This window comes from Spirillospora sp. NPDC048819, assembly GCF_040650055.1.
In the GTDB taxonomy this organism is placed as follows: domain Bacteria; phylum Actinomycetota; class Actinomycetes; order Streptosporangiales; family Streptosporangiaceae; genus Spirillospora.
The window spans coordinates 57,672-113,971 of the sequence record NZ_JBEZGN010000003.1 but is presented as its reverse complement, the minus strand read 5'-3'; the positions used below and the strand labels follow the sequence as shown (position 1 = coordinate 113,971).

The 56,300-nt window shown below is 71.8% G+C and carries 54 protein-coding genes (2 of these 54 cut by a window edge); 27 read left to right on the top strand and 27 right to left on the bottom strand.

Going from position 1 to position 56,300, the window contains the following annotated elements:
• The 5 genes in view from AB0C35_RS06445 to AB0C35_RS06425 are tightly spaced (at most 9 nt apart) and all read left to right on the top strand, a layout consistent with a single transcriptional unit that may run on beyond the window.
• Positions 1-156, top strand: partial view of a glycosyltransferase family 4 protein gene (locus AB0C35_RS06445; RefSeq protein WP_358451312.1) — the 3' portion only. The gene continues 1,002 nt to the left of window position 1, outside the view; the window shows 156 of its 1,158 coding nt (coding positions 1,003-1,158); the start codon falls outside the window, past its left edge; its stop codon occupies positions 154-156.
• A gap of 9 nt (positions 157-165) precedes the next feature.
• Positions 166-894 carry a hypothetical protein gene (locus AB0C35_RS06440; protein WP_358451310.1) on the top strand — a complete coding sequence of 243 codons (729 nt, stop codon included), beginning with the start codon at positions 166-168 and terminating at the stop codon, positions 892-894.
• Positions 891-1,244, top strand: a complete 354-nt coding sequence (locus AB0C35_RS06435; RefSeq protein WP_358451308.1) for a hypothetical protein — start codon at positions 891-893, stop codon at positions 1,242-1,244. Before AB0C35_RS06440 ends, AB0C35_RS06435 begins: the two co-directional genes overlap by 4 nt.
• Positions 1,244-2,359: a glycosyltransferase family 4 protein gene (locus AB0C35_RS06430; protein ID WP_358451307.1), complete on the top strand. Its 1,116-nt coding sequence runs from the start codon at positions 1,244-1,246 to the stop codon at positions 2,357-2,359. Before AB0C35_RS06435 ends, AB0C35_RS06430 begins: the two co-directional genes overlap by 1 nt.
• Positions 2,356-3,123: a hypothetical protein gene (locus AB0C35_RS06425; protein WP_358451305.1), complete on the top strand. Its 768-nt coding sequence runs from the start codon at positions 2,356-2,358 to the stop codon at positions 3,121-3,123. Before AB0C35_RS06430 ends, AB0C35_RS06425 begins: the two co-directional genes overlap by 4 nt.
• Here the strand turns inward: AB0C35_RS06425 and AB0C35_RS06420 are convergent.
• The 4 genes from AB0C35_RS06420 to AB0C35_RS06405 form a co-directional block, all read right to left on the bottom strand.
• Positions 3,107-3,640, bottom strand: a complete 534-nt coding sequence (locus tag AB0C35_RS06420; RefSeq protein WP_358451303.1) for a YceI family protein — start codon at positions 3,638-3,640, stop codon at positions 3,107-3,109. The two genes, AB0C35_RS06425 and AB0C35_RS06420, sit on opposite strands and share 17 nt — an antisense overlap.
• 43 nt (positions 3,641-3,683) lie before the next feature.
• Positions 3,684-4,490, bottom strand: a complete 807-nt coding sequence (locus AB0C35_RS06415; RefSeq protein ID WP_358451301.1) for a VanW family protein — start codon at positions 4,488-4,490, stop codon at positions 3,684-3,686.
• Positions 4,491-4,838: 348 nt separating this feature from the next.
• Positions 4,839-5,075 carry a DUF6158 family protein gene (locus AB0C35_RS06410; RefSeq protein WP_358451299.1) on the bottom strand — a complete coding sequence of 79 codons (237 nt, stop codon included), beginning with the start codon at positions 5,073-5,075 and terminating at the stop codon, positions 4,839-4,841.
• 119 nt (positions 5,076-5,194) lie between these two features.
• Positions 5,195-6,841: a phosphatase PAP2 family protein gene (locus tag AB0C35_RS06405; RefSeq protein WP_358451297.1), complete on the bottom strand. Its 1,647-nt coding sequence runs from the start codon at positions 6,839-6,841 to the stop codon at positions 5,195-5,197.
• 110 nt (positions 6,842-6,951) lie between these two features.
• Between AB0C35_RS06405 and AB0C35_RS06400 the strand changes: the two genes are divergently transcribed.
• From AB0C35_RS06400 to AB0C35_RS06370, 7 genes are all read left to right on the top strand, one after another.
• Positions 6,952-7,923, top strand: coding sequence for an ABC transporter permease (locus AB0C35_RS06400; protein WP_358451295.1), 972 nt, complete (start codon positions 6,952-6,954; stop codon positions 7,921-7,923).
• A complete protein-coding gene (locus tag AB0C35_RS06395; RefSeq protein WP_358451293.1) occupies positions 7,916-8,707 on the top strand; it encodes an ABC transporter ATP-binding protein in 792 nt (263 codons plus the stop codon). The genes AB0C35_RS06400 and AB0C35_RS06395 overlap by 8 nt, the downstream gene beginning before the upstream one ends.
• A 221-nt stretch (positions 8,708-8,928) precedes the next feature.
• Entirely contained in the window at positions 8,929-10,386 is a 1,458-nt protein-coding gene (locus AB0C35_RS06390) for an extracellular solute-binding protein (RefSeq protein WP_358451291.1), read from the top strand.
• A gap of 33 nt (positions 10,387-10,419) precedes the next feature.
• On the top strand, positions 10,420-11,493 hold the full coding sequence (locus tag AB0C35_RS06385) for an ABC transporter ATP-binding protein (protein WP_358451289.1): 1,074 nt from the start codon (positions 10,420-10,422) through the stop codon (positions 11,491-11,493).
• Complete coding sequence (locus AB0C35_RS06380) at positions 11,490-12,434, top strand: sugar ABC transporter permease (protein ID WP_358451287.1); 945 nt, start codon at positions 11,490-11,492, stop codon at positions 12,432-12,434. Before AB0C35_RS06385 ends, AB0C35_RS06380 begins: the two co-directional genes overlap by 4 nt.
• Positions 12,435-12,507: 73 nt before the next feature.
• Positions 12,508-13,416, top strand: coding sequence for a carbohydrate ABC transporter permease (locus AB0C35_RS06375; protein WP_358451285.1), 909 nt, complete (start codon positions 12,508-12,510; stop codon positions 13,414-13,416).
• Positions 13,417-13,482: 66 nt separating this feature from the next.
• Positions 13,483-14,004, top strand: a complete 522-nt coding sequence (locus tag AB0C35_RS06370; RefSeq protein WP_358451283.1) for a YbhB/YbcL family Raf kinase inhibitor-like protein — start codon at positions 13,483-13,485, stop codon at positions 14,002-14,004.
• 111 nt (positions 14,005-14,115) lie between these two features.
• Here the strand turns inward: AB0C35_RS06370 and AB0C35_RS06365 are convergent, their stop codons facing one another.
• Positions 14,116-15,090: an ArsR family transcriptional regulator gene (locus tag AB0C35_RS06365; protein WP_358451281.1), complete on the bottom strand. Its 975-nt coding sequence runs from the start codon at positions 15,088-15,090 to the stop codon at positions 14,116-14,118.
• Positions 15,091-15,149: 59 nt separating this feature from the next.
• Here AB0C35_RS06365 and AB0C35_RS06360 point away from each other — a divergent pair, with 59 nt between their 5' ends.
• The gene (locus AB0C35_RS06360; protein ID WP_358451279.1) at positions 15,150-16,361 is read left to right on the top strand and encodes an MFS transporter; all 1,212 of its coding nucleotides are present in this window, start codon (positions 15,150-15,152) and stop codon (positions 16,359-16,361) included.
• 104 nt (positions 16,362-16,465) lie between these two features.
• On the opposite strand, the gene AB0C35_RS06355 is transcribed toward AB0C35_RS06360, so the two are convergent.
• Positions 16,466-17,782: a lysine 2,3-aminomutase gene (locus tag AB0C35_RS06355; RefSeq protein ID WP_358451277.1), complete on the bottom strand. Its 1,317-nt coding sequence runs from the start codon at positions 17,780-17,782 to the stop codon at positions 16,466-16,468.
• Between the two features lie 390 nt (positions 17,783-18,172).
• On the opposite strand from AB0C35_RS06355, the gene AB0C35_RS06350 reads away from it, so the two are divergent.
• The 6 genes from AB0C35_RS06350 to argS all read left to right on the top strand — a co-directional run bounded on the left by AB0C35_RS06350 (position 18,173) and on the right by argS (position 23,823).
• Positions 18,173-18,919 carry a DUF998 domain-containing protein gene (locus AB0C35_RS06350; RefSeq protein WP_358451275.1) on the top strand — a complete coding sequence of 249 codons (747 nt, stop codon included), beginning with the start codon at positions 18,173-18,175 and terminating at the stop codon, positions 18,917-18,919.
• Complete coding sequence (locus AB0C35_RS06345; protein WP_358451273.1) at positions 18,916-19,791, top strand: alpha/beta hydrolase; 876 nt, start codon at positions 18,916-18,918, stop codon at positions 19,789-19,791. Before AB0C35_RS06350 ends, AB0C35_RS06345 begins: the two co-directional genes overlap by 4 nt.
• Positions 19,788-20,147, top strand: coding sequence for a hypothetical protein (locus tag AB0C35_RS06340; protein WP_358451271.1), 360 nt, complete (start codon positions 19,788-19,790; stop codon positions 20,145-20,147). Before AB0C35_RS06345 ends, AB0C35_RS06340 begins: the two co-directional genes overlap by 4 nt.
• 110 nt (positions 20,148-20,257) lie before the next feature.
• On the top strand, positions 20,258-20,677 hold the full coding sequence (locus tag AB0C35_RS06335) for a hypothetical protein (RefSeq protein ID WP_358451269.1): 420 nt from the start codon (positions 20,258-20,260) through the stop codon (positions 20,675-20,677).
• A gap of 215 nt (positions 20,678-20,892) precedes the next feature.
• A complete protein-coding gene (gene plsX / locus AB0C35_RS06330; protein ID WP_358451827.1) occupies positions 20,893-22,026 on the top strand; it encodes a phosphate acyltransferase PlsX in 1,134 nt (377 codons plus the stop codon).
• A gap of 51 nt (positions 22,027-22,077) precedes the next feature.
• Positions 22,078-23,823, top strand: coding sequence for an arginine--tRNA ligase (gene argS, locus AB0C35_RS06325; protein ID WP_358451267.1), 1,746 nt, complete (start codon positions 22,078-22,080; stop codon positions 23,821-23,823).
• 3 nt (positions 23,824-23,826) lie between these two features.
• Here argS and AB0C35_RS06320 read toward each other — a convergent pair whose 3' ends face one another.
• From AB0C35_RS06320 to AB0C35_RS06285, 8 genes are all read right to left on the bottom strand, one after another.
• Positions 23,827-24,738: an LLM class flavin-dependent oxidoreductase gene (locus AB0C35_RS06320; RefSeq protein WP_358451265.1), complete on the bottom strand. Its 912-nt coding sequence runs from the start codon at positions 24,736-24,738 to the stop codon at positions 23,827-23,829.
• Positions 24,735-24,998, bottom strand: coding sequence for a DUF2630 family protein (locus AB0C35_RS06315; RefSeq protein WP_358451263.1), 264 nt, complete (start codon positions 24,996-24,998; stop codon positions 24,735-24,737). The genes AB0C35_RS06320 and AB0C35_RS06315 overlap by 4 nt, the downstream gene beginning before the upstream one ends.
• A complete protein-coding gene (locus tag AB0C35_RS06310) occupies positions 24,988-25,905 on the bottom strand; it encodes a hypothetical protein (protein ID WP_358451261.1) in 918 nt (305 codons plus the stop codon). The genes AB0C35_RS06315 and AB0C35_RS06310 overlap by 11 nt, the downstream gene beginning before the upstream one ends.
• Positions 25,906-25,987: 82 nt before the next feature.
• Positions 25,988-26,857, bottom strand: a complete 870-nt coding sequence (locus tag AB0C35_RS06305; RefSeq protein WP_358451260.1) for an aldehyde dehydrogenase family protein — start codon at positions 26,855-26,857, stop codon at positions 25,988-25,990.
• Entirely contained in the window at positions 26,850-28,295 is a 1,446-nt protein-coding gene (locus AB0C35_RS06300; RefSeq protein WP_358451258.1) for an aldehyde dehydrogenase family protein, read from the bottom strand. The genes AB0C35_RS06305 and AB0C35_RS06300 overlap by 8 nt, the downstream gene beginning before the upstream one ends.
• A 3-nt stretch (positions 28,296-28,298) precedes the next feature.
• On the bottom strand, positions 28,299-29,228 hold the full coding sequence (gene deoC / locus AB0C35_RS06295) for a deoxyribose-phosphate aldolase (RefSeq protein ID WP_358451256.1): 930 nt from the start codon (positions 29,226-29,228) through the stop codon (positions 28,299-28,301).
• A gap of 44 nt (positions 29,229-29,272) precedes the next feature.
• The gene (locus AB0C35_RS06290; protein WP_358451254.1) at positions 29,273-30,334 is read right to left on the bottom strand and encodes a hypothetical protein; all 1,062 of its coding nucleotides are present in this window, start codon (positions 30,332-30,334) and stop codon (positions 29,273-29,275) included.
• Entirely contained in the window at positions 30,331-30,834 is a 504-nt protein-coding gene (locus tag AB0C35_RS06285) for a SigE family RNA polymerase sigma factor (RefSeq protein ID WP_358451252.1), read from the bottom strand. The genes AB0C35_RS06290 and AB0C35_RS06285 overlap by 4 nt, the downstream gene beginning before the upstream one ends.
• Positions 30,835-31,030: 196 nt before the next feature.
• On the opposite strand from AB0C35_RS06285, the gene AB0C35_RS06280 reads away from it, so the two are divergent.
• The 3 genes from AB0C35_RS06280 to AB0C35_RS06270 are packed head-to-tail and all read left to right on the top strand — an operon-like array spanning position 31,031 to position 33,359.
• On the top strand, positions 31,031-31,435 hold the full coding sequence (locus AB0C35_RS06280; protein ID WP_358451250.1) for a GntR family transcriptional regulator: 405 nt from the start codon (positions 31,031-31,033) through the stop codon (positions 31,433-31,435).
• Positions 31,432-32,310, top strand: coding sequence for an ABC transporter ATP-binding protein (locus tag AB0C35_RS06275; RefSeq protein ID WP_358451248.1), 879 nt, complete (start codon positions 31,432-31,434; stop codon positions 32,308-32,310). Before AB0C35_RS06280 ends, AB0C35_RS06275 begins: the two co-directional genes overlap by 4 nt.
• Entirely contained in the window at positions 32,307-33,359 is a 1,053-nt protein-coding gene (locus AB0C35_RS06270; RefSeq protein WP_358451246.1) for an ABC transporter permease, read from the top strand. Before AB0C35_RS06275 ends, AB0C35_RS06270 begins: the two co-directional genes overlap by 4 nt.
• Here AB0C35_RS06270 and AB0C35_RS06265 read toward each other — a convergent pair.
• The gene (locus AB0C35_RS06265; protein WP_358451244.1) at positions 33,356-34,405 is read right to left on the bottom strand and encodes a hypothetical protein; all 1,050 of its coding nucleotides are present in this window, start codon (positions 34,403-34,405) and stop codon (positions 33,356-33,358) included. The genes AB0C35_RS06270 and AB0C35_RS06265 overlap by 4 nt on opposite strands.
• A gap of 53 nt (positions 34,406-34,458) precedes the next feature.
• The gene (locus AB0C35_RS06260) at positions 34,459-35,217 is read right to left on the bottom strand and encodes an IclR family transcriptional regulator (RefSeq protein ID WP_358451242.1); all 759 of its coding nucleotides are present in this window, start codon (positions 35,215-35,217) and stop codon (positions 34,459-34,461) included.
• 253 nt (positions 35,218-35,470) lie between these two features.
• Here AB0C35_RS06260 and AB0C35_RS06255 point away from each other — a divergent pair, with 253 nt between their 5' ends.
• Both AB0C35_RS06255 and AB0C35_RS06250 read left to right on the top strand, forming a co-directional pair.
• Complete coding sequence (locus AB0C35_RS06255; protein WP_358451240.1) at positions 35,471-37,432, top strand: acyl-CoA dehydrogenase family protein; 1,962 nt, start codon at positions 35,471-35,473, stop codon at positions 37,430-37,432.
• A 248-nt stretch (positions 37,433-37,680) separates the two neighbouring features.
• Entirely contained in the window at positions 37,681-38,517 is an 837-nt protein-coding gene (locus AB0C35_RS06250) for a methyltransferase domain-containing protein (RefSeq protein WP_358451238.1), read from the top strand.
• Between the two features lie 284 nt (positions 38,518-38,801).
• Here the strand turns inward: AB0C35_RS06250 and AB0C35_RS06245 are convergent, their stop codons facing one another.
• Entirely contained in the window at positions 38,802-41,795 is a 2,994-nt protein-coding gene (locus AB0C35_RS06245; RefSeq protein ID WP_358451236.1) for an AAA family ATPase, read from the bottom strand.
• 42 nt (positions 41,796-41,837) lie between these two features.
• Positions 41,838-42,872, bottom strand: coding sequence for a CoA transferase (locus AB0C35_RS06240; protein WP_358451234.1), 1,035 nt, complete (start codon positions 42,870-42,872; stop codon positions 41,838-41,840).
• A 243-nt stretch (positions 42,873-43,115) separates the two neighbouring features.
• Between AB0C35_RS06240 and AB0C35_RS06235 the strand changes: the two genes are divergently transcribed.
• Positions 43,116-44,822, top strand: coding sequence for an LLM class flavin-dependent oxidoreductase (locus AB0C35_RS06235; RefSeq protein WP_358451233.1), 1,707 nt, complete (start codon positions 43,116-43,118; stop codon positions 44,820-44,822).
• Between the two features lie 27 nt (positions 44,823-44,849).
• Here AB0C35_RS06235 and AB0C35_RS06230 read toward each other — a convergent pair whose 3' ends face one another.
• Positions 44,850-45,587 (bottom strand): hypothetical protein, encoded by a 738-nt coding sequence (locus AB0C35_RS06230; RefSeq protein WP_358451231.1) that lies wholly within the window; start codon positions 45,585-45,587, stop codon positions 44,850-44,852.
• 87 nt (positions 45,588-45,674) lie between these two features.
• On the bottom strand, positions 45,675-46,871 hold the full coding sequence (locus AB0C35_RS06225; protein WP_358451229.1) for an MFS transporter: 1,197 nt from the start codon (positions 46,869-46,871) through the stop codon (positions 45,675-45,677).
• 157 nt (positions 46,872-47,028) lie between these two features.
• Here AB0C35_RS06225 and AB0C35_RS06220 point away from each other — a divergent pair, with 157 nt between their 5' ends.
• Positions 47,029-47,997 carry a LysR family transcriptional regulator gene (locus AB0C35_RS06220; protein WP_358451227.1) on the top strand — a complete coding sequence of 323 codons (969 nt, stop codon included), beginning with the start codon at positions 47,029-47,031 and terminating at the stop codon, positions 47,995-47,997.
• Positions 47,998-48,028: 31 nt separating this feature from the next.
• Here the strand turns inward: AB0C35_RS06220 and AB0C35_RS06215 are convergent, their stop codons facing one another.
• The 4 genes from AB0C35_RS06215 to ahcY (AB0C35_RS06200) all read right to left on the bottom strand — a co-directional run bounded on the left by AB0C35_RS06215 (position 48,029) and on the right by ahcY (AB0C35_RS06200) (position 52,418).
• Complete coding sequence (locus AB0C35_RS06215) at positions 48,029-48,958, bottom strand: hypothetical protein (protein ID WP_358451225.1); 930 nt, start codon at positions 48,956-48,958, stop codon at positions 48,029-48,031.
• A gap of 118 nt (positions 48,959-49,076) precedes the next feature.
• Positions 49,077-49,655 carry a hypothetical protein gene (locus AB0C35_RS06210; protein WP_358451223.1) on the bottom strand — a complete coding sequence of 193 codons (579 nt, stop codon included), beginning with the start codon at positions 49,653-49,655 and terminating at the stop codon, positions 49,077-49,079.
• Positions 49,656-49,658: 3 nt separating this feature from the next.
• Positions 49,659-50,915 (bottom strand): adenosylhomocysteinase, encoded by a 1,257-nt coding sequence (gene ahcY, locus AB0C35_RS06205; RefSeq protein ID WP_358451221.1) that lies wholly within the window; start codon positions 50,913-50,915, stop codon positions 49,659-49,661.
• A gap of 69 nt (positions 50,916-50,984) precedes the next feature.
• On the bottom strand, positions 50,985-52,418 hold the full coding sequence (gene ahcY / locus AB0C35_RS06200; RefSeq protein WP_358451219.1) for an adenosylhomocysteinase: 1,434 nt from the start codon (positions 52,416-52,418) through the stop codon (positions 50,985-50,987).
• A gap of 174 nt (positions 52,419-52,592) precedes the next feature.
• Here ahcY (AB0C35_RS06200) and AB0C35_RS06195 point away from each other — a divergent pair, with 174 nt between their 5' ends.
• Complete coding sequence (locus AB0C35_RS06195) at positions 52,593-52,949, top strand: MerR family DNA-binding transcriptional regulator (RefSeq protein ID WP_358451217.1); 357 nt, start codon at positions 52,593-52,595, stop codon at positions 52,947-52,949.
• A 55-nt stretch (positions 52,950-53,004) separates the two neighbouring features.
• On the opposite strand, the gene AB0C35_RS06190 is transcribed toward AB0C35_RS06195, so the two are convergent.
• From AB0C35_RS06190 to AB0C35_RS06180, 3 genes are all read right to left on the bottom strand, one after another.
• Positions 53,005-53,676, bottom strand: coding sequence for a response regulator transcription factor (locus AB0C35_RS06190; RefSeq protein WP_358451215.1), 672 nt, complete (start codon positions 53,674-53,676; stop codon positions 53,005-53,007).
• Between the two features lie 123 nt (positions 53,677-53,799).
• The gene (locus AB0C35_RS06185) at positions 53,800-55,410 is read right to left on the bottom strand and encodes a histidine kinase (RefSeq protein WP_358451213.1); all 1,611 of its coding nucleotides are present in this window, start codon (positions 55,408-55,410) and stop codon (positions 53,800-53,802) included.
• A gap of 373 nt (positions 55,411-55,783) precedes the next feature.
• Positions 55,784-56,300: the final stretch of a cation diffusion facilitator family transporter gene (locus tag AB0C35_RS06180; RefSeq protein ID WP_358451211.1), read on the bottom strand. It continues 551 nt past the right edge of the window; 517 of the gene's 1,068 nt are visible here — the last part of the coding sequence; its start codon lies beyond the right edge, outside the window; the stop codon is at positions 55,784-55,786.

The window sequence follows — 56,300 nt, the reverse complement described above, 5'->3', positions numbered from 1 at the left end:
GAGCTGGCCAGAGCCGTCCGCATCCTGCTGGAGTACCCGCAGGAGGCCGCCGCGATGGGGCGCAGGGGCCGTGAGCACATCGAGGAGAGCCTGACCTGGGCGCGGTCGCGCGCCCGGCTGGCCGAGGTCTACAGCACTCTCACACAGGTTCGATAGGGGTACGTCATGTTCTGGCGTAAGCAGAAGGCCGCCATCGAGCGGTTCCATCCGCTTCACAAGGCCCTCACCCTGGAGAGGGCCTTCTCGGTCTCGCTGCGGCGGGACGACTGGGAACCGGTCATCCAGAGCCTCGCGCGGCACGGCGAGCAGGTGAGGCGGCGCAAGTGGCTGCTGCACCAGCGGGTCCCGGGCGTGCTCGTGCCGATGCTGCGGGTTCTCACGGCCGACATGGCGCCGGGCGGGGTGCTGTCGGTCGCGGCGGACATGCGGGGCCCGGCCGTCCCGGAGAAGAACGGCCCGAAGCAGGAACTGCCCTCCCGCCCCCCGGTCTCGGGGCTGAAGCAGTGGTTCGCGTTCGATCCGTGGCTGCGCGTGCGCGCCGAACTGCGCGACGGCAGCGTCGTCGAACTCGTCGTCACCGACCGGGTGCGCAACCGCAGCTACCGCAAGCGGAACCCGCGCGGCAAGATCAAGCTCAAGAGCAAGTCGAAGACGGTGCAGCTGGTGCGGGTCACCCGGCGGCTGCCGAAGGACGCCGCCGTCCAGCGGCCCCCGTCGCCGCCGCCCGGCTGGGTCAGGGTCCGGGTCAAGCCGGGGAGGCGGACGGTGGTCCGCGCGAGCGGGAAGTTCCCCGGCCCCCGCGAGAACCAGGCCCTGGTCGACCTGATCCTGCAAGTGTCGACGGAGCCGTTCCGGTGGACGCCGCCGGGAACAGCCGCGAGGAGGACCAGATGACCCGCTGCACCGTGACCACCGGCTTCTTCGTGCTGGGCCGCTGCGGCCAGGCGGCGGTGGCGTCCTGCCCGCAGTGCCGCCGCCCCGTCTGCGCCGCGCACGCCGCGCAGGGCGGACTGTGCCCCGAATGCGCGGCGGCGCAGGGGTACGGGACGCGGGACCCGCACCATCCGTCCTGGACGGGCGGGTACCGGCGCCACTACTACCGGCACAGCTCGCAGGTCTACAGCGACGTCCACTGGTATTCGTCGTTCGACGAGTACGACCGCGGGGCGTTCAACCCCGGTGACGACTACTCGTCCGGCGGCGACTGGGGGCCGGACGACGACACGGGGTTCGTGGACAGCTGATGCCCCGCGTCCTGTGGATCACCGAGCACTATCCGCCGAGCCGCGGCGGCATGGCGCAGTCGTGCGACCGGATCGTGCGGGGCCTGCGCGGCGCGGGCGTCGAGGTCGACGTCGCCCATCTGACGCGCCGGGCCCGCCGGTGGGGCGTCGAGCGGGAGCACGGCGGGCGGCTGCTGACGGCGCCGCTCGGCGACGACTCCGAGCACGCGCTGCGCCGGCTCTGGACGACGATCATCGCCGAGAACCTCACCGGCTACAGCCATGTGGTCGCGTTCGGCGGCGTGTACGCCATGCTCGCCGCGCCCGTGCTGTCCGCGCTGCTGGACGCGCCGCTCGTCACGCTGCTGCGCGGCAACGACATCGACGTCGGCGTGTTCTCGATGCGGCGGCGCGGCGTCCTGGCGGACGCGCTGCGCGCCTCGTCCCGCGTCTGCGTCGTCGCCCGGTCGCACGCGCCGCTGGTGTCGGCGCTGGCCCCGGACGCCGCCGTCACGTTCGTCGCGAACAGCGTCGACACCGCGCAGTGGCGGATCCTGCCGTCCGAGCGGGAGCGGGGCCGGGCCTGGCGGGACGGCAATGTCGGGCCGGGACGCCGGACGGTCGGCCTCATCGGGCAGCTCAAGGTCAAGAAGGGCGTCGGCTTCTTCCTGGAGGCGCTGGCCGCGTCGGGGCACGCCGAGGCGTTCCATCTGCTGCTGGTCGGCGAGGTCGAGGAGTCCGTGACCGAGTGGCTGGCCGGGCGCGAGATCCCGCACTCGTCCCTGCCGTTCATGGAGCGGTACGACCTCCCGGCCGTCTACGCGAGCTGCGACCTCGTCGCGCTGCCGTCGTTCTACGACGGGATGCCGAACGTGGCGCTGGAGGCGGCGGCGCTCGGCGTGCCGCTGATCGCGTCGGACGCCGGCGGGCTCGCGGACGTCGCCGACGACGAGATCGGTTTCGTGTTCCCCGCCGGCGACGCGCACGGCTGCCGCGCGGCGATCGACCGGGCGGCGCGGGCGGGCGCCGACGAACTGGCGAAGCTCGGCGCGGCGGGAGCCGAACGCATCCGCCGCGACTTCACCCCGGCCGCCGAGACCGCCGGTTACCTGGCGGTCCTCGACTCGGTCCGTTGATCGTCTGCTATGCGGCCGGTGACGGGCTGGGGCATCTGACGCGGCTCCGGTCCGTCCTGCACACCCTGTCCCTGGACGAACCGGTGACCGTGGTGACCGGGTCGCCGTTCGCAGCCGATCCCCGCGTCACGGGCGGCTGGCAAGTCGTGGAGAGCGCGGCGGACGCCGCACCGGACGAGGTGATCGTGGACGCGTTCCCGGCCGGGCTCAGGGGTGAACTCACCCGCTTCCCGTCCGGGACGAGGGTCACGCATCTGGCGCGGCTGCTGCGCTGGGACGCGTACCGGCCGCTGCTGCCCGCCGTCCCGCCGCGCTTCGACCGCACGTTCGTCCTGGAGCCGCTGAACCCCGCCCATGACGCCTACCTGCGCGACGTCTCCGACGAGGTCTCACCGCTGGTCCTCACCGATCCCCCATCGGAACCGATCGACGTGGACGGCTGGCTCATCGTCCACAGCGGACCCGACCTGGAGACACTCGAACTCGTCGCCTACGCGCGGGACATGGCGTCCGCCGAACGGGTCCGTCCGCCCATGACGCTGGTGTCACCCCACAGGCCGGACGGTCTGCCCGCAGAGATCGTCCACCTGGACGTCTACCCCGCCCACACGCCAGGCCCGAACGTCGAGCGCATCGTCACCGCAGCCGGTTTCAACGCCGTCCGCCAATTCGCACCCTGGCGGGAACGGCACCGGATGCTGCCGTTCCCGCGCAGCCTCGACGACCAGTTCACGCGCGCCGCCCGCGCTAAGCGGGGAACGTGAGGTCGAACTCGATCTCGACGTCGTCGGCGAGCCGGAGCGCGCCGAAGAACGCCGAGTACGGCTTGATGCCCCAGCGGCTCTGCGTCACGGTGACGCCGCCCCGCACCCGGTCGCCGTCCAGGGCGGCCCGGATCCGCACCGGCTTCACCCGCCCCATGATCGTCAGGTCGCCCTCGATCTCCTCGTCCCCGGCGATCCGGGTGGAGACGAACGTGATGTGCGGATACCGCCGGACGTCGAGCACCTTGCGCAGGTTCTTCTCGATCTCCGCGCGGTCATCGCCGGTCAGGGGCTTCACGCCGCCGGCGCCCTCCCGCACCTCCAGCGCGTCCACGTCGACGGTCACCTCGACCGACGACGCGTCCAGAGGCTCCCGGACCTCGGCCGCCGCCGTCCACCGGGTGGCCTCGATGGTGAGGTCGTGGCCGGCCCGCCGTCCGAGTCCGCTGCGGCCCGTCCTGATCAGCAGCCGCCCATCGTCCGGCCCCAGCTCGTACGTTCCTTCGCGTACCGCCATGCCTTCACGATGTCACGCGCCCCGCCGTGCCCCGCACGCGCCCCTACACGCACTTCACCTCGGGCTGGGGACGGTACTCGGTGTGGAACTTCTCGCGGCGGACCTTCCGGCCGTCGTCGAGCAGCGTCCGCCAGACGTCGATCTCGAAACCCTCGCGGCCGACCGTGGGAACGCACTTGCGCCCCCGCCCCACACCCGTCCCGTAGGGCTTGACCCCGTACCGGTCGGACGTCTTCGACCGCACCTGGTACTTGCGTTCGCCCCACAGGCTGACCGTCAGCGACGACGCCGTGTAGGCGACCTGGATGCGCACGGGACGCCCCGTGTCGTTCCGCCAGGTGAAATCCAGTGCCGGATAGGACACCGCGGCTTCGCGACCCTCCGGGTACTCCGGCATGTACATGGTGTGTGCGCGCGACTTCCGGATGTCCAGGCCCGCCCGGAACACCGCGTTGAACAGCGTCGAGGACACCTGGCAGATGCCGCCGCCCACATCGTTCACCAGCCGCGAGCCCATGATGGCCGGGGCGGGCACGTAACCGCGGCTCTCGGTGCGCGGCCCGACGACGCCGTTGAACGAGAACGTCCGGCCGGGGGCGACGATGTGCCCGTCCAGGATCTCGGCGGCCAGCTCGATGTTGTGCACCCGGGGCTCCCCCGGCGTGAAATGCGTCGTGTAACTGCTCATCGGCCGCGCCTGCACGGTCCTCCCCCGCACGGGCTTCTTCTGTAACGGCCGGTCGGGTGGGCCGTCCTCCGTCACGGCCAGCGCCGTCGCGGCGCCCGGTTCCCGCGGTGCCCACAGGTAGGCGCCGAGCAGGAGCCCGGACGTCGCCAGCGCCCCCGCCACGAACGGCCACCACTGCCGTACGCACTCACGAAGCCTTGGCTGGTGCCCATGACCCTGCCGTCTTCGATGACGCAGCCGTTTCCGATGGCCCAGTCTCTTCCGATGACGCAGTCGATTCCGGCCAGGCCGGGTCCGCCCCACAGATCACACCCCCCGAGGATCCCTTCCGGATCCTGTTACGGACCCTCCCGCTCCCCTACCGCCAACGCCCGGCCTTTTACCCGAACAAGACGAACCCCCGAACAAGACCAGCCCCCGCAGGCGCCGCCGGACGCCCGGGAACGGACGGCCGACCGTCCGGCCGGTGGCGCGGAACCGGCCGGGCGGCCGGGGCTCATCGCGAAGCCGTCAGCGGGCGCGTGCCCCCTCGCGCAGCCGCTCGGGATCGATCTCGCGTCCCGGACGCCTGCGCAGGTATTCGGCTTCGAGCTGGTTCATGCGGCGCGTGTGCTCCCCGTAGGCCTGGTCGGCGGCGTGCCGGAGAGCATCGAGCCTCGTCTGGTACAGGTGGCCCAGCTCACGGAACAGGTCGTCGTCGGTGAGCGCGCCGGGGTCGACTCCCAGCCCCGTGTCGTGACTCGTCATTCCGGTCCCCCTCCTCCGTGGGCGTCCCGTCCCCTACCCGTCCGCCGCCCGCCGAATCGCGAGGCGGGCACGTGCAATATCAACTTTTAGGCTGTGCCGAACTTCAGACTGTGCCGACTTCAAGCTGTACCGGCGGTGGACTCGGCACTGCAGAACACCGCGAGGGCACCGGCGTGCTTGCCGAACCGCAGCGCGGCCGGCAGCGAGGAGACCTCGCCGTCCCGGGCCAGCCGCACGCCCCCGGACGGCGACACCACCTCCAGGCCGCCGGCCTGCCACGCGCGGTAACCCGGCGTGACGTGCAGGTGCCCGGCCAGGATCGCGGCGAGCGCGCGGACGCGGGGGACGCGGCGTCCGGTGGCGACCATCCGGATGTCGAGCCGCCCGTCGTCGAGACGTTCCCGCCAGGTGGGGGCCGCGCCCCGCGAGCCGTAGGCGCAGTTCCCGACGAACGCGAGCCAGACGTGGCGCCTGCGGCCGTCCACGAACAGCTCGACCGGCTCGGAATGCCGCAGCGTGCGGGCGGCGGCGACGGCGAGCGCCGGCCATTTCCCGAGCCGGTGCTCCAGCCGCTCCCGCCGGTCGATCATCTCGGCGTAGGCACCGAAACTGGCGGTGTTGAGGAACAGATGCTCTTCGTCACGCCCGTGCCCGCCGGTCGCCGGTGTGACGTAGGAGACGTCGACGCGGCCGATCCGCCCGTCCCGGTAGGCCGCGATCGCCTCCGCCGCCGACCCCAGGCCGAGCGCGCGGGCGAAGTGGTCGAACGTCCCGCCGGGGATGACCAGCAGCGGGACGTCGTGTTCCAGCGCGGCCCGCGCGCCCGCGTTCACGGTGCCGTCCCCGCCGATGACGGCGAGCACCGCGGCCCGCCCGGCCGCCTCGCCGAACACCTTGTCGATGTCCTCCTCGGGCCCGGCCCGGACGATCTCCGCCGCCGGAAGCTCCCGTTCCACCAGCCCGATGGCCATCTCCGCGCGGCCCGGCAGGATCCCGGCGGCCACCTCACCGGCGGTGCCCGCCCCGGGATTGACGACCACGACCAGGCCCCGCCCGTCCTCGGTGACCGCCCCGTCGCCGATGCCCGCCCCGGCCCGGGTCACGCGGGCCACCGGAGGGCGGGCGGGCCACACCATCCGCGTCCCGACCGCGGCGAGCACGCCGATCCCCATCCCGGCGAGCACGTCGCCCGGATAGTGGGCGCCGGTGTAGACGCGGGAGAACGCCACCGCCGCGGCCGTCGCCGTGACCGGCACGGCCACCCGGCGCGGCGCCTCCATCGCGACGCCCGCCGCGAACGCCGCGGCGGACGCCGAATGGCCGGACGGGAAGGCGTGCGACGTCGGCAGCTTCCACCGGATCCGGATCGGCGGCACCAGATCCACGACGGGACGTTTGCGGCCGAACGCGTGCTTGCCGAGGATGTTCACCGCCGGGCTCGCCACCGCGATCGCGATCGAGCCGCGCAGCGCCGCCCGGCGCAGCCGGGCCCGTCCCGCGACACCCAGCACCCCCGCGGTCGTGAACCACAGCACACCGTGGTCGGCGAACCGCGACAGCCTCGGCAGGACGTACTCCAGCCCCCGCAGCCGCGCCGCCGCGACCCGGTCGAACGCCCACCGGTCGGCCCGCCCGAGCCTGCGCAGCAGCCGGGAGCGCCGCACGCCCGAAGGCAGCAGACCGGCCCGGGGCTCCGGTACCTGGCGGCGAGGCCACATGACGGACCGTGACGGCGCGGCAATGCGCCGCTTGTGGTTGACGCGCATGACCGGGGTATCCCCAGGGACGCCGACATGATTCCGTAAAGATCTCAAATCGGGGGTCACATGCGGGCACACGTCACTCTGGACTCATCGACTGCAATAAGCTTCGCGACATGAGTCACCCGGAACGGCTCGGTTCCCCGGGTGGCGAGTCGGTCGGAACGATCGCGGAGCCCCATCACGTGAACGAGACGCTGGCCGACTACGCCGCTCGGCATGGGCTGAGGCAGAGCGCGGCGCGCCCCCCGCTGCGCAAGTACCTCCAGAGTGTGTGGGCCCGGCGGAACTTCATCTGGGCGTTCGCGTCCGCCAAGAACATCTCGATGTACAGCGACTCGCGCCTAGGCCAGGTGTGGCAGCTGCTGACGCCACTGCTGAACGCGGCGGTCTACTACCTGATCTTCGGGTTGCTGCTGAATCTGAGCCGCGGGGTTCCCGACTTCATTCCGTTCCTGGTGACCGGCGTCTTCCTGTTCGGCTTCACGCAGCGGTCCGTGACGGCGGGCGCCAAGTCCGTCGGAGACAACCTCTCGCTGATCCGGGCTCTGCACTTCCCGCGCGCCACGCTGCCGCTCGCGATCGCGGTCGTGGAGTTCCAGCAGCTCCTGCTGGCCCTGGTCGTGCTCTTCACGATCATCGTGGCCTTCGGTGAGCCGATCACGTTCCAGATGCTGCTGTTCGTGCCCGTGGTGATGCTGCAGCTCATGTTCAACGTGGGCATCAGCATGGTGATGGCCCGGCTGGGCGCGTTCAACCGCGACATCACCCAGCTCCTGCCGTTCGTCATGCGCACCTGGCTGTACATGTCCGGTGTCATCTTCAGCCTGCCCTCGCTGATGCAGGCGGGCTCCAGGCTGGCCGGGTACCCCATCCTGGGTGAACTGCTGCAGCTCAACCCGGCGTACGTGTACGTCGAACTCAGCAGATACGTGCTGCTGGGCGAGTATCGGAACCACGTCCAGCAGGACTTGGGCATCCAGTCGTCGGCGAACCTGTGGCTGTACGCCGTCGTATGGGCCGTGGTGATGCTCGTCGGCGGGTTCATGTACTTCTACAGAGCCGAGGAGCGTTACGGCCGTGGCTGACACCAAGGTCCGTGGGGCCGTCGAACTCGATCCGCACCGGGACCCGATCGTCGTCGTCGACGACCTCCACATCATCTACCGCGTCTACGGTGCGGGCGGGAAGGGCAACGCCGCGTCGGCCTTCTCCCGTGTCCTGCGCCGGCAGAGCCGCCCCACGATGACCGAGGTCCACGCGATCAAGGGCCTGTCGTTCGTCGTCTACCGGGGCGAGGCCGTCGGCATCATCGGCACCAACGGCTCCGGCAAGTCGACGCTGCTCAAGGCCATCGCGGGGCTGCTGCCGCCGCACAAGGGCGGCGTGTACACCGACGGCCAGCCGTCCCTGCTGGGCGTGAACGCGGCCCTGATGAAGGACCTCACCGGCGAGCGCAACATCATCCTCGGCTGCCTCGCCATGGGCATGACCCCGGCGGAGACCAAGTCCCGGTACCAGGAGATTGTGGACTTCGCCGGCCTCAAGGAGGGGTTCATCCAGTACCCCATGCGGACGTACTCGTCCGGGATGGGCGCCCGGCTCCGGTTCGCGATCGCCGCGGCCAAGACCCACGACGTGCTGCTGATCGACGAGGCCCTCGCCACCGGCGACGCCAAGTTCAAGGTCAAGAGCAAGCGCCGGATCGAGGAGCTGCGCAAGGAGGCGGGGGCGGTGTTCCTCGTCGCGCACCAGCTGGACGTGGTCAAGGAGACCTGCGACCGCGTCATCTGGATCGACGAGGGCCGCATGCACATGGACGGCGACCCGGACGAGGTCATCGCCGCCTACACCGAGGCCACCGGCAAGTAGCCGCACCGGCGCGGCCGGCGCGAGCGGCCGCCGGGAGTCAGGCTCGCTGAAACAGCGGGTCAGTGGTTTGTCATGACCATTGAAGAGCAACCCGGGTGTCCATCGGGACCGGTGTTGCGGGTGAGACCACAGTGACACCGAGTTACCGGATCGTCTCTGGATGAAACGGCCTCGTCGATCTACCTTCGAGGGGAGACCTTCAGCGGCGAGGGAGACTCCCGATGGCCGACCGGCTCAGTACCCCCCAAGAGGGGACGACCCCCGACACCCCCCGCACCGACATCGCCGGAGTCAGCAGACGCGGATTCCTGTCCTCCACGGCGCTCGCCGCGGGCGCGTACGGGCTCCTGGCGGGATGCGCCAGCGAGTCCAGCGGACCGCAGGCGAAGAACTCCGGCAACGCCCCCAAGGAGGTGTTCACCTCCCCGGCGTCGAAGCTGAGCGGCTCCCTCAGCATCCTGATGTGGAGCCACTTCGTGCCCCGGCACGACAAATGGTTCGACAAGTTCGTCGCCGACTGGGGCGAGAAAGTCGGGGTCGACGTCCGCGTCGACCACGTCAACACCGTGGACGTCCCCCGCCGCGCCGCGTCGGAGATCCAGGCGCGACGCGGGCACGACCTCATCCAGCACATCGCGCCGTTCTCGCAGTACGAGCCGTCCGTCCTGGACATGTCCGACGTCGTCCAGGAGGCGAACCGGCGGTGGGGGCAGCAGCAGGAGCTGTGCCGCAAGTCGAGCTACAACCCGAACACCAAGCGGTTCTACGCCTACTGCCCCGGCTGGACGCCCGACCCCGGCGACTACCGCAAGTCGATGTGGCAGAAGGTCGGCATGCCTAACGGCCCGGCCAGCTGGGACGACCTGCTGCGCGGCGCCTCGGAGATCAAGAAGCAGACGGGGGTGCCGTGCGGGATCGGGCTGTCGCCCGAGACCGACTCGAACATGGCGGCGCGGGCGCTGCTGTGGTCGTTCGGCGGCTCCGTCCAGGACGAGAACGAGCAGGTCGTGATCAACTCCGACGCGACCATCGCGGCCGTGGAGTTCATGACCCGGCTGTTCAAGGGGGCCGAGACCAGCGAGGTCTTCTCGTGGAACCCGGCGTCCAACAACCAGGCGCTCATCGCCGGCAAGTCGTCCTTCATCCTGAACTCGATCTCGGCGTGGCGGACCGCGATGGGCACCAACCGCACGATCGGCGACGACATCTTCTTCGTCCCCGCCCTGCGCGGCCCGAAGGCGGCGTTCGCCGCGCAGCACGTGATCCAGCAGTGGATCGTCCCCAAGCACGCGCAGAACGCGGACGCGGCGAAGGAGTTCCTGCTGCACTACACGGCCAACTTCCCGGCCGTGACGTACCACTCCGAGCTGTACGACCTGCCGGCGTGGCCGTCGCTCGTGCCGCAGCTGAACGGCTGGTTCGACAACGACCCGTGGGGCGCCAAGCCCGCGAACAAGCTCAGCCTGCTGAAGGACGCGGTGTCGTGGAGCGCCAACATCGGCTACCCGGGCCCGTCCAACCCGGCGATCGGCGAGACCTTCAACACCCACATCCTGCCGACGATGTTCGGCCGCGCCGCCCGCGGCCAGGCGTCCCCGGCGGACGCCGTCGCGGAGGCGGAGAAGAGCATCAACTCGATCTTCCAGAACTGGCGCTCCCGCGGCCTCGTAGGCGGCTGAGCCCGTGCACACGCTCTGAGCGGAGGCGAGGCCATGAACACCGTCGAGGTGAAGGGGCTGGTCAAGGCGTTCGATGGGCATCTTCGGGCGCGGCGGGGGCGGTCGGAGCAGGTGCTGGCCCTGGACGGCGTGGATCTGGCGGCGGAGCCCGGGGAGTATCTGGTGCTGCTCGGGCCGTCCGGGTGCGGGAAGACGACGTTGCTGCGGACGATCGCGGGCCTGGAGCAGCCGACGGAGGGCGAGGTGCTGATCGGCGGGAACGTGGTGAACGGGCTCCCGCCGCGGGTCCGGCAGATCGCGATGGTGTTCCAGTCGTATGCGCTGTACCCGCACAAGACGGTGAAGGACAACATCGTCTTCCCGCTGCGCGCGGAGGGGATGGACAAGGAGGAACGCGAGCGCAAGGCGACGTGGGCGGCGGAGCTGCTGGAGATCGAGCCGCTGCTGGGCAGGAAGCCGCGCCAGCTGTCGGGCGGGGAGCGGCAGCGGGTGGCGTTGGCGCGCGCCCTGGTCCGTGACCCGGCGGTGTTCCTGCTGGACGAGCCGCTGTCCAACCTCGACGCGAAGATGCGTGCCACGGCGCGGGACGAGCTGAAGCGCTTCCAGGAGCGGGTCGGGACGACCACGATCTACGTGACGCACGACCAGGCGGAGGCGATGGGCCTCGGTGACCGGATCGCGGTGCTGGAGCGGGGCCGCGTCCGGCAGATCGGGACGCCGCAGGAGGTGTACGACGACCCGGCCGACACGTTCGTCGCGACGTTCATCGGGTCCCCGCCGATGAACCTCGTCAAGCGGGGCGACCGGCTGGTCGGGTTCCGTCCCGAGCATCTGCTGCCCGCCGAGAACGTCCCGGCGAAGGCGCGGGTGACGATGCCGTTGCAGGTCGACCGGATGGAGTACCTGTCGGGCGACCGGCACGTGTACGGGACGGTGACGGGGATCGGCGAGGAGACCCGCGTCATCGCCCGGCTGCCCGCGACCGTGGGGACGCCGCTGGAGGCCGGGGAGACGCACGAGTTCGCGGTGCCCTCGGACCGGCTCCGGTTCTTCGACGCCGAGGGGGGAACCCGGGCGTCCGCGGTGCCGGTCGGGGGCGCCCCATGACGGACGTGAAGACCGAGCCGGAGCCGGACACCGCGCCGGCGCGGGACAGGCGCACCAGACCCGGCCTCGCCGACCGCGACGGCTTCCTCGCGTGGGTGATGCTGCTGCCGTCGGTCGTCTACATCCTCGCGCTGGTCGGCGTCCCGTTCCTGCTGGCGGTCGCGTTCGCGTTCTCGGACGTGACGACCGGCGACCCGTCGTTCGACTTCGTGGGGTTCACCAACTTCGCCGAGGTGTTCGACGACCGGGTGTTCTGGCGTTCGCTGCGGAACACGCTGATCTTCACCGCGGTGAGCATGGTGCTGATCGTCGTGTTCGGGAAGATCCTCGCCAACATCCTGGTCGCCGACTTCCGCGGCAAGTGGTTCGTCCGGTTCCTGATCCTGCTGCCGTGGACGACGCCGGTGGCGCTGTCGACGATCTCGTGGCTGTGGTTCCTGGACTCGATCTTCTCGCCGGTCGACTGGGTGCTCCGCCATGTCGGGCTGATCGACGCGAACGTCGTGTGGCTGGGCCGTCCGGGCACCGCGATGGCGTCGGTGATCGCCGTGCACGTGTGGCGGCTGACGCCGCTGGCCGCGGTGATCGTGATGGCGGGGCTGATCGCGATCCCCCGCGACCTCGACGAGGCCGCGCGGATCGACGGCGCCGGGTTCTGGCGGCGGATGTTCGAGGTGACGATCCCGCTGACGATGCCGGTGATCGCCGTCGCCGCGCTGTTCGGCGCGATCCTGACGTTCACCGACATGACCGTCCCGTACGTGCTGACGCGGGGCGGCCCGACGCACTCGACGGACGTGCTGGCGTCATGGGCGTACTTCCGCGGCATCGAGGGCGGCGACGTGGGGCAGGGCGCCGCGATCGCGCTGTTCCTGTTCCCGCTGCTGCTCGCCGCCGCGGTCGCGATCCTTCGCGCCGTCCGACGTCTGGAGGCCCGATGACCGCAGCGAAGCGAGGATCATCGGGGCTCCGCCCCGGGGGCCTGGGGGTCGCCCCCCAGAAAGGCAGGGCCCGATGAGCACTTCTGCCGCGCCCGTCGAGAAGGCGCCCGGCGCCGAGGTTGAGCGGCTTCGGCGGCGGTACGGGCGGCGGCATGTGGCGGCCCGGTGCGGGGTGTACGGGGCGGCGGTCATGGCGGCGCTGCTGTGCGCGCTGCCGTTCCTGTGGAGCGTGATCAGCGCGTTCAAGCAGAACCAGGACCTGTACAACCCGGAGAGCAACCCGTTCTTCTTCAACATGCCGGCGACGCCCGACCATGTGACGTTCCTGTTCACCGACACGCCGTTCATGACGTTCGTGGTCAACACGCTGATCGTGGGCGCGGCGGTGGTGGCGGTGACGCTGGCGCTGTCGCTGCCCGCCGCGTACTCCCTCGCGCGCCTGGACCGCCCGTGGGGGACGCCGATGGGCATCGCGATCTTCATGGTGTACCTGGTGCCGCCGTCGCTGCTGTTCCTGTCGCTGACGCGCGTCGTGGTGGCGCTGCATCTGGAGAACACGCTCTGGTCGATGATCGTCGTGTATCCGACGATCACGGTCCCGGTGTCGGTGTGGCTGCTGATCGGGTTCCTCAAGGCCGTCCCGAAGGACGTGGAGGAGCAGGCCATGGTGGACGGCTACAGCCGTCTCGGCGCGTTCCGGCGGGTGGTGATGCCGCTGGTGTTCCCGGGGATCGTCGCGGTCGTGGTGTTCAGCTTCACGCTGACGTCCAGCGAGTTCGTGTACGCGCTGGCGTTCGTGTCGGCGAGCCCGGAGATGGTGATCAGCACCGGGGTGCCGACGCAGCTGGTCCGCGGGGACGTGTTCTTCTGGCAGTCGCTGCAGGCGGCGACGGTGATCACGGCGGTGCCGATCGCGTTCCTGTTCAACCTGTTCCTGGACCGTTTCGTCACCGGGTTCACGATGGGGGCCGTCAAGACCTGACCTCCCCTGATAGAGATGGAGGGCAAAGCAGATCCCTGACGAGCAGTCCCTGACTAGGAGGTCGCCATGGCCGGCAAGCCACCGCTTCCGCACGAGCACCTGCCCGAGGTCCCTTCGTTCACCGTCACCAGCGACGACGTCACCGACGGCGGGCGCCTCCCGGACGAGCAGGTGTTCGACGACTGGGGTTTCAGCGGCGGCAACCGGTCACCGCACCTGCGCTGGTCGGGGTTCCCCGCCGAGACGAAGAGCTTCGCGGTGACGTGCTTCGACCCGGACGCGCCGACCGGCAGCGGCTTCTGGCACTGGGTCCTGTTCGACGTCCCCGCGGACGTGCGCGAGCTGCCCACGGGCGCCGGCACCGAGGACTCCAAGGTCGGTGTCCATGCCCGCAGCGACTTCGGGGTGAAGGCGTACGGCGGCGCGGCCCCGCCGCCCGGCGACCCGCACCGCTACGTGTTCACCGTCCACGCCCTGGACGTGGAGTCGCTCGGCCTGGACTCCGACACGTCCCCGGCCGTGGTCGGCTTCAACGTCACGGCTCACACGCTGGCCCGCGCCAGCATCGTCCCCGAGTTCGGCAGCTGATCGGTCTCGTCCCGGGCGGCCGGCCGGTTCACCGCGGGCCGGCGTCCGGGACGATCATCGGGGTGCCGGCGACTACGTCACGACCACCCTGCGCGGAGCGCACCAGCGGGTCTAGGCCGCGCCCACGAGGACGTCGCCGACGGCCGTGCGGCGGTAGAGGACGGAGCGGCCGCTGCGCTCCTTCATGACCAGCCCCGACGCGCGCAGCACCGCGAGATGGTCCCCGACCCCGCCGACGCTCATCCGGAGCCGGGCGCTCAGCCAAGTGGTGGTGGCGGGGTCGGCGAGCAGGCGCAGGAGGTCCGCCCGGGTACGGCCGAGCAGCTTGGCGAGGGCGTCCTCGTCGCGCGGCGTCCGGCTCTCCCACAGGGCCGCCACTCCCCTGGCGCGGTAAATGAGGGTGTACGGCCAGTCCTGTTCGAGTGCGACGCCGAGTTCGGAGAAGACGGTGGGGACGAACATGAGCCCGCCCCCGTCGAGGCGGTGGGTTCCGTCGGCGACGATGCCCGCCTCGATCACGCCGCCCCGCCAGCGCACGTGCCGGGACAGGCCGTCCAGCGCCTCCGCCCAGCCGTAGGCGGCCAGCCGTCCCGCGCGGTGCAGGATGTCCTGTTCGAGGATCGACCGCAGCAGGGGCCAGTCGGGCTCCAGCAGGGCGCGCCAGACGGTGTGCAGGCCGGCGGCGAGACGTTCCACCATGTCCGGCGCGTCGAGGACGTCCCGGGTGGCGGCGTCCGGCTCCGGCAGCCCCGCGAGGTTGCGGGCGATCTCCCGCCGCGCCTGGTCGCGCGGCGTCGCGCGGACCGCGGCCAGGTGCTCGGCGACCGTGAGGTTCGGCCGGGCGGGCGGCGGGACGACGAAGTCGGCCATGTACCCGTGCGAGCGGCGCAGGAAGGCCAGCGCCCGGATGGCCGGGTCGGCGGCCACCTCCCGGTAGGCGGGGCGTGCCCGCTCCACCCACGGCGCCAGCGGCCCGGCCGGGGCACGGCCCGCGACGAGGCCGAGAGCGCTGTGCGCCTCCAGCAGCGGGGCGACCCCGAAGCGGCTCGCGGCAAGGTCTTCGGGGCCGACCTCGATCCGGTACATGTTTCGCTCCTCCCCGAAACATTGTCGCCGGACGTGGTCGTCGCCGCAGAGTCTCGGCCATGGCCGCTCCCCCGCCGAAGCCGGTTCCCCCGTCCGAGTCCGCGCGCTACCGCGACGTTTTCGGCATCCCGGAGTTCCGGACGCTGTTCTCCCTGCAGACGCTGCAGGTCGCCGGCGACTCGATCCGCACGATCGCCCTGTCGGTGCAGACCTTCGAGCGGACGGGCTCCCCGGCCGCGGCGGCGCTCGTCTTCGCCGCGAGCATGCTTCCGTACGTGGTGGGCGGGGCGCTGCTGCTCTCGCTCGCCGACCGCGTCCCCGCCCGGCGGCTCCTCACCGGCTACCATCTGCTGCGCTTCGCGGTCACGGCCGTGCTCGCCCTCGGCGGGCTCCCGGTGCCGGCGATCCTGGTGCTGCTGTTCGCGGTGGGCCTGTTCGCGCCGGTCGGGGGCGCGACCGTCCAGGCCAGGCTTCCGGTCCTGCTCCCCGGCGACGGCTACGTGCTCGGCCGGTCGATGTTCACGATGACGAGCGCGGGCGCCCAGATCGCGGGCCAGGCGGCGGGCGGCCTGCTGCTGGCGGCGCTCAGCCCGGCCGGAACGCTCTGGCTGGCGGCGGCCGGCGCGGCCCTGGCCACCGTGCTCGCCCGTTTCCGGCTCCCGGACACGCCGGCGGCCGCCGAGGGGACGTCCTCGGGAGCGGCGCGCGAAACGTGGCGGGTCAACCGGCTGCTGCTGGGCGGGCGCACCACGCGCGGGCTGCTGCTGTCCGCCTGGCTGCCGATCTCCCTTTCGGTCGGCGCGGAGGGGATGGCCGTCCCGTACGCGGGCGGTCTGGGGAACCCGGACGCGGCCGGGCTGCTGCTGTCGGCCGCCGCGGCCGGGATGTTCGCGGGCAACCTCATCGTGGGCCGCTGGATCCGCCCCGGCCTGCGCGAACGTCTCACGCTGCCGCTGGCCGCGCTGACCGGCGCGCCGCTGTTGGTGTTCGTGTTCGAACCGGGCCTGCCGGTGGCCTGCGCGCTGATGGCCGCGGGGACGTTCGGGCTCGGCTACGAGCTGACCGTCCAGCGGCGCCTGGTGGACGCGGTGCCCGAGCGGATCCGGGGGCAGGCCCTCGGCCTGTCGAACAGCGGCCTCATGACCGGGCAGGCCGCGGGGATCGGCGGGGCGGGCGCGCTCGGCGAGTTTCTGGCCCCGTCCCACGTCGTCGTGCTGTGCGGTGCGGCCACACTGATCGCCTGCGCGTCCCTGACCCGCCATCTCCGCTGACCCCGCAGGGCGGCGCCTCGCGGACGAGGATCGCCGCCCGAAGTTTCGTACTCAGCCGGGGCCGGTCCCGTACTCGGCCGGTCCGGGCCGGCCCCCGCTGCTTCTTACCCCTGCCAGGGGAAGCGGTCGGCGAAGGCCGGCTTCAGTTCGTCCAGCCAGACCGCGTTGGGGTCGTACTTGGCGAAGAACGGCTTGCCGACCAGGTCCGCGTCGCGGCACTGGATGAGGTGGAGCGCGAACACCTTCTCGCCTGCCACGTCGACGACGCCGTCCACGCAGATCTTGCCCGGTGTGGCGGACATGGACGGGCCGCGGACGGTGCGGGCGAGGCCGGAGACGTTCTTGTAGGCGTCCCGGTAGATCTCGTACGCCTCGGCGAGCGGGACGGCGAAGTAGTCCTGGGGACCCGTGTCGCGCTCGACGAACATGTAGTACGGGATGAGGCCCATCCGGGTCTGGGTGCGCCACATGCTCTCCCAGTCGGCGGCGCGGTCGTTGATCGTCCGGATCAGCGGGGCCTGGGTGCGGATGATCGCGCCGGTGTCGCGGATGCGGCGGCACGCCTCGGTGACCATGAGCGGTTCGAGCTCGCGCGGGTGGGTGAAGTGCGCCATGAACGCCAGGTTCTTGCCCGACTCCACGACCTGCTCGAACAGGCGGAGCATGTCGTCCGCGTCGGGGTCGGTGACGAACTTCTGCGGCCAGTAGGCGAGGGACTTGGTGCCGATGCGGATGGATTCGAGCTGGTCGAGCTCCAGAAGCGGCTCGACGTAGCGGCGCAGCACCGTCTCGCCCATGATCATCGCGTCGCCGCCGGTGAACAGGACGCTGGTCACCTCCGGGTGCGCGGCGATGTAGTCGCGCAGGGCGGTGACGTCGTCGCCGGCCATCTTCAGGTCGGCCTCGCCGACGAACTGGGCCCAGCGGAAGCAGTACGTGCAGTACGCGTGGCAGGTCTGACCCTGCTTGGGGAAGTACAGGACGGTCTCGTCGTACTTGTGCTGCATTCCCGGGATCTTGCCGTCGCCGAAGCTCGGGATGTTGAGTTCCATCTGCCCGGCGGGGTGCGGGTTCAGCTTCATCCGCACCCGGTGGGCGGCGGCCTCGATCTCGGCCTTGGGGGCCTCACGGCGCAGGAGGTCGGCCAGGTGCGCGACGTCCTCGGGAGGGAGCATGTCCTCCTGCGGGAAGACCAGGCGGTAGATCGGGTCGTCGGGCGCGGCCGCCCAGTCGATGAGCTCCTCGATGACGTACGCGTTGGTCCGGAACGGCAGGACCGTGGCCACCGCCCGGGTCGCGAGGCGCTGCGCGGGCGACAGCCCGGCGCGAGCGGTGAGCTCGTCAAGGTGCTTCGCCGTGAAGGCGCGGAACTTGCGACCGGTGGATCGCACTGCGGGCGCCGCGTCGTTCACCAGTGTCACGTGTTGGTACTCCTTGCTGTCTGCGGGGAAGCGCACCCCCGGCGCGTCGTCACGGAACGTGATCGGAACTGCTCAGGTCACCCCCATTCAACCCTTTGAGGAGGGTTCATGCCGAATTGATACCCCCTACGTGGTAGGAAAAAAGCTGGTCAAGGACGATCCCGACAAATCGCCTGGACATCATCGTTGACGTTCCATCGCTTGTACAACGACTACGGCACGTCAACTTCTCCGTCAGCAGGCGGTGAAGTCCGGTGCGCGGCACCGGCGGCGGGCGCGGGCGGTGGACGCTGCCAGCGGTTTCACACCGAACCGCGCCCCGGGTCACACCACGCCGCGAGTTCGGAAATACTGGGCGGGCGGCAGGGTCGGGCGGCGGAGGGGGGCGTGATGGGCTCCGGCAGGCGTCCGGTGGACTCCGGCGAGCACACCGGGCCGGGGATCGTTCCCGCCCCGGTGATCGTCCTGACCGTGGTCGCCGCGATCGCCTACGCGACGTTCCTGGTGGGGAGCGTGCTCAACCCCGACCTCGACTTCTTCAACGGCTACGTGAGCGAGCTGTCGGCCGCCGACCAGCCGTTCCACTACATCTACGGTGCCGGGGACCTCGTCACCGGCGTCCTGACGATCCTGGTGGCGCTCGGGGCGCTCCGCAGGCTCACCCGCAGGCCCCTCGCCACCGCCGGATGGGCCTTCCTCGGCCTGTTCGGCTTCTTCGCCATCGGCGACGCGGCCTTCCCGCTGGACTGCGCACCCAGCCTGGACACCTGGTGCGCGCTGCGGGAGCGTTCGGGGCACGTGTCGCTCTCCCATGAACTCCACGCGGTCACCAGCAGCTCCGTGGTCGTCTGCTGGCTGGCCGCGATCGTGCTGCTGTCGCTGGCCGCCCGCCGGTACCGGTGGTGGCCGGCCCTGGCCCGCTGGGGCTGGCGGCTGGCCGTGGCCCAGACGGTGCTGGCGGCGTGCACGCTGACGGCGATGTACATGGGGCAGTGGCTCGGGGTCGTCCAGCGCGTCCAGATCTGCGTTCTGTGCCTGGGGCTTCTGGTCATCGCCTGGGCCCTGTACGCCGACCGGCGGGACGCGGCGAAGGCCGCACGGGACGCCGCGGCCGCGAGTGAGGGGGCCCGGTTGTGAGCGAGATCGTGAACGTGGGCCGCGAGCAGGTGCACGTGGTCGAGTCCGGGCCGGTGGGCGGCGTTCCGCTGCTGCTGACCGCCGGGCTGGGCGGCGCCTGGTTCGACTGGGTCCCGACCGTCGAGCTGCTGCGGGACGAATACCGGGTGACCGTGTTCGACCGGCCGGGGCTCGGCCTCAGCCCGGCCGGGAACGCGCGGCCCACGCTCCGGCGCGACGTCGCGAACCTGGAGGCCCTGGCGGAGCGAGCCGGGCGGCCCGTGATCGTCCTCGCGCACTCGATGGCCGCGTTCCACGCCGAGGCGCTGGCCAGGCTGCGTCCCGGCCTGGTCCGGGGGATGGTGCTGGTCGACCCGAGCTACGAGCGCGACCCGCACGCGGCCGTCCGCCTCGGGGCCGTGCTGACCCCCCTGGCCACGGCGACCGGGGCGGTCCTCGGCGCGACGCGGCTGGCCAAGGTCGCCGGGCCGTGCGGGCGGCGGCTGATCCTCAGGAAGACGAGCCGCCGCGACGAGGCCGTCCCGGACGGCGTCGTGCGGTCGGTGTACGGGCGCGGGACGGTGATCGGCACGGTCATCGCGGAGGAACTGGCCTACCGGGAGATGGCCGCCGACCTGGCGCGGCTGCGCGAGCGCCGCCCGTTCCCGCCCGTCCCGCTGGTGGTCGTGACCGCGCTCGGCGACGTGGAGGACCCGGACAAGAAGCGCGAGTGGGCCGAGGGCCACGCGAGACTCGCCGCGATGAGCCCCCGCGGGAGCCGGGCCGAACTGCCGGACGCCCTGCACATGGTGCCGCTCGACCGGCCCGACGCGCTCGCCGACGCGGTCGCCGAACTGCGCCGGGCGGAAGCCGCCGTGGGAGACACGCCGTGAAGCGGCCGCTCGCAGCCGTGCTGGCCGCGCTGCTCGCCCTGACGGTGTCGGGCTGCGAGACGACGCAGCGGATCTCGGAGGGCGCCTACCGCAACGCCGTCACCGGCGGCACCGTGGACGAACTGAAGGCGCAGGGCATCGAGCTGCGGAAACGGCCCGACTGCAAGACGCCCGAGACCGAAACCCGGTCCGTCGTGCGCGTGAACTGCACCGCCCACACCTGGACGGGCGAGCCGGTCACCGTGGACGGCGTCGCCTACCGCGCGGACACCGGCCGTCCACACGAGTCCTATGTCGTGACCGTCGGCGGGCGCGAAGTGGTGCGCAAGGACTGCCTCGGCGCCGGCTGCCGCTGAGAACCGGCGGGAAAGCGAGCCGGCAGGGCAACGAATCCGCATACGGAACGAAAAGATCGAACACCGACCGCATACACCCTCCTACCGTCGGTGACACCGTCATCGTGGAGATGAGTAGCAAGATCCAGCAGATCGGCCGCAAGAAGGCCCTGATCCTGGGGGCCGCCGCGCTTCTCGTGCTGGCGGTGGCGGGCGGCGGCGCCTTCCTGCTGCTGTCCGGCCGCGACGAGCTGACGTACAAGACCCAGTCGGCGCTGCGCAAGGCGCTGCCGGTGACGGCGGCGGCCGAGCTGCACGAGCGCGGCGTGACGCTGGCGGCACCGCTGAAGTGCACGGACCTGCCCGGCTGGACGAAGGAGAAGCTGCGCGTGTCCTGCACCGGCACGACCTCGGACAAGAAACCGGTCGAGGTCCTCGGGAGCGGCGAACAGGAGACGGCCGAAAGCCACTACACGATCCTGGTGGACGGCCGCCCGGTCGTGGAGAACGCGTCCTGCCTGGGCGCCGACTGCCACGCCGAGGAGGGCTAGCCGCCGCCGGCCGGGCGGGGTGACGAGCACCACTCCGGGCGGGTGCCGCCAAGACGGGTGAAAGAACGTCCTACGATGCGATGAGCTGCGTTCTTGCGGCGCACCGCATTTCCTTTCACCCTCCTGGAGCGGCCATGTCCGGCAATGGCGAGCCGTCGCGCCCGGCGACGCCTCGCCGTCAGGCGGTCCGTCCGCTGCCGATCGCGGTCGACACGATGGGCGGCGACCACGCCCCCGAGGAGATCATCGCGGGGGCGGTGGACGCGATCCGCGAGCACGACATCCGGCTCGTGCTGGTGGGGCAGGCCTCGCGGATCCGCCGCGAACTGGACCGGTACGGCATCGTCGGCAAGATCCCGATCGTGCACGCCGACGAGGCCCTGGACATGGGCGAGGGCGCGCTGGCGAGCTGGCGCAAGCCCCGCTCGTCCATCGCGATCGCCTGCCATCTGATCAAGCAGGGGAGGGCGTCGGCGCTGGTGTCGGCGGGCAGCACGGCGGGCGTCGTGGCGACGTCGCGGCTGCGGCTGAAAGGCCAGCAGGGCGTGATGCGCCCCGCGATCGCGGTGACGCTGCCGACCCGGCCGCGCCCGACGATCCTGCTGGACGCGGGCGCCACCACCGACGTCAAGCCGGAGGGGCTCGTCCAGTTCGCCGCGCTCGGCACCGCGTACGCGCAGATCCTGCTGGGCCTCGACCGCCCGTCCGTCGGGCTCCTCAGCATCGGCGCCGAGCCCGGGAAGGGCAACAAGCAGACCAAGCGGGCGCACGAGCTGCTCGCCGGCGGCAGCCACGGCATCGAGTTCGCGGGGAACGTCGAGGGTCACGACCTCCTCACCGGGCGGGTGGACGTCGTCGTCGCGGACGGCTTCACCGGCAACATCGCCCTCAAGACCATGGAGGGGACGATCCGGACGGCGTTCGCGGAGGTCCGCGACGCGATGACGTCCACCCCGGCCGGGCGGATGGGCGCGCTCCTGCAGCGCCGCCGCCTCCACGACCTCCGCGACCGCCTCGATCCCGACACCTACGGCGGCGGCGTGCTGCTCGGGCTGAACGGGACGGTCGTCATCGCGCACGGCGCGTCCCACGCCCGCGCCATCACGTCGGCGTGCGAACTCGCGCACCGGCTCGCCGCCGGGCGGATCGTCGAGCGGATCCGCGAGCAGGTCGCGCTGACCCGGACGTCCCGGTTCGGCCGCTGGACGCACGGCGACCGCGACGGCGCGGAGAAGCCCGCCGACAAGCCCGCCGAGAACGCCGCGCGCGCCCTGGAGGCCCGTTCGTCCGGCAAGGGACCCGCCGGGGACACCGTCCCGGATCGCAAAGAGCCGCCCACCGCGCCGTAGCCCACGGAAAACCGGGTTCGGACGGGGGCGGCGCGCCGATAGCCTTGTGACATGCCCGATCCGCAACTCGTACTCGCCGCCAGGGTCCAGGCCGCGCTCAGTGCCGCCTTCGGACCGTCGCACGCGGACACCGACCCGGTCATCCGGCCGTCGCAGTTCGCCGACCTTCAGGCCAACGTGGCGCTGCCGCTGGCCAAGAAGCTGGGCCGCAAGCCGCGAGACGTGGCACAGGAGATCGTCGCGAACCTCGACACCGGCGACGTCGTGTCGGACGTGCAGGTCAGCGGGCCGGGCTTCATCAACCTGACGCTGAGCGACGGCTGGATCGCCGCCCAGGCGCAGCACGCCCTGGAGGATGAGCGGCTCGCCGTCCCCACCGCGGACAAGCCGCAGAAGGTCGTCGTCGAGTACTCGTCGCCGAACGTGGCGAAGGAGATGCACGTCGGGCACCTGCGGACCACGATCGTCGGGGACGCGATCGCGCGGATCCTCGCGTTCCTCGGCCACGACGTCGTCCGCGACAACCACGTCGGCGACTGGGGCACCCCGTTCGGCATGCTGATCGAGCACCTGGTCGACCTCGGCGAGGACGCCGCCGCCCGGGACGACTCGTCCGTCAGCGACCTCACGGCGTTCTACCAGGCCGCGCGGGAGAAGTTCGACGGCGACGGCGAGTTCGCCGACCGGTCCCGCAGCCGGGTCGTCGCGCTCCAGGCGGGCGACGCCGAGACGCTGCGGCTCTGGCAGGTCCTCGTGGACGTGTCCAAGCGGTACTTCAACGCCGTCTACGGGCGGCTCGGCGTCACGCTCACCGACGACGACATCAAGGGCGAGAGCTTCTACAACGACCTGCTCGCCCCGACCGCCCGGGAGCTCGAGGACAAGGGCATCGCGGTGATCAGCGAGGGCGCGCTGTGCGCGTTCCCGCCCGGGTTCACCGGCCGCGAGGGCGAGCCGCTGCCCGTGATCATCCGCAAGAGCGACGGCGGCTACAACTACTCCACCAGCGACCTCGCGACGATCCGGTACCGTGTGGACACCGAGCACGTCGACCGGATGATCTACGTGGTGGGCGCGCCGCAGTCGCTGCACTTCCAGATGGTGTTCGCCGTGTCGCGGATGGCGGGCTGGTTGAACGGCGACGTCAAGGCCGACCACGCCCAGATCGGCAACGTCCTCGGCACCGACGGCAAGATCCTGCGGACCCGGGCCGGCGGCACCGTCAAGCTCTCCGAACTCCTCGACGAGGCCGTCGAGCGGGCGGGCGCCGCGTTCGACGAGATCCAGCACGACGAGCCGTTCGACGCCGCGAGCCGCGCCGCGATCGTTCAGGACGTGGGCATCGGCGCGGTGAAGTACGCCGACCTGTCGGTCGCCCGTGACAGCGAGTACATCTTCGACTTCGACCGGATGATCTCGTTCCACGGCAAGACCGGCCCGTACCTGCAGTACGCGGCGGCACGGATCCGGTCGATCTTCCGCAAGGGCGGAGTGGCGCCGCAGGACGCGACCGGCCCGATCGTCCTCGGTCACCCCGCCGAACGTGCACTGGCGCTGGAGCTGCTCGGGTTCGGCGCCGTCCTGAAGCAGGCCGGAGACACCGCCGAGCCGCACCGGCTGGCGAGCTACGTCTACGCGGTCGCGGACGCCTACACGACGTTCTACGAGAACTGCCCGGTGCTGAAGGCCCCGGACGAGGCGACGAAGGCGTCCCGCCTGGCCCTGTGCGCCGCGACCCTGCGGACCCTGACCACCGGCCTGGCCCTCCTCGGCGTGCCCACGCCCGACCGCATGTAGGAGTCAGGTCCGGCCCGCGGCCGCCATCCCGCCCCGTTCGCGGGTGACCTGTTCGCGGACGGCCGGGACGACCTCCAGCGCGAACACGGGGAGCTGCTCAGGGTCGCCGCCGAACAGGAACGAGTCGACGCCGTGGCCGACGGCCAGTTCCGTCAGCTCGTAGATCCACTGGCGCGGCGGTCCGTGCAGGAAGCCCCGCGAGTCCCGCCCGTCGATCGAGCCCTCCAGGACGTAGACGCGGCGGATCTCGGCGGGGTCGCGGCCCGCGCGGGCGGCGGCGTCGTCGAGCCGCCGCTGGCCGTCGGCGAGCCTCTTCGGCGGGACGAGCGACGACGGCGCGATCCAGCCGTCGGCGACACGGCCGGCGAGGTCGAGGCCGCGCGGGCCGGTGACGCCGAGCCAGATGCCGATCTGGTGCGCGGGCGTGGGACCGCTCTGCACGGACGAGAACCGGTAATGCTCGCCCTGGAAGCGCAGCCCGTTCTGCTCGCTCCAGTGCAGCCGGATGATCTGTACGGCCTCCTCAAGGGCCCCGCGGGCGGCGGCGGCGCCGAGCCGTCCCGCCCCGTACGCCTCGATGCCGTCCCAGGACGCTCCCGCGCCGAGGCCGAGTTCGACGCGGCCGCCGCTGAGCAGGTCCATCGTCGCGATCGACTTCGCGAGCGCGGCGGGCGGACGCAGCGGGAGGCACGCCACCGCCGGCAGCACCCGGATCCGGGACGTGACGGCCAGCGCGGTCGCCATCAGCGCCGTCGCGTCCGCCGTGTCACGCCGGTACGGCTCGTCGCGGACGCCGAGGAGGTCGAGGCCGAACCGGTCCGCGTCCTGCGCGGTGCGGATCAGCGGGACCGACGCGTCCGGTGCGAGGGACACGCCGAACCGCAGCGGCCCGCGCCGCGTCCGGGCCGGGGTCACTGCAGATAGCCTTCGACCTCGTCCGGCGTCCGGACCCGCTCGCCGCCGGGGTCCTCGCCGGCCTCCAGCCGGGCGCGGCGGCGGCGCAGCAGGTCCCAGCACTGGTCGAGCGCGACCTCCAGCCCCTCCAGCCGCCGGTGCTCCTCCTCGCGCCCGAGGTCGCCGCGCTGGTAGCGCTCGCGGAGCCGCTGCTCCTCGCCGACGAACTCGTCGATGCGGGCCAGGATGTCCTGCTCGTCCATCGGCCCGTCAGCGGCCACGGTCGCCGGATTCGGTGAGTCCGCTGAGGAACCCGCCGTCGGTCCGGGTCGAGTGCTGGAGCGAACCCGGCTTCGGCTCGACCATGGGCGACGCGGGCGCGGCGGCCGTCTTCGACTGCTCCATCGCACGCCCCACGGGCGTCTTCCGGGCGGCCGTGGACCGGGTCGCCTTCGGCTTCGCCGCCGACGAGACCCCGGACCCGCGCGACGTGCCGGACCTGGCGGCCGCGGTCGTCCGGGACGCCGCGGGCTTGCGGGCCGCGGTCGTCTTCTTCGCGGTGCCGGACGCCGACTTCGACGCCGTGGACGACTTGCGCGCCGTGGACGACTTGGCCGAGCCCGCCCGGGCCGACGCCGTCGTCCTGGAGCGGCTGCTCGCGGCCGACGTCTTGCGGGTCGTCCCGGACTTGGCCGGCGTGCTCTTCTTCGCCGTGCTCTTCGTCCCGGTGGTCTTCTTCGCGGTGCTCTTCGTCCCGGTGGTCTTCGTCCCGGCGGTGCTCTTCGCCGCGGTGCTCTTGGCGCCCGTCGACTTGGCCGTCGTGGTGATGACCTTCGCGGCGGCGTCCATCGCCTTGGCGGCGTCGCTCATCGCCTTGGTCGCGCTGGTCATCGCCTTGGTCATCGCCGTCATGGCCTTCGCCGACGAGGACGCCTTGGTCGCCACCGACTTCATCTGCGTGGCGGCCGTCTTGGCCTGGCTCGCCGCCTTCGTGACGCGGGTCGCGGCCGCCGACGGCGACGTCCGCGCGGACGACGTCGACTTCTTCGCCGTCCCGGACTTGGTCCCGGTCGAACGGCTCGTCGTGGTCTTGGACGACGACTTCGCGGCCGGCGTGCGCTTCGCCGCCGGCTTCCTGGCCGTCGTGGACTTCTTCGCTGTCGCGTTCTTCGCGGTCTTGGTAGGCACTGATCTCCCCCCAGTGATGATCAGTTACGGGGAGATCTATTCCACAGTTTGTGACCCTCTACACACGCGGCGTCATTCCAGATCAGACGCCCACGGGATGCCAGACGGTCTTGGTCTCCAGGAACGCCGTCATCCGGGCGGTTCCGGGCTCGGCGGTCCAGTCGGCGCCGTCCGGGCGCAGGACGCGCTTGAGGTTCCCGGCGGCCTTGTCCTCAAGGTCGGGGACGTCCTCGGGCGCGGCGCCGGCGAGGTCGACGGCGTTGACGTCCATGTGGGTCGCCAGCCACGGCGCGAGTTCCGCGCGGTGCCCGGTGAGGATGTTGATCACACCGCCGGGCAGGTCGGACGTGGCGAGCACCTCGGCCAGCGTGATCGCCGGCAGCGGCGCCGGCTCGGACGCGACCACGACGGCGGTGTTGCCGGACACGATGGCCGGCGCAACGACCGAGACCAGGCCGAGCAGCGGAGAGTCGGGCGCGACGGCGGCCACGACGCCGGTGGGCTCCGGCGTGGAGAAGTTGAAGAACGGGCCGGACACCGGATTGGCGGAACCGGCGACGGCGGCGAGCTTGTCGGCCCACCCCGCGTACCACACCCACCGGTCGACGGCCGCGTCCACCTCGGCGGTGGCCTGCGGTTTCGGCAGGCCCGTCCCGCGGAGCTCGGCGATGAACTGGTCGCGGCGCCCCTCCAGCATCTCGGCGACGCGGTAGAGGATCTGGCCGCGGTTGTAGGCGGTGCGGCCCGACCAGCCGGGGAACGCCTTGCGCGCGGCGACGACCGCGTCCCGGGCGTCCTTGCGGGACGCGCGGGCGGCGTTGGCGACGAAACGTCCCTTGGCATCGGTGACCACGTAGGACCTGCCGGATTCGGATCGGGGGAACGCGCCGCCGATGAAGAGCTTGTAGGTCTTGCGGACCGCGAGGCGGCCGGGCCCGGCTTTTTCAGGCATTGAGGTAGGCCTCCAGTCCGTGGCGTCCGCCCTCGCGGCCGAACCCCGATTCCTTGTAGCCGCCGAACGGCGACGCCGGGTCGAACTTGTTGAAGGTGTTGGCCCACACGACCCCGGCGCGCAGCCGCTGCGCCGTCCACAGGATCTGCGAGCCCTTCTCCGTCCAGATCCCGGCCGACAGCCCGTAGGGGGTGTTGTTGGCCTTGGTCACGGCCTCCTCCGGCGTCCGGAACGTCAGCACCGACAGGACCGGCCCGAAGATCTCCTCCCGCGCGATCCGGTGCGACTGGGCCACGCCCGTGAAGATCGTGGGCGCGAACCAGAAGCCCTGCGCGGGCAGGTCGCACGGTGGCGACCAGCGCGTCGCGCCCTCCTCCTCGCCCGCGGCGGAGAACTCCTCGATCTTCGCCAGCTGGGCGGCGGAGTTGATCGCACCGACGTCGGTGTTCTTGTCCAGCGGGTCTCCGACCCGCAGCGTCGCCATCCGGGTCTTCAGCCGCTCCAGGACGTCCTCGGCGACCGACTCCTGGACGAGCAGCCGCGATCCCGCGCAGCACACGTGCCCCTGGTTGAAGAAGATCCCGTTCACGATGCCCTCGACGGCCTGGTCGAGGGCGGCGTCGTCGAACACGATGTTGGCGGCCTTGCCGCCGAGTTCGAGGGTCAGCTTCTTGTCCGTGCCGGCCACCGAGCGGGCGATCTGCCGTCCGACCTCGGTGGACCCGGTGAAGGCGATCTTGTCGATCCCCCGGTGCCGGACGAGGGCGCGGCCGGTCTCCCCCGCGCCGGTGATGATGTTGACGACGCCGGGCGGCAGTTCGGCCTGGCGGCAGATGTCGGCGAACAGCAGCGCGGTCAGCGGCGTGGTCTCGGCGGGCTTGAGCACGACGGTGTTGCCGCACGCCAGCGCCGGGGCGATCTTCCAGGCCAGCATCAGCAGCGGGAAGTTCCACGGGATGACCTGCCCCGCAACCCCCACCGGCTTCGGGTCGGCGCCGAACCCGGCGTGCCGCAGCTTGTCGGCCCACCCGGCGTAGTAGAAGAACCACGCCGCCACCAGCGGCACGTCCACGTCCCGCGACTCGCGGATCGGCTTGCCGTTGTCGATCGACTCCAGCACCGCCAGCTCCCGCGAGCGTTCCTGGATGATCCGGGCGATCCGATACAGGTACTTGGCGCGTTCGCGGCCGGGCATCGGCCCCCACACCTTGTCGAACGCGGTCCGCGCGGCCGACACGGCACGGTCGACGTCCGTTTCGTCCGCGCACGCGATGTCGGCGAGGACGCTCTCGTCGGCCGGGTTGATCGACTTGAACGGCTCGCCGTGCCCGTCGGTGAACTCACCGTCGACGAACAATCCATAGGAGGCGCGGATGTCGACGACCGCACGCGATTCCGGCGCCGGCGCGTACTCGAAGATCGTGCTCTTGGAAGCCATGGGTCAGTCCAGCGTGAAGTAGTCGGGACCGGAGTACACCCCGGTGGCCATCTTGCGGCGCTGCATCAGCAGGTCGTTCAGCACGCTGGACGCCCCCAGCCGGAACCACTCGGGCGCCAGCCAGTCCGGCCCGGCGGTCTCGTTCACCAGCACCAGATACCTGATCGCGTCCTTCGTGGTCCGGATGCCGCCCGCCGGCTTGACGCCGACCTGCCGTCCGGTGGCCGCCCGGTAGTCGCGGACGGCCTCCAGCATCACCAGCGTCACCGGCAGCGTCGCCGCCGGGGAGACCTTGCCCGTCGAGGTCTTGATGAAGTCGGCGCCGGCCCGCATCGCCAGCCAGGACGCCCGCCGGACGTTGTCGTAGGTGGCCAGCTCGCCCGTCTCCAGGATGACCTTCAGGTGCGCGTCCCCGCACGCCTGCTTGACCGCCGTGATCTCCTCGAAGACCTTGGCGTAGTCACCGGACAGGAACGCGCCCCGGTCGATCACCATGTCGATCTCCGACGCGCCCGCCGCGACCGCCGCCCGCGTGTCGGCCAGCTTCGCCTCCAGCGGCGCCCGCCCGGACGGGAACGACGTCGCCACGCTCGCGACCCCGACCCCCGTCCCCGCGAGGGACCGGACGGCCACGTCCACCAGGTCCGAGTACACGCACACCGCGGCCACGCGCGGCACCGACGCGTCCGACGGATCGGGGTGGGCGGCCTTGGCGCACAGCGCCCGTACCTTCCCCGGCGTGTCCGCGCCCTCCAGGGTGGTGAGGTCCACCATCGAGATCGCGAGGTCGATCGCCTCGGCCTTCGCCGTCGTCTTGATGGACCTGGTCGCCAGCCGCGCGGCCCGCTCGTCGGCCCCCACCTGGTCCACGCCCGGCAGGCCGTGCAGGAAGGCGCGCAGTTCGGCGGCGCTGTTCAGAGTCTCCGTTGACACGCCCCAAGCATCGCCGAACTACGCCCCGCGCACAAAACAGACAGCTAACGAAGCGGTGTCGTCGTCCAGCGGGCCGGGTCGGTGCCGAGCGGCGTGATGCGGCGGAACAGCCCGGTCAGGCCGCCCTCGGCCTGCAGGAGCCGCAGCGGTTCGCCCGCCGCCACGATGTTGACGTCGAACCCGTCCACCCCGAACACCCAGAGCGTCTGCCGGGCGGGCGCCTCGCCGGATCCCGGCCCCGGACGCCGGAGACGCGTGTCGAACGCCGGATGCCCGTCGATGGTCGTGTTCGGTTTGAAGAGCTCCCTGGATCGCGGGCCCGCCGCGGACAGCATGACCATCAGCTCGTCGTCCGCGCGGGAGGTCCCCAGCGTGATCATGGCCTCCGGCCGGGTGCCGACCCACGTCTGCGTGACCTTGAGCCCGTCCGGAATCCCCGACACCCGCATCGGGAACGCCACCGGCTCGTCCCCGCCGAACGTCACACCCGCCGCGATGCGGTGGACGGTCGCGACGTCGGCCACGGCCCGGTCGCCGATCGACAGCAACGCCCAGCTCTCCGGCCGGTACTCCCACCGGAACTCCGCCGGCACCTGCTCCGACCCGGGACCGCCCGGTTTGATCGACCAGTAGGCGGGCCGCCCGTTGACCGGCGCCGCCTTCGTCAGGCGCCCCTTCCGGGCTCCCGGCAGCAGCGGGACGCCCGGCCGTTTCCCGGGAGGCATCACGGTCAACTCGATGGACGTGCTCCCCGGTCCCCGGCCGGCGTGCACCTTGTACGCGGGGCCCGGCCCGCTGTCCTGCGCGACCCGCGTCCGCGCGTAACCGGCGGGCAGCCACCCGAACGCGGCCTTCTCGACCAGCGGACTCGGATACGCCGACGGCTCCGCGACCTTGCCGGGCCTCTCTTCGTGGGACGGCGGCGGCACCGCGACCACGGCCACCGCCGCGGCGGCCCCCACCGCCACGGCGACCGCCGTCGCCCTCCGGGCCCGCCGCATCCGCCTGGTCCGCCGTCCCGCGGCCACCGCCGCCGCGACGTCCACGGCGGGCGCGGGCCCGGGCGTCCCGGCGATGCGCTCCAGTTCCGCCTTGAGATCGTTCATGCCAGCCTCTCCCCTTCCGCCATCGGACCGAGCGCGCGGCGCAGTGCGTCCAGGCCACGTGCGGTCTGGCTCTTGACCGTCCCGGTGGAGCAGTTCAGGACGTCGGCCGTCTGCTCGATGGACAGATCGCAGTAGAACCGCAGCACCACCGCGGCCCGCTGGCGCGGCGGCAGTTCCGCCAGCGCCGCCCGCAGGTCCACCCCGCCCGCGTGGTCGGCGGGTTCGGCGGCCGCGTCCGGCATCCGGTCCACGACCCGGACCCGCTGCCGCCAGCCGCCCCGCTGCTCGGCGAGGAACACCCTGACCAGGACCGTCCGCGCATACCCGTCGACGTTCTCCGCCGCCGACGCCCGCCGCCAGTGCACGTAGAGCCGCGTGATCGCCGTCTGGACGAGGTCGTCCGCCCGATGCCAGTCCTGGCACAGCAGATACGCGACCCGCCGTAACCACGGCATCCGGGCCGTCACGTAGGTGGTGAACTCCTCGTCACGACCCGCCATGCGCACGTTCCTCGTCCATTCCACACCCCACTGATGCACCCGGCCCCGCAAAAGGTTGCACGCGCCACCCGGCGGATACGCCGCCTCGCGCCTGCGGGCGTCCCGCCGGGTTCCACGCGGGCCGGCCCGCCTCTTTCCGCCGTCTCCGTTGACAACCGATAGAGCTGTACCTCTAAAGTACTAGCATCCTAGTTAAATGGAGGTGGCGGTGATCGAGTTCCATCTGGATCCCGGGTCGGGGGTGTCGCCCTACATGCAGCTCGTCCGGCAGGTGCGGCACGCGCTGCGGCTCGACCTGCTGCGGGTGGGCGATCAGCTGCCGACGGTCAAGGACGTGGTGGCGCAGCTGGCGATCAACCCGAACACCGTGCTCAAGGCGTACCGGGAGCTCGAACACGAGGGCCTCGTCGCGCCCCGTCCGGGCGTCGGGACCTTCGTGACGCGGACGCTGGCGGGCGAGTCGCTCGCCGCGCACGGGCCGCTGCGCAAGGACCTGCAGCGCTGGCTCGCGAAGGCACGCCTGGCCGGACTGGACGACGAGAGCATCGAGGCGCTGTTCATGACGACATTTCGGTCCGCCAGTCAAGAGGACATAGCATGACCGCTTTGCAGGCCCAGGGGTTGGGCAAGAAGTACGGTCAGCGTTGGGCCCTGTCCGACTGCACGCTCGACATTCCGGCGGGACGGGTCGTCGGGCTCGTCGGGCCGAACGGGGCCGGGAAGACGACCCTGCTGAACCTGGCGGTCGGCCAGCTCGCGCCGTCGGCGGGCAGTATCCGGGTGCTCGGCGGACGTCCAGCGGAGGGGCCGGAGCAGCTCGCCAAAGTCGGATACGTCGCCCAGGACACGCCCACGTATGCGGGGCTGAGCATCGCCGACCACCTGAAGCTCGGCGCGCGGCTCAACCCCCGATGGGACGACGCCCTCGCCCGCGAACGCGTCGGGCGGCTCGGGCTCGACCCCTCGCAGCGGGCGGGGAAGCTGTCCGGCGGGCAGCGGGCCCAGCTGGCCCTCACCCTCGGCATCGCCAAGCGGCCCGAGCTGCTGATCCTGGACGAGCCGGTCGCCGCGCTCGATCCGCTGGCCCGCCGCGAGTTCCTGCAGGGCCTGCTGGAGGCCGCCGTCGAGCACTCGCTCAGCGTCGTGCTGTCGTCCCACCTGGTGTCGGACCTGGAACGGACCTGCGACTACCTCATCGTGCTCGTCGACTCGCGCGTCCGGATCGCCGGGGACGTCGACGACCTGCTCGCCACCCACCACCGGCTGACCGGGCCGCGCCGGGACCCGGCGACGCTGCCGTCCGGCCAGGAGGTCGTGTCGGAGAGCCACACCGACCGGCAGAGCACCCTCATCGTCCGGACGGACGACCCGATCCACGACCCCGCGTGGACGGTCGGCCAGATCGGGATGGAAGACCTCGTCCTGGCCTACATGGCCTCGGCCCCGAGCCGTCCCGCACTGGAGGCGATCCGATGACCTGGCTGACTCTCCGGCAGTTCCGTGTCCAGGGCGCGGTGGTGTTCGCCGGTCTCGCGGTTATCGGCGCCGTCCTGGCGGTCACCGGGCCCGGACTCTCGGACGACTACGACGCCGGGCTCGCGGCCTGCACCTCGGCGGACAACTGCATGGCCTTCAACAGGCGGTTCTTCCTCGACCATCAGCTGTACTTCAGCGCGCTGGTCGGCATCGTGGTCTTCCTTCCGGGGCTCATCGGCCTCTTCTGGGGCGCGCCGCTCATCACCCGTGAGCTTGAGAACGGCACGCACCGGCTGGTCTGGAACCAGAGCATCACCCGGACCCGGTGGCTGGCCGTCAAGGTCGGCCTCCTCGGCCTGGCCACCGTGGCCGCCGCGGGCATCGCCGTGTTCGCCGCGAGCTGGTGGTCCGGTCCCCTGGACAAGGCGGTGGCCTCGCGCACGCCGCGGATGACGCCGCTGCTGTTCGACGCGCGGGGCATCACCCCGATCGGCTACGCGGCCTTCGCCTTCATGCTCGGAGTCACGGTCGGCGTCCTCGTGCGCCGCCTGCTGCCGACCATGGCGATCACCCTGGTCGTGTTCGTCGCCGTCCAGATCGTGATGCCGCTGTGGGTCCGCCCTCACCTCGTCCCGCCGGAGACCAAGACCGTCACGATCACGTCCGAGAACCATGGCGACATGATGCTGAACGGAGACCCGGACTCCGGGGTCGCGCACATGCGGGTGGAGGTGGAGGCGGAACCGGGGGCCTGGACGCTCTCGAACGACACGCTCGACGCGTCCGGCCGTGTCGTCGCCAACATGCCCCTTTCCCAGTTCGGTGGAGCATGCGCGCCACCGCCGCCGGGACCCGGCGGGGAGCCGCCCCCGGGCCCGGCGCAGGCATGCTTCGACAAGATCGCGCAGCTCGGCTACAAGCAGAAGGTGACCTACCAGCCCGCCGACCGCTTCTGGCCGCTCCAGTGGGCCGAGACGGGGGTCTTCGCCGTCCTCACCCTCGGCCTGACGGGGCTCTGCTTCTACTGGACGCGCCGCCGCCTCTCCTAGAAGCCGCTCACCGCCACCGGCACGTCGTTCGCACGTCCGACACCCCAGAACGTGGACGCGCCGGTGGTGGTGATGGCGCTCAGCACCGTTCCGGCCGGGAGGGCGACGGGTTGCCAGGTGCCGCCGCTGTAGCGGTGCAACGTGTCCCCGTCGCTGTACGGGGTGCTCGCCCACAGGGTCCCGGAACCGTCGACGATGAGGTCCGTGACGGTGCCCGGCGCCGTGCCGTCCGTCCAGCCGGCACCGTCCCAATGCGCGAGGTGTCCCCCTGCGATCACCCAGACGTCGTCCGGTCCGAGGGGGACGACTCGGTCGATGTGGGTGACGCCCTCCGGCAACGCGGGCGCGGGCTTCCACGTCCAGGACGAGCCGTCGAAGTGCGCCACGATCGGATACTGCGGGGAGTCCGCGTCGCCGAGGTGCCGGCCGACCGCCCACACGTCGGTGGTGGACACGCCCCGCACGTCGGCGACGATGGTCCGGCGGTCGGGCAGGTCCATGTCCGTCCAGGACGAGCCGTCGCGCCGGAGCAGGCGCGGCTGGTCGGAGGAGGGTGAGACGGCCTGGGTGATCCACGTGCCGGCGGCGCTCGCGCTGAGCATGCCGAACGATGCGGTGGACGGCTTGTCGACCTTATGGAACGACGAGCCGTCGAATACGAAAAGCTGATCGAGATAGGCGGAGGCGTAGGCACCGCCGCCGACCCACGTCTCACCGGCCCCCGTCTCGACCCGTGCCATCACGCCGTTCCCCGTCCAGCCGTCGATCGGGTACTCCTGCCACGACGAGCCCGTCCAGCGCCGGACGACCGGGTTGCCCGCGCTGTAGATGGCGCAGTGGTCGATCCACGGCACGCAGTAGGCGCCCTGCCCGCCCGCGATCCATACGCCGCCGGCGCCGTCGGCGGCGACATCGTTGAGTTCCGCCCGCGGCCAGAAGAACGGCAGGGGCACCGAATGCACCTCGTTCTCAGCGGCGTGCGCCGTCGCGGGAAGGGCCAGCAGGACGGCGCCCGCGGCCGCCGCCAAAGCGAGTGAACGTCTCATGCGAGCACTATGAAGCAGCGACCCCGAATGCGCCAGTGTTCACTGGCGGAATATCAGGGTGTGAGGGTGACCGTGCGCTGGATGCGCTCCGCGGTCTCGCGCATCCGGTGCGCCGACCTCTCGATCTTGGGGAGCTTGCCGGGGCGGCAGGAGACGGCGAGCGCCCCGACGACGCCGCCGGTGGCGTCGGTGACCGGGACGGCGGCGCAGGCGGTGCCGAGGGAGTACTCCTCGCGGTCGTACTGGAGGCCGCCAGGGGAGTCGAGGGACCGGAACAGCCGTCCGGGGTCGGTGATGGTGTGCGGGGTCAGGTCGACGAGCGGGTGCCGGGACAGGTAGTCGCGCCGGCGCTCGTCGTCGAACTGGCTCAGCACGCACTTGCCGATGGCGGTGGCGTGCGCGGCGTCCTCGAAGCCGACCCACACGTCCACGCGGGGTGCGCGCGGGCCGTCGGCGATGTCGATGAGGCGGATCTCGTCGTCCACGTGCATGCTGAAGTAGGTCGCGGCGCCCAGCTCGTCCCGCAGCGACGACAGGGTCGGGCGGAGCCGGGCCAGGAGCTGCTGCGTCCTGCTGAGCCCGTGCAGGGACTCGACCCGCTCGCCCAGCACCCAGACACCGTCGGACAGGCGCGTCGCGTAGCCCTCGTGCGCGAGCGTGCGCAGCAGGTGGTAGGTGGTGGCGAGGGGGAGCCGGGCCTCGCGGGCGAGCTGCTTGGCGGGCGCGCCGCTCGGGTGCGACGCGACCACCTCCATGAGGCGCAGCGCACGCTGCACGGAGGCGATGAGAGTGGGTTTGCGTGTCTCATCCATCACCCACAGCGAACCCCTCTGGCCCGGTCCGGTCAAGGCCGTCGGCAACGGTCGCGTCCATTGGATCACCTCCTCCCTTCACCCGGGGAGGGTTTCCCGATTCGGCCACGGGAAAGGGCGATCACATGCATGGGACTACTCAGAGGTACAACCGGGGAGTAACTTCGGGGCAGCGGCACGTCGCATCCGAGGACCCGAGACCAGCGGATCCGAACCGGGGACGTGGGGGGCGTCCCCACCCGAGGGAGGACGCATGAGCCAGAGCAGCCACGCGCACGTCGACGAGCGCACCGCCCGGAAGGTCGCCGAGGAGGCGCGCGAGACGGAATGGCGGCTGCCGAGCTTCGGCAAGCAGCTCTTCCTCGGCGACTTCCGCCTCGACCTCATCCACCCGCATCCCCGTCCCGGCGGAGAGGCCCGCCGCAAGGGCGAGGAGTTCCTCGCGCGGCTCACCGAGTTCTGCGCCACCGAGATCGACGCGGCGCTCATCGAGCGGGAGTCGCGCATCCCCGACGACGTCATCAAGGGCCTGCGCGAACTCGGCGCGCTCGGCATGAAGATCCCGGAGAAGTACGGCGGGCTCGGGCTCAGCCAGCTGTACTACGGCCGCGCCCTGATGATCGTCGGGTCGGTCAGCCCCGCCCTCGGCGCGCTGCTGTCGGCGCACCAGTCCATCGGCGTCCCGCAGCCGGTCAAGCTGTTCGGGACGCCGGAGCAGATCGAGACATGGCTGCCGCGGTGCGCCAAGCAGATCAGCGCGTTCCTGCTCACCGAGCCCGACGTCGGCTCCGACCCGGCCCGGCTGCGCGCCACCGCCGTCCCCGACGGGGACGACTACGTCCTCAACGGCGTCAAGCTGTGGACGACCAACGGCGTCATCGCCGACCTCGTCGTCGTCATGGCGCGCGTCCCGAAATCGGAGGGGCACCGGGGCGGCATCTCCGCGTTCGTCGTGGACATGTCCGCGCCCGGCATCACCGTGGAGAACCGCAACGCGTTCATGGGGCTGCGCGGCATCGAGAACGGCGTCACGCGGTTCCACGACGTCCGCGTCCCGAAGGCGAACCTCATCGGCAAGGAGGGCGCCGGCCTGAAGGTCGCGCTGACCACGCTCAACACCGGCCGGCTGTCACTGCCGGCGATCTGCGCGGCGAGCGGCAAATGGGCCGCCCGGATCGCCCGGGAATGGTCGAAGGAGCGGGTGCAGTGGGGCCGGCCCGTCGGCGAGCACGAGGCCGTGTCCCGCAAGATCGCGTTCATCGCGGCGACCGCGTACGCGATGGAGGCGATGCTCGACCTGTCCAGCCAGCTCGCCGACGACGAGCGCAACGACATCCGGATCGAGGCGGCGCTGGCGAAGCTGTGGTCGTCGGAGATGGCGTGCCGCGCCGCGGACGAGCTGATCCAGATCCGCGGCGGCCGCGGCTACGAGACGGCCGAGTCGCTCGCGGCGCGCGGCGAACGCGGCGTGCCCGCCGAGCAGATCCTGCGCGACCTGCGCATCAACCGGATCTTCGAGGGCTCCACCGAGATCATGCATCTGCTGATCGCCCGCGAGGCGGTGGACGCGCACCTGTCGGTCGCCGGCGACATCATCGATCCGGACGCGTCCACCGGGCAGAAGGCGCGGGCGGCGGCGAAGGCGGGCGGGTTCTACGCGCGCTGGCTGCCGACGCTGGTCACCGGGGCCGGGCAGCGCCCGAAGTCCTACGCCGAGTTCGGGACGCTGGCCAAGCACCTGCGGTACGTCGAGCGGGCGTCCCGCAAGCTGGCCCGTTCGATCTTCTACGCGGCCGGGCGCTGGCAGGGCGGCCTGGAGCAGCGGCAGGGCTTCCTCGGCCGGATGGTCGACATCGGCGCCGAGCTGTACGCGATGAGCGCGGTGTGCGTCCGCGCGCACGCCGACTCGTCGGCCGACGGCCCGCTCGGCAGCTCCGGACGGGACGGCGCGGGCCCCGCCACGGCGCCCGGCCCGTCGGCCGTGCTGCTCGCGGACGCGTTCTGCCGGCAGTCGCGCGTCCGCGTCGACGAACTGTTCGACGGGCTGTGGCGCAACACCGACGCGATGGACGTGAAGCTCGCCCGGGCCGTCCTCGCGGGCGACTTCGCCTGGGTGGAGGAAGGCGTCCTCGACCCGTCCATTCCGGGGCCGTGGATCGCACCGTCCGAACCGGGTGCGAGCGAGAAGGAGGACGTCCACCGCACCATCGGCTGACCAGCGGGAACACGCCGTCCCGCCGGCCGGGGCGACACACCGGGCGGCGGCCGCGCGTACGGCGTGCGCACGCCGCGCGGCGCACGGATGTTCGGTCACTGCCGGGCGCGCGGCACCCGCGGCTGGGTAGACTGGCCCGATCTTCGCGCCTGAGATCGGACCGTCCCGAGCGGATCAGGTCATCCGGTCCGGCGAACGAGAATCCGAGCGCCAACGCACAGCGCCAACGCACCCAGCGAGCGGGAAGTATGCAGTCACCTGGTCAGAAGAAGTCCATCGCAGGCACCCTCCTCAACCTCGTCGGCAGCCGGCAGAAGCGGCCCTCCGGCCCGGCCGCCGCGCCCGCCGCGGGTGACGACGCGGGCGGGGACGTCGTCCAGCCCGCCGCCGGGGAAGGGGCGCTGGAGAACCATCTGGGCGGGGACGAGGCCCGCAACTACCGCAAGTACGAGTACGAGACCGTCGCCCCGCACGTCGGGCGGTCCATGCTGGAGGTCGGCTCGGGTCTCGGGCACTTCTCCGAGCAGTTCGCCGGACGCCTCGACTACCTCGTCGTCAGCGACAACGACCCTTACTGCGTCGGTGAGCTGCGCAAGCGCTACGACGGCGACGGCGACGTCGAGGTCATCGACCTGGCGCTGCCCGCCGACATCGAGATCCGGCGCAAGGTCGACACCGTCGTGATGATGAACGTCCTGGAGCACATCAAGGACGACGTCCAGGCGCTGCGCGACCTCGCCTCCGTCACCGAGCCCGGCGGCCGGATCGTCATCTGGGTGCCCGGCTACATGCAGCTGTACGGGGACTTCGACCGCAAGGTCGGGCACGTCACCCGGTACACCCCGGCGACGCTGGAGGCGTCCGTCCGGGAGGCGGGGCTCGTCCCCGAGGTGCTCAAGCCGATCAACTTCCTCGGCGGGATCGCCTGGTGGTTCGCGGTCCGCCGCGGCGGCGCCGGCTACCCCGACCCGAAGCTCGTCAAGATCTACGACCGGACGGTCGTGCCGCTCACCCGCACCATCGAGCGCGTGGTCAAGCCGCCGTTCGGGCAGACGGTGTTCTGCGTCGCCCGCGTCCCCCGCTGACACGGCCGCCTCTTTCGGCCAGAACGCGGACGGGGACGGGTCACGGAACGTGACCCGTCCCCGTCGCCTTTTTTCCTGTACCGGAGATCGGTATGTCTTCCGGTTTCCGCGGCCCTCGACCACGACACTGGGCTTTGGCCGGAACGGTCCCGGGCCGCCTCTCCGGGCGGAGAAGCACCGCCTGCTTCCGCGGGCCGGGGCCGCGAAGGCCGGCCACGAAGTTCCCGTGTGGTCCGACGGTTCGGGGGCGGGGGTCCTGCGGAGGGGAGATCCCCGCCACCGAATCACATCACCGAAGCGGCGCCCCGCCCGTTCTGGGCGGCACGTCCGGCGGGGTCACGTCCGGCGGGGGCGGCGAACAGCGCCAGGCGGTGCGCGGTCGCGGCGGCCTCGCCGCGGCTCGCCACGTCCAGCTTCCCGAGGATGTTGGAGACGTGCACGCTGGCGGTCTTCACCGAGATGAACAGCGCCTCGGCGATGTCGCGGTTGCTGCGGCCCTCCGCGACCAGGCGCAGCACCTCGTACTCGCGCGGCGTCAGCCCGAGCGGCGCGGACGTCTCGGCGCCGCGCGGCGTGCGGGTGCGGCGCAGCAGGTCCGCGACGCGTTCGCCCAGCGGGGCGGCGCCGAGCCCGTCCGCCAGTTCCGCCGCCGTCCGCAGCATGGACGCCGCCGGCTCGTGGTCGCCGCACGCCAGCGCGGCCTCCGCAGCGTGGAACAGCGCACGCGCCCGGTAGTACGGGTTGCCGAGCCCCTCCCATGCCGCCGCGGACTCCTCCCAGGCGGCAAGGTCGAGAACGCCGCGTGCGCGGGCCAGTTCGGCGCTGAACGTGAGGCAGTGCGCCCGCTGGAGAGGGCCCTTGACGTCGAGGCCGGCAGCGCGTTCCTCGATCCGCCGCAGGTCGCCCGCGGCGGCGGGGCCCAGCTCCGCGCAGGCCGCCGCGCCGGTGACCAGCGCCGGCCAGGCGTAGCGGGCGTCGTCGGGCAGGCCCACGTGATCGAGGACGGGACGAATCGCGTCCAGGGCGGCGTCGGGGCGTCCTTCGGCGAGCGCCACGTTCGCCTCGAGCCAGAGCGTGGCGAAGTAGTCCTGCGTCTTCAGCCACTTCATCTTGAGGTTCATGATGTCGCGGGACGTGATCAGCCGCTCCCTCGCGGTGGCGAGGTCCCCGCGCGACAGCGCCATCCAGCCGGACAGGACGAGCAGCGACGTGCGGGTCGTCACCGCGGGGTCCTGCTCCAGGGCGTGGTTCAGCACGGTGACGGCCTCGTCCCACCGGCCGAGCGAGACGAGCGGCTCGGCCCGGTTGATGGACAGGAACGTCCCCTGGGTGCGGGCCACGCCGTGCTCGCGGGCGAGTTCGATGCCGCGTCCGGCGACGGCCGCGGCCTCCTCGTGCCGGCCGGCGCCCTCCAGGAAATGCGTCTTGATCACGTAGTACCGGAGCAGCACCTGGTGGTCGCCGCTGCCCGCGGCCGTCCGCCCGGCCTCGTCGAGGTCGGCCTCGTTGTCGTAGTCGACGTCGGCGCAGAACTGTGTGATCAGCGCCTCCGCCTCGGTGATGGGATCGCCGAGGGCCCGGGCGATGGCCAGGGACTCGGCCGCCGCCTTGCGGGCCTCACCGATGTCGCTGGTGAGGCGGACGTAGTTCCCCAGCGTGGCCAGCGCCCGGGCGCGCAGGGCGGTGGGAGGGTCGGGCGGCAGCAGCGCCACCGCGGCCCGCAGGTCGTCGACGAAGCCCGGTCGCGCCATCTGGTTGCGCATGCGGCCGCGCAGCACCAGCAGCACCGCCGCACGGGCCGGGTCACGCGGGCCGGCCCCGCCCTCCGGCACGGCATCGGCCGCTTCGGCTTCGGCTTCGCGGAGCGCCGCGGTGACGAGCTTGATGCCGCGGTCGTACTCGCCGGCCTGGTCGGCGGCGGACGCGGCCTGCTCCAGGACCGTGACGTGGTCGGCGTCGATGCGTTCCGCCGCGTCCGGAACCTGGTCCCACAGTTCGAGGACGCGCGACAGCATCGTCAGGCACTCGGCGTGGGCGAGGGCCTTGCGCGCCTGGGCGGCGGCGCGCCAGGACGCGACCAGCGCCCACGTACTGTCGTTGGCGGCCTTCCAGTGATAGCTCAGCTCGCCCCAGAGCCGCCCGGACGGGACGAGCGCCGGGTCGCCCTCCAGGGCTTCGGCATAGCGCCGGTGGAGCCGCGTGTGCTCGCCCGGCAGCAGATCGTCGTGGACGGCCTCGCGGATCAGGGCGTGCCGGAACGCGTAGCCGTCGCCGTCCACGACCAGCACGTTGGCGGCGACGGCGGGGCGGAGCACCCGGGTCAGCTCGGCGTCCTCTAGCCCGGTGACGGCGGCCAGCAGCGCGTGGTCGATGCGGGTGCCGCGGCCGCTGGCGTCGCGCAGGACGTCCTGCGTCTCCTCGGGGAGCCGCTGGACGCCGGCCAGCAGCAGGTCGCGCAGCGACTCGGGAAGCTCGCACGCCAGCGTGCCGTCGTCGTCGAGCAGGGCCTCGATGAACAGCGGGTTGCCCTCGCTGCGGGCGGCGATCCGCTCGACGAGGCCGGGCGGGACCCGGCGGTGCTCGTCGCCGAGGAGCTCGGCCACGAGCGCGGCGACGTCGGCGCGGGACAGCGGCGCGATCTCCGTCCGCCGGACGCGTTCGACCCGCTCCAGCCCGGCGAGCAGCGGACGCAGCGGATGGGTGCGGTGCAGCTCGTCCGACCGGTACGTGACGACGATCAGCACCGGCGCGACGCCGAGGTTGCGGATCAGGAAGGCCAGCAGGTCGCGGGTGGAGCGGTCGGCCCAGTGGGCGTCCTCGATGACCAGCACGACCGGGGCGCGTTCGGCGAGCCGCTCCAGCAGCGTCAGCATGACCTCGAACAGGCGTGCCCGCTCCTCACCGGTGGCGGCGTCGTACTCCGGCTCCCCGAACTCGGGCAGCAGCCGGGCGAGGCCGCCGGTGTCACCGCGCGGCACGAGCCCCGCGACGCCGTCGATGCCGATGTCGCGGACGAGCCCCCGCAGGACGGTCGTGAACGGCGCGAACGGCAGGCCGTCGGAGCCGAGCTCCAGGCAGCCGCCGGTGAGCACCGTGGCGCGTCCGCCGCCGGCCGCGCCCTCCACGGACCGCGTGAACTCGCGGATCAGGCGCGTCTTGCCGAGCCCGGCGTCGCCGCCGATGAGCACGGCCCCGGGTGCCCCGGCGAGCGCGTCCTCCAGTTCCCCCAGCTCGGCCGACCGGCCGACCAGGACGGGACTCATCACACGTGGACTCACGTCACAAGCATGCCACCCAGATCGGACATTCCCACCCGAGTATCAGTCCGTGAGACGCCCCCAGCCCTGCCCGCGATGCTCGTCAAGTTCCGCGACCGGCCCTTCGGGAAGCGGCGGGTGCACGGTCGTCCGCACCGGTCCCTCGGCCTGGATCCGCCGCTGCGCGAAGTGGCCGAGGCCGAGCATCTCGGCGCGGGACAGCACGGGCGCGACCGGCGCGCCGGCCTCGGTCAGGCGCTCGATCGCCTCCGCCCCGGTGAGCTTCCCGACCGCCGCGGTCACGGCCGCGTCCAGCTCCCCGATCCTGCCCAGCCGCTCGGCGAACGGGACGTCCGCGTGCTCGCCGATCCCGAGGGCGCGGCAGGTCGCGGCCCACAGCCGGTCCTCCGAGACGACCCCCAGCGTGATCTTCCGGCCGTCCTTCGCCGGGTACACGCCGTAACCGGGCACGGGCCCGGCCCCCGACCGCCGGGTCGCCTCCGGGACGGTGCCGACCCAGTGGGCCAGGACGTCCGCCATCCCGAGGTCGATCCGGTCGCCGACGCCGGTGGCCCGCGCCTTCAGGCAGGCCGCGGTGATCGCGAACGCGGCCATCGTCGCGGCGGACATGTCCGCGATGGGCAGCTCGTCCGCCTCCGGGGACACGGCGTCGGGCGGCATCGCGGCGGCGTACGCGCGGTAGTTGATGTCATGTCCGGGGACGTCCGCCAGCGGCCCTTCGGCGCCGTACCCGGAAACGGAGCAGTAGACGAGGCCCGGGTTGAGCTCCCGCAGCACGCCGTGCCCCACCCCGAGCCGGTCGGCGACACCGGGCCTGAAGCCCTCGACGAAGACCTCGGCGTCCCCGGCCAGCTCCCGGCACCGCGCGAGCCCGACCTCGGACTTCAGGTCGAGCACCATGCTGCGCTTGTGCCGGTTGAGGACGTCGAAGTGATCCCGGAACATCCGCATCGGCTCCCCGCCCGGCGGCTCCACCTTGATCACGTCCGCGCCGAGCTGGGCGAGCAGCTGGGTGGCGTACGGGCCGGGCCGCCACATCGTCAGGTCCAGGACCCGGAGTCCGTCCAGCGGCGCCATGCGCCTCCTCCCGCCGTCTACGTCCGGTTCACGGTGCCGCCCCGATACCCACCCCGTCAAGCGAACGCTTGGTCGGCGGAACGTCGAACAGCAGCGCAAGACAGGTGCGCCGCCTTCCCGACCGGCCGTGCTCGTTGACGTGGCGTCCAATCGGGGTGAGGCTGACCCGGAGGCGACCGGGTGACAAGCGCGACCGGGTGACGAGGGCCGCCGAACCTGGTCTCGTACCAGGAGGTGGTTGCGATGCGGTTCTCCCTCTTCTACGAGCACCAGTTGCCCAGGCCGTGGAGTGACGGTCAGGAACTGAAGCTCTACCAGGACGCCCTGGACCAGGTGGAGATCGCCGACCGGGTCGGCTTCGACTACATATGGGCGGTGGAACACCACTTTCTGGAGGAGTACTCCCATTCGTCGGCGCCGGAAGTGTTCCTCGCCGCCGCGTCTCAGCGGACCAAGCGTGTGCGGCTCGGGCACGGCATCGTGCAGTTGCCGCCCGCCGTCGACCATCCCGCCCGCATCGCCGAACGCATTGCGACGCTCGACCTCGTCTCGAACGGCCGCGTGGACTTCGGGACGGGCGAGTCCAGTTCGAGCGCGGAACTGGGCGGATTCGGCGTGCGCCGCACCGACAAACGCGCCCAATGGCAGGACGCGATCGACGCCATCACCCGCATGTTCGTCGAGGAGCCGTTCGCCGGGTGGAACTCCCCCGACATTCAGATGCCGCCCCGGAACGTCCTGCCGAAGACCGTCCAGAAACCCCACCCGCCGCTCTGGGTGGCGTGCTCACGCCGCGAGACCATCCAGTTCGCCGCCCGCAACGGCATGGGCGCCCTCTCGTTCTCCTTCGTGGAACCCGAGGACGCGGGCGAATACGTCGACGAGTACTACCGCATCCTCGCCTCGGACGAATGCGTCCCGGCGGGCTTCGCGGTGAATCCGAACGTGACCGTCGTCCTGCCGATGATGCTGCACGAGGACGAGGCCACCGCCATCGACCGCGGCATCGACGGGGCGCATTTCTTCGCGTTCGCCCTCGCGCACTATTACGGCAACACACCGCACGATCCCGGCCGTACCGACGTCTGGCAGGAGTTCCTGGAACGGCGGGACTCCCGCGGCTTCTCCCGCGAGCAGATCATCGCCAACGCCGAGACCCTCAACGTCAACGTCGGTTCGCTGCGCGGCGCCGTCGGCACACCGGAGCAGGTCATCGAGCTGATCCGGCGCTACGAATCGGTCGGCGTCGACCAGATCTCCTTCGTCCTCCAGGCGGGCCCGAACGAACACGAGCACATCTGCGAGACCCTCGAACTGTTCGGGAAGGCCGTCCTGCCGCACTTCACCGAAGGCCGCGGCGAACGCGAAGCCGCCAAGGCCGAACGGCTCGCGCCCGCCATCGAGGCCGCCCTCGCCCGCCGGAAACCGGCCCGGACGACGCCGCCCGGATACCGCATCGACGAGGACGCGGAAGTCGCCCGCGCGCACCGCTCGTCCCGGGCCCGGCGCCCCGTCGCCGCCGACATTCGCGCCGCGAGCCGCAGGCGGTTCAGGCAGGGCTTCTACAAACTCGTCCACGACCGGACCGACGCGCAGATCGAACGTCGTTTCGGCCCGAACGCCCAACGCCTCTTCTTCGCCGGCATGGCCCGCGCCTACGACCCGTCCGCATCGGGCGGTTTCACCGGCGAACTGGAATTCCGCCTGACCCGCACGGGCGGTGAGACCACCTGGGCGCTCGAAATCGGCGAGACCCGAGCCCGCGCTCGCCCGGGCCACGCGAAGGACCCGGCCCTCACCCTCACGATGTCGACGGCCGACTTCCTGCGAACCCTGGCGGGCGACGCGAATCCCGCGTCCCTGCTCATGGACGGCCGCCTGGAACTACGCGGCGACTTCGAGCTGGCACCGCGCCTCAGCGAAATGTTCGGCGGCCCGTCCCCGTACTGATCGGTGGCCGTGGTCCCCCGGTTTTCCCTATTTGGCGGACGGGCGTCCGGCGACGAGATCGCTCAGCCGGTCACCGAGCCGCTGCACGGGCAGCCGGTACCGGCGTTCGCGGATCCGCGAGCGCCGCTCCTTCCGCGAGTCCGGCGAGTACCGGTGCCGCGCCCAGATCGAGTCCGGCCGTGCCAGCCGGACGGCCCCGACCAGCGCGATCACCCCGACGAACAGTCCGATGACCCCCGTCCAGATCTTGCCCTTGAGCAGGGCGATGACGGCCACGCACGCATCGAGCAGGAGAACGAGCACGACGCTCCACAACCCGTCCCCCGCGAGGTCGTGCACTCCCAACGGCCGCAGGCCCAGCAGCAGGAGCCCGCATAGAGCGATCGTGATGAACACGACCTCGACCGACAGCCTGCCCTGCTCGCTCCAGTAGACGTCCTGCAGGTAGAGCACCAGTGCGAACTCGTCCAGCACCAGGGCCGTACCGACCCCGAAGACCGCCGCGGACACCGCCGCCCACCCGGACGACCCGTCCTCGACGGCCAGCCCGCCGACGCCGCCGACGCACATGAACACCAGGCCGAACACCACGTGATGGACGTGCTGCCCGCCCGGCGTGAAGTTCCCCGGCCACCACCGCACCTGCCGCCGGATCATCCGCACGCTGAACCGGATGAACAGGAACCCGGCGATGAACGCCACGAAGAAAAAGAACAGCCGGAGCCGCCCCGTGTCGGCGATCTCCCGCCCGAACCACTCCCCCACACCAGAGGGCCTTCCCGCCGCAGGGCAAGGGCCGGTCACCCAAGGCCAACGGTTCCCTACCGAACCCGGCCGGCGGTCCGTCGTCCATCAGCGGCGGGGCAGCAGGAGGGGGGTTGCCAGAAGGAGGAGGCCGGCCATCGCGATCGCGGTGCGGGGGGTGGTGACGGCGGCCAGCAGGCCCCAGAGTGCGGTCAGGGCCGCGGCAGTGGCGTTGTTGGTGACCGACCATGCGGCCAGGGTGCGGGCGACCCGGTCCGTCGCGGTCTGCTGCAGGCGGTAGGTGGCGTACAGCGGGTTGAACACGCCCACGCTGGTGATCAGGCCGAGTTCGACGATGACGACGAGCACGAGGCCGGTGGCGCCGGGGTGGACGAAGACCAGTCCGAGCAGCCAGCATGCGCGCACTGCGCCGGCCGTGAGCATGACCTTGCGCTGATCGAACCGCGTGACGAGCCGGGGAGCCAGCCGTGAGCCGATGAGGCCGCCGATGCAGGGGGCGCCGAACGCCAGGCCGTACTGCCACGGGGTGAAACCGAGGCGTCCGAGCATGAGGACGGCCAGCAGCGGCGCGGTCGCGAGGATCAGGCCGTTGACCAGGATCGTGTTGAACAGCAGCGGGCGCAGCGCCGGGTGGGTCAGGATGTACCGCCATCCTTCGAGCAGGTCGCCGGCCCGGAACCGGGGCGCGCCGGTTCGGGTGGGACGTGGCTCCTTCCCGCCGATCGCGCGGACGGCCGCGGCGGACAGCAGGTAGCTGGCCGCGTCGGCCAGAACGGTCGTCACCGGGCCGAACAGGCCGATCGCGGCCCCGCCGAGCGGTGGTCCCAGCATGGTGGCGGTCCAGGTCGTGGACTCGAACCGGCCGTTCGCGACGAGCAGGTCGCCGGGTGGGACGAGCGCTTTCAGGAACGCCCCGCTCGCCGCCCTGAAGGCGATGCCCGCCGCGGCGACGATCACGGACACGACCAGGAGCTGGACGAGGGTGAGCCGGCCGAGCGCGAACGCCGCGGGGACGCTCAGCAGCGCCGCGAACCGGGTCAGGTCCATCGCGATCATCACGGGCCGTTTGCGGCTGAACTCCACCCAGGGGCCGAGCAGCACCGCGACCGCCGCGCCCGCCGCCAGGCCCGCGGCCGACAGCAGGGACACCTCGGCCGGGCCGGCGTCCAGCACCAGGATCGCGATCAGGGGGAACGCGTCGAGCGCGAACCAGGTGCCGAGCGTGCTGGCCGCGTAGGCCGTCCAGAGCCACCCGAAGGGCCGGCCCAGCGACCGTGTGACCACCTTGCCCCGCGCCCCCCGCCGTCCCCCGCCGTCCCCCGCCGTCCCCCGCCAACTTCACGTTGACCGACGTGACCGTAGCCAGCGGGGCTTCCCGTGATCAAACAACTTGGTCGACGGCGAGCTACAACGGTTCGTTGTGGGTCTAGGGTTCTGCCTCGTGAATCTCGACGCCGTCCGCACGTTCGTCGCCGTCGCGGACGCGGGCCGCTTCCAGGAGGCCGCCGCGGATCTGTCGATCACCCAGCAGGCCGTCTCCAAGCGGATCGCCGTGCTGGAGAAGGACCTCGGCGTGCGGCTGTTCACCCGCACCGCGCGCGGGGCCGGGCTCACCGTCGACGGGCAGGCGTTCCTCCCGCACGCCCGCGACCTCCTGCGCGCCGAGGAGCGGGCGGCCGCGTCCGTGCGGCCCGGCCGCCGCGCGCTGCGCGTCGACGTGATCGGGCGGCAGCTCGCGCCGGCGGGTCTGCTCCGCGGCTTCCACCGCGCGCATCCGGACATCGAACTCGAGGTCGTGACCCTCTTCGACGCCGGCGCGGCGATCGCGGCCGTCCGGGCGGGGACCATCGACGCGTCCTTCCGCGCCGTCGCCCTGCCCGCGCGGCTCCTCCCCCGCGGCGTCGAGACCGCGCGGGTCCACGATGAGCCGATCCAGCTCCTCACCGGGGCCGCCCATCCGCTCGCGGCGGCCGGTGCGGTCACGCCCGCCGGGCTCGCCGGTCACCGGATCTGGATGCCCGGCCTCGTCCCCGGAACCGAGTGGGCCTCCTACTACGGCGAACTCGCCGCCGCGTTCGGGCTCACCATCGATCGCATCGGACCCGGCTTCAACACCGAGCCCCTCCTGGACGTGATCGCCGACTCTCCGGACGTGGCGACCCTCGTCGGCGAGCAGACCCGGCTGCTGTGGCCCGCCGACTACGACCTGCGGCGCGTGACCGTCCATGACCCGACACCGGTTTACCCGCACTCGCTGATCTGGCGCGGCGACAACCCGCACCCGGCGCTCACCGCACTCCGCGACCACCTCGGCTCCGCGCGGCGCGGCCATCGCGGCACCGGCACCTGGACGCCGGACTGGGCCGACGTCGCCGGCGCCGGGTTTCAGCCGGGCGGTGGACGGATGTGAAAGCCGCGCCCTCACCCGGCCGATCGGCGGGTCAGTCGCCCAGGGAACGGAGTTTCTCGGTCACTGTGGGGCGCAGCTTCTTCATGCACAGCACCGGCAGGTAGGCGCCGTCGCTCGTCATGACATGGGTGGCCTCGGCGGGGCACTCCTTCTCGGCCGCCACGCGGCCGACGACCTTGGCGACGGCCTGGGTGCTCCCGCAGTCGGCCTTCTCCGGGCCGCCGATCTTGAAGGAGGGGTCGCCGATGCAGTCGCCGGCGGCCAGGACGCCGCCGCCCGCACCGAGGCACAGGACCGGGCGGGTGACCTTCCCGCCGCCGAAGGACCGCATCCGCATCGTCTCCAGCGTCTTCGCCGGGCAGGACCGCTCCGCGTCGACCCGGGCGATCACCTTGCCGTACCACGTCGAGCCGGAGCAGGGCGTCTCCTTGCCGAAGCCGACGGAGCCGCCGCTGACGCAGTCGCCGGCGGAGAGCAGCGCGCCGCCCGCGCCCGGGTCGCCCGGATGCGGGCCCTTGACGTTGCGGACGCACGCCTCGAAGTAGTGCTTGTCACCGGTCTTGAGCGTGACGTTGGTGATGCCGTCGGTTCCGGCGGGGCAGTCCGGCTCGGCCCGCGTGCCGAACCCGAAGGCGGAGGCCTCCCCCTCACCCGTGATCTTGAGAACCTTGGCCTTGGCCTCGGAGTCGCCGCAGGGCACGCGTCGACTGGCCGGAATCTTGTTGCCGGCGTCCGTCCCGAAGCCGGTGTCGACGCACTGCTCGGCCTTGAGCGGACCCGTCGTCTCACCGATGTCCTTGAACATCGAGACGCCGAGGGCCGCCACCAGGAGCGCGGCCACGACGCCCACGCACAGCAGCACGAGCTTCGGCGGCTTCTTGGCGGACGGAGGGGCTGGGGCGCCCGGTGGGGGGACGGGAAGCGGCGGCTGCCCCTGCCGGTCCGGTGCTCGGCCGTACACGTCCGCGACCTCCTGATCATGGCGAGAATTGAGACGGTATCGGCAAGCGCATACCAGAGCAGCTTGTTGATCGTTCCGTGACGGGGGCTGGACCCGCGCGTCGCCGTGCGGTCTCGCGCTAGGTGAGGAGGTTGGGCCGGGATTCCAGGGCGGTGAGTTCTATGCCGGGGGCTGCCAGGACGACGTCGCCGGCGACGTGCACCGTTTCGATTTCGCCTGTGGACAAGTCCGTGACGTCGTACTGCGAGACCGGAAGCGGTTCAGTGTCGGTTTCGTAGGTTGACGTTCCGGCCCGATGCCATCGCCAGGTCGCCGTCAGCGGCGCAAGGGACGGGCCGCTGAACCGGACGAGGCGGACGTCCGTCTCCGCGCCCTCGTCCAGGTCCAGAGAGCGCGCGACCGCGATGAGGAAACCGGGCGAGTCGGCCATGAAGCCGGCCGCCCGTTCGGTGTGCTCGGTTCCCGCCTCACCGGCCGCGCGTACCCAGGCGACCTCGGGGCCGGTGACGCCGCCGCGGAGCCACCATGTCGGCGTGACGAGTTCGAGGCGGATCTGGCGCCAGCGCGCGTCCACGACCAGGTCCACGCGGACCCCGTCCGTACGCTGGGACGTGTAGCGCCAGCCGCCGGGGCCCGGAGCGCACTGGAACCGCTCTTCAAGCTCCTCGTCCAGGTGGAGGTAGGTGCCTGCGGGCACGGCTCAGGACCCGATGCGCCAGGAGTGCAGATAGTCCTCCTGGTCTTTGGTCAGCAGGTCGATGGAGATGGACATCGACGCCAGCTTGAGGCGCGCCACCTCCGTGTCGATCTCCTTCGGGACGTCGTGGACGGCCGGGGCCAGGGTCGAGTGGGCGGTCGCGAGCCACGCGCACGTGAGGGCCTGGTCGGCGAACGACATGTCCATCACGGCGGCCGGATGGCCCTCGGCGGCGGCCAGGTTGACCAGGCGCCCCTCGGCGAGGAGGACGAGGCGGCGGCCGTCGGCCAGGACGTACTCGTCGGCCTGCGGACGCACGCCCCGGTGGACCTCCACGGCCATCTCGGCCAGGGCGCGGACGTCGATCTCGACGTCGAAATGCCCGGAGTTCGCGAGGATCGCGCCGTCCTTCATCACCGCGAGGTGCTCACCGTTCACCACATCACGGTTGCCCGTGACCGTGATGAACACGTCGCCGTCGGCGGCCGCCTGCGCCATGGGCTGGACGGAGAAGCCCTGCAAGGCCGCGTCCAGTGCCTTGACCGGGTCGATCTCGGTGACGACCACACGGGCCCCCAAGCCGCGTGCCCGCTCGGCGAGGCCCCGGCCGCAGTAGCCGAACCCCGCGATGACGATCGTCTTGCCGGCCAGGAGCGTGTTCGTCGCGCGGATGATGCCGTCCAGGGTCGACTGGCCGGTGCCGTACCGGTTGTCGAACATGTGCTTGGTGTCGGTGTCGTTGACCGCGACCATGGGGAAGCGGAGCGCGCCTTCAAAGGCCATCTGGTGCAGGCGGATGACACCCGTCGTCGTCTGCTCGCACCCCGCCTTGACCGTGCCGAGCAGGTCGGTTCGGTCGATGTGCAGCGTGTTGACCAGATCGCAGCCGTCGTCCAGGACGAAGTCGGGCGCGGTCTCCAACGCCTGGTGGATGTGGGCGTAGTAGCCCTCACGGTCGATGCCCGCCCGCGCGAAGACCTCCGCCCCGTACTCCTGGACGAGCGCGGCGGCCGTGTCGTCCTGGGTGGACAGCGGGTTGGACGCGGCGAGCGCGACGCTCGCGCCGCCCGCCTGGAGGGTGCGGATCAGCCCGGCGGTCTCGGTGGTGATGTGCATGCACGCCGCGATCTTCAGCCCGTCCAGGGGACGTTCGCCGGCGAACCGTTCCCGGATCTGCCGCAGGACGGGCATGCTCCGGTCGGCCCACTCGATCCGCTTGACGCCCTCATACGCCAGCGAAGCATCCGCGATATCGCTCATCAACACCCCTCAAGGCGCGAACCGCCGCACGGCCGACGGGGCCGTGCGGCGGTCCGAAACCACCGGATTCTAATAACGGTAGTGGTCGGGCTTGTAGGGGCCTTCGACGTGGACGCCGATGTAGGCGGCCTGCTCCTTGGTCAGCTCGGTGAGCTTGACGCCGAGCGCGTCCAGGTGGAGGCGGGCGACCTTCTCGTCCAGGTGCTTCGGCAGGACGTACACGTCGATCGGGTACTCGTCGGTCTTGGTGAACAGCTCGATCTGGGCGATGACCTGGTTGGTGAACGAGTTGGACATCACGAACGACGGGTGCCCGGTGGCGCAGCCCAGGTTCATCAGCCGGCCCTCGGCCAGGACGAGGATGGAGTGGCCGTCCTCGAAGCGCCACTCGGCGACCTGCGGCTTGATCTCGATCTTCTCGATGCCGGGGGTCTTGGCGAGGCCCGCCATGTCGATCTCGTTGTCGAAGTGCCCGATGTTGGACACGATCGCCTGGTGCTTCATCCGGCCCATGTGCTCGGCCGTGATGATGTTGAAGTTGCCGGTGGTCGTCACGAAGATGTCGGCGATGTCGACGACGTCGTCCAGGGTGGTGACCTGGAAGCCGTCCATCGCCGCCTGCAGCGCGCAGATCGGGTCGATCTCGGTGACGATCACGCGGGCGCCCTGGCCGCGGAGCGCGTCCGCGCAGCCCTTGCCGACGTCGCCGTAGCCGCACACGACCGCGACCTTGCCGCCGATCAGGACGTCGGTGGCGCGGTTCAGGCCGTCGATCACCGAGTGCCGGCAGCCGTACTTGTTGTCGAACTTCGACTTGGTGACCGAGTCGTTGACGTTGATCGCCGGGAACGCGAGCGTGCCGGCCTTCGCCATCTCGTAGAGGCGGTGGACGCCGGTGGTGGTCTCCTCCGTGACGCCCTTGACGGCGGCGGCGGTCTCGGTCCAGCGGCCCGGCTGCTCGTCGATGGTGCGGCGGAGGGTGTCGAGGATGATGCCCCACTCCTCGGGGTCGTCCTCGGTCGCGGCGGGCACGGCGCCGGCCTTCTCGTACTCGGCGCCCTTGTGGACGAGCAGGGTCGCGTCGCCGCCGTCGTCCAAGATCATGTTCGGGCCGCCGTCGGCGCCCGGCCAGCGCAGCGCCTGGTCGGTGCACCACCAGTACTCTTCGAGGGTCTCGCCCTTCCACGCGAACACCGGGACGCCCTTCGGGTCGTCGACGGTGCCGTCCTTGCCGACGACGACCGCGGCGGCGGCGTGGTCCTGGGTGGAGAAGATGTTGCAGGACACCCAGCGGACGTCGGCGCCGAGCTCCACCAGCGTCTCGATCAGCACGGCGGTCTGGATGGTCATGTGCAGCGAGCCCATGATCCTGGCGCCGCGCAGCGGCTTGGCGGCGGCGTACTCCTTGCGCACCGCCATGAGGCCCGGCATCTCGTGCTCGGCGAGCCGGATCTCCCGGCGCCCGAAATCGGCCAGCGACAGGTCGGCGACCTTGTAGTCCATGCTTTCGATGCTCCCTTGGTGGTGGCGGGTCCGCGGGGTGCGGGGTCGGTGCGCAATCCTCGTGGGGACGTGCTCGTGCGAACGTGGGCGTCAACGCGTGAGTCTACGGTCGGCGGGCGCCCCCTGGCACGGCCGGAGGCGACTTCCTGACACAAATTTGTCAGAATTGGCCTCATGCGCATCACGGAGGCCGCCCGGCGGCTCGGCACCTCGCCCCGCATGCTCCGCTACCGCGAGGCCCTCGGGCTGCTGCCCAGCACCCGGGAGGCGTACTCCGGCGGCGGGCGCGGCGGCGGCCACCGCCAGTTCGGCGACGCCGAGCTGCGGGCCGTCGCACTCGCCCTCGCCCTGGAGAAGCGCTACGACATCGGCCCCGCCGAGCTGGCGTTCGGGCTGCGCGTCCTGGCCGAGCCCCAGGTGCAGTCGCACGTGCGGGAGCTGGGCGAACGCATCGGACGGCTGTCCGCGCCGCCCACCCGCGCGCTCGACTTCGAGAAGGAGAAGGCCATGCGCCTCCTCCGCCGCCGGTAGGGGCCGTCCGAACGGCCTCAGCCGTCGCCCGAGCGCGGTGGCACCGGGACCGCGATCAACAGGCGTTCTCGCCGGGGACGACGACTCCGGACTCATAGGCGAGCATGACGGCCTGGGCCCGGTCGCGCAGGCCGAGCTTGGTGAAGACCCGCGCCACGTGCGTCTTGACGGTGTGCTCGCTGACGACGAGCCGCTGCGCGATCTCGCCGTTGGACAGCCCGCCCGCGATGAGGACGAGGACCTCCGACTCCCGGGCGGTCAGCGTCGACAGCTCCGAGGGCGCCTGCGGCCGGCTGCGCCGCTGCTTGGTGAACTCGCGGATCAGCCGGCCGGTGACCTGCGGGGCGAGCAGCGAGTCGCCGCGCGCCACCACCCGGACGGCGGAGACGAGCTCGTCCGCCGTCGCGTCCTTCAGCAGGAAGCCGCTCGCGCCGACGGCGAGCGCCTCGTAGACGTACTCGTCCACGTCGAACGTCGTCAGCACCAGGACCCGGACGCCCTCCGACCCGGGCAGGGCGAGGATGCGGCGGGTGGCCTCGATGCCGTCCATGCCGGGCATCCGGATGTCCATGACGACGACGTCGGGACGGCTGCGTTCGGCGATCCGGACCGCCTCGCGCCCGTCGCCGGCCTCGCCGATGACCGTGATGTCGTCCTGCGCGGCGAGCAGGGCGGCGAACCCGGCCCGCACGATCGTCTGGTCGTCGACGATCAGCACATTGATCACCGTTGCCGCCTCACGGGCTCAGTGAAGAAGGGGATGCCGGCGACGGGCGCGCCGGCGATGGGCACGACAGCAGGGGACGCGCCGCCGGTGGACGCGCCACCGGTCGACGCTCCGGCGGCGGGGTCAGCGGCCGCCCGGGGGCGCCTCGGAACCGTGTCCACGGGTCGAATTCCCCTCCCTCGTCAGCGGAAGCTCGGCCTCCACCAGAAACCCGCCCTCGGCGGCCGGGCCTGCGGAGAACCGTCCGCCCAGCATCGTCGCACGTTCCCGCATCCCGACGAGCCCGTGTCCGCCACCGGACTCCGGCGCCTCCAGCCGGGTGCGTCCGGGGTCCGCGGACGTCCGGCCCGCGGGGTCCACTATCGCGGTACGGGAGGCGGGGTCGTCGCGGTTCAGGACCCTCGTCGGCGCGGACGCCTCCCGCCCCGCCTGATCCTGCGCGGGCGGCTGCCCGCTGTCGCGGACGCGGACCGCCAGCCGGTCCGGCAGGAACATCAGGTCGACGTGCACTCCGGCGCCGGGCGCGTGCCGCCTGGCGTTCGTCAGCGCCTCCTGGACGATCCGGTACGCCGACAGCTCCACGGTCGTGGACAGCGAACGCGCGTCGCCGTGCACGGCGAGGTCGACGCGGCCGCCGGCGCCGCGGTGCTGCTCGATCAGGTCGGGCAGCCGGTCCAGCCGCGGCTGCGGGGAGTTGGCCGCCTCCGGCTCAGGCGCGGCGTCCGCGCGCAGGACGCTGAGCAGCCGCCGCATCTCCACCAGCGCGTCCCGCGCGGTCTTGGCGATCTCGGTGTAGCCGGCGCGGGCCTCCGGCGACAGGTCGTCCATCGTGTACGGGGCCGTCTCCGCCTGCACCGCGATCATGGAGACGGAGTGCGCGACGACGTCGTGCAGCTCGCGCGCGATGCGGGCGCGTTCCCGCATCACCGCCTGCTCCCGCTGGACGGCGGTGAGCCGGGTGAGGGTCTCGTTGGTGCGTTCGGCGGCCTCCGCCTCGGTCCGCCCGGCCGACTCCACGACGCGCCGCGCGTCCCCGAGGCCGATCGCGGCGAGGACGGCGATGAACGCGGCCGGCCACGGGATGTCGTCCAGCGTGTCCGTCGCCAGATAGACGACCGCGAGCGTCGCCACGCTGCCGATCGCGAGGACGCCGGTGGACTGGCGGGGCAGCTGCCGTCCCAGGGCGTAGAGCGTGTAGAGGGCCGCGAAACCGGTGGTGATCAGCAGGATCCCGCCGGTGAGCAGGTTCGCGGCGACCGCGCCGAGCACCACGGCCGCGACCGGGCGCAGGTTCTCGCGGCGCCAGACCAGCGGGAGCGTCGCCGCGACCGCGAACCCGGCCGCGAGGCTGATCGGCGAGTCGGCGCGCGGCGCCAGTTCGCCGAGGGCGGCGATCGTGAGGGCGAGGCCGGTCAGCGGGGCGAAGTACCAGGAGCCGGCGATCTCCCGCCACGTGTTGATCCACCGGGGCAGCGGCGCCGTCACGTCCGCCGGGCCGCCGGGCGCTCCGGCGGCGCCGGGCATGCCGGGGGACGGGCCGCGTCCGCCGTTCAGCCGCACCGCGAGCCGGACGGCCAGCGGGCGCAGCAGGGCGCCGATGCCGGTGAGCAGCCACAGCAGCAGTTGCCCCACGCCCGCTACGATCCGGCCGGACAGCCGCCACGCGTGGTGCGCGAGCGCTGGGCCGAACCCCGCGGGGTCGGGTCCGGTCCGGGCCTTGTCGTCGGAGGTCACCCTTCAATAGTGACCGCTGGGGCGTGCACTTTCCTCACCACGCGGATGTATGCGGGCGGCGCGAGTCCACCTGGAGTACCACGCGCTTTCCCTCCCTGAGGGGGACGTGCCGGAGAGCAGCGCGAACGTAGTGTCTTAACCGTGACCGCGACGGTGGCCGAGCCGACGTAGGGGGTTCGGCGAGGCCACCGCGGTCACACCAGAACCGCCCGGTTTCAGGGGTCCGGGCGGGGAGGCATGGGAGCACCTCGCCGGACGGCCGTGGTTCGCGCCTCTTCGGAGGCACTCGCCGGTCTCGCCTGGGCTGGGGTCGACCGGCACGGCGGCGGCCGCCCGGCGAGGGGTCCCATGTTCTCTCGGATCGACTGCTCTTTCAGGACGACGCGGGGCTCTCCGGCGTCGTCGCCTCGGCGCCGGGCTCATCCGCGCCCGTCTCTTCCGCGCCCGTCTCTTTCGCGCTCGTCTTTTTAGCGCTCGTCGCCTCCGGGCTCGACTCCGGGCTGTCGGCGGGAGCCGGGACGCTCTTGGTCGAGGGCTCGCTCAGCGCCGGCTCCAGGTAGATCAGCTTCGCCTCCGGGCACGTCGCCCGGATCTTCGCCTCGGCCGCGTCGATGCCCCGGGCCACGTCCGCGGCCGTGTCGTCGTGGTTGACGGCGATCTTGGCGGCGATCAGCAGCGCCTCCGGGCCCATGTACTCGGTGCGCATGTGCATGAGGTGGTCGACCTGGTCCACCGACTCCAGCGCCTCGACGATCCGCCGCTCGGTGTCGGGGTCGGCGCCCTCGCCGATCAGCAGGCTCTTGGTCTCGATCGCCAGGATCGTCGCGACCCCGGCGAGCAGCACGCCGATCGCCACGGTGCCGATGCCGTCCCACACGCCGTCACCGGTG

Bases quoted from the DNA above. Each gene is read 5' to 3' on its own strand.
- AB0C35_RS06440 (WP_358451310.1), top strand. From the start codon at position 166: ATGTTCTGGCGTAAGCAGAAGGCCGCCATCGAGCGGTTCCATCCGCTT.
- AB0C35_RS06435 (WP_358451308.1), top strand. From the start codon at position 891: ATGACCCGCTGCACCGTGACCACCGGCTTCTTCGTGCTGGGCCGCTGC.
- AB0C35_RS06430 (WP_358451307.1), top strand. From the start codon at position 1,244: ATGCCCCGCGTCCTGTGGATCACCGAGCACTATCCGCCGAGCCGCGGC.
- AB0C35_RS06420 (WP_358451303.1), bottom strand. From the start codon at position 3,640: ATGGCGGTACGCGAAGGAACGTACGAGCTGGGGCCGGACGATGGGCGG.
- AB0C35_RS06410 (WP_358451299.1), bottom strand. From the start codon at position 5,075: ATGACGAGTCACGACACGGGGCTGGGAGTCGACCCCGGCGCGCTCACC.
- AB0C35_RS06405 (WP_358451297.1), bottom strand. From the start codon at position 6,841: ATGCGCGTCAACCACAAGCGGCGCATTGCCGCGCCGTCACGGTCCGTC.
- AB0C35_RS06400 (WP_358451295.1), top strand. From the start codon at position 6,952: ATGAGTCACCCGGAACGGCTCGGTTCCCCGGGTGGCGAGTCGGTCGGA.
- AB0C35_RS06390 (WP_358451291.1), top strand. From the start codon at position 8,929: ATGGCCGACCGGCTCAGTACCCCCCAAGAGGGGACGACCCCCGACACC.
- AB0C35_RS06385 (WP_358451289.1), top strand. From the start codon at position 10,420: ATGAACACCGTCGAGGTGAAGGGGCTGGTCAAGGCGTTCGATGGGCAT.
- AB0C35_RS06380 (WP_358451287.1), top strand. From the start codon at position 11,490: ATGACGGACGTGAAGACCGAGCCGGAGCCGGACACCGCGCCGGCGCGG.
- AB0C35_RS06375 (WP_358451285.1), top strand. From the start codon at position 12,508: ATGAGCACTTCTGCCGCGCCCGTCGAGAAGGCGCCCGGCGCCGAGGTT.
- AB0C35_RS06370 (WP_358451283.1), top strand. From the start codon at position 13,483: ATGGCCGGCAAGCCACCGCTTCCGCACGAGCACCTGCCCGAGGTCCCT.
- AB0C35_RS06365 (WP_358451281.1), bottom strand. From the start codon at position 15,090: ATGTACCGGATCGAGGTCGGCCCCGAAGACCTTGCCGCGAGCCGCTTC.
- AB0C35_RS06360 (WP_358451279.1), top strand. From the start codon at position 15,150: ATGGCCGCTCCCCCGCCGAAGCCGGTTCCCCCGTCCGAGTCCGCGCGC.
- AB0C35_RS06350 (WP_358451275.1), top strand. From the start codon at position 18,173: ATGGGCTCCGGCAGGCGTCCGGTGGACTCCGGCGAGCACACCGGGCCG.
- AB0C35_RS06335 (WP_358451269.1), top strand. From the start codon at position 20,258: ATGAGTAGCAAGATCCAGCAGATCGGCCGCAAGAAGGCCCTGATCCTG.
- plsX (WP_358451827.1), top strand. From the start codon at position 20,893: ATGGGCGGCGACCACGCCCCCGAGGAGATCATCGCGGGGGCGGTGGAC.
- argS (WP_358451267.1), top strand. From the start codon at position 22,078: ATGCCCGATCCGCAACTCGTACTCGCCGCCAGGGTCCAGGCCGCGCTC.
- AB0C35_RS06305 (WP_358451260.1), bottom strand. From the start codon at position 26,857: ATGCCTGAAAAAGCCGGGCCCGGCCGCCTCGCGGTCCGCAAGACCTAC.
- AB0C35_RS06300 (WP_358451258.1), bottom strand. From the start codon at position 28,295: ATGGCTTCCAAGAGCACGATCTTCGAGTACGCGCCGGCGCCGGAATCG.
- AB0C35_RS06290 (WP_358451254.1), bottom strand. From the start codon at position 30,334: ATGAACGATCTCAAGGCGGAACTGGAGCGCATCGCCGGGACGCCCGGG.
- AB0C35_RS06285 (WP_358451252.1), bottom strand. From the start codon at position 30,834: ATGGCGGGTCGTGACGAGGAGTTCACCACCTACGTGACGGCCCGGATG.
- AB0C35_RS06280 (WP_358451250.1), top strand. From the start codon at position 31,031: ATGGAGGTGGCGGTGATCGAGTTCCATCTGGATCCCGGGTCGGGGGTG.
- AB0C35_RS06275 (WP_358451248.1), top strand. From the start codon at position 31,432: ATGACCGCTTTGCAGGCCCAGGGGTTGGGCAAGAAGTACGGTCAGCGT.
- AB0C35_RS06270 (WP_358451246.1), top strand. From the start codon at position 32,307: ATGACCTGGCTGACTCTCCGGCAGTTCCGTGTCCAGGGCGCGGTGGTG.
- AB0C35_RS06265 (WP_358451244.1), bottom strand. From the start codon at position 34,405: ATGAGACGTTCACTCGCTTTGGCGGCGGCCGCGGGCGCCGTCCTGCTG.
- AB0C35_RS06260 (WP_358451242.1), bottom strand. From the start codon at position 35,217: ATGGATGAGACACGCAAACCCACTCTCATCGCCTCCGTGCAGCGTGCG.
- AB0C35_RS06255 (WP_358451240.1), top strand. From the start codon at position 35,471: ATGAGCCAGAGCAGCCACGCGCACGTCGACGAGCGCACCGCCCGGAAG.
- AB0C35_RS06250 (WP_358451238.1), top strand. From the start codon at position 37,681: ATGCAGTCACCTGGTCAGAAGAAGTCCATCGCAGGCACCCTCCTCAAC.
- AB0C35_RS06240 (WP_358451234.1), bottom strand. From the start codon at position 42,872: ATGGCGCCGCTGGACGGACTCCGGGTCCTGGACCTGACGATGTGGCGG.
- AB0C35_RS06235 (WP_358451233.1), top strand. From the start codon at position 43,116: ATGCGGTTCTCCCTCTTCTACGAGCACCAGTTGCCCAGGCCGTGGAGT.
- ahcY (WP_358451221.1), bottom strand. From the start codon at position 50,915: ATGAGCGATATCGCGGATGCTTCGCTGGCGTATGAGGGCGTCAAGCGG.
- ahcY (WP_358451219.1), bottom strand. From the start codon at position 52,418: ATGGACTACAAGGTCGCCGACCTGTCGCTGGCCGATTTCGGGCGCCGG.
- AB0C35_RS06195 (WP_358451217.1), top strand. From the start codon at position 52,593: ATGCGCATCACGGAGGCCGCCCGGCGGCTCGGCACCTCGCCCCGCATG.